Origin of the sequence: Blautia liquoris, assembly GCF_015159595.1 — a bacterium.
Taxonomy (GTDB): Bacteria; Bacillota; Clostridia; order Lachnospirales; family Lachnospiraceae; genus Novisyntrophococcus; species Novisyntrophococcus liquoris.
In genome coordinates, this window is sequence record NZ_CP063304.1 from 3,400,734 (window position 1) to 3,458,404 (window position 57,671).

Genomic DNA, 57,671 nt, shown 5'->3' on the forward strand with positions numbered 1-57,671 from the left:
ACAGTAAAGATCATATCCTACTGCCTCCATATGCCCATGCTGTTCGGCACCCAGAAGATTCCCGGCACCCCGAATCTCAAGATCTCGCATGGCAATCTTGAATCCGCTTCCAAGTTCTGTAAATTCACGGATTGCGTGAAGTCTTTTCTCAGCTACTTCTTTTAGCATCTTGTCTCTCTTATACATGAGGAACGCATATGCTGTACGGTTGGAACGCCCCACACGACCGCGGAGCTGATAAAGCTGGGAAAGCCCCATCTTATCTGCATCCTGTATAATCATCGTATTTACGTTGGAAATATCAAGTCCTGTTTCGATAATAGTAGTAGTCACCAAGACATCAATTTCACCGTTGATAAATCCATACATGATCTTTTCCAGTTCACGTTCTTTCATCTGTCCGTGAGCGAACCCAACATTTGCCTCCGGCACCAGCGCAGCAATGCGATTCGTCACCTCTACGATATCATTTACACGGTTATAAACATAGTAAACTTGTCCGCCGCGAGCCATCTCACGGCTGATTGCTTCGCGAACCATCTCTTCATTAAACTCCATCACGTAGGTCTGTATAGGAACCCGATCAAGTGGGGGCTCCTCAAGCACACTCATGTCGCGGATCCCGATCAGGCTCATATGCAGCGTCCTTGGGATTGGCGTTGCTGTCAGTGTCAAAACATCCACGTCTTTTTTCAGATTCTTGATTTTTTCCTTATGGGTTACACCGAAACGCTGTTCCTCGTCAACAATCAGAAGGCCCAAATTCTTAAACTTGATATCTTTCGACAGTACCCTGTGTGTGCCGATCAGAATATCAACCTGGCCCTTTTTCAGATCCTGAAGTGTCCTTCTCTGCTCTGCCGGTGTGCGAAACCTGCACAACAAGTCAACCCGAACCGGGAAATCCTTCATTCTCTGGGTAAATGTATTGTAGTGCTGTTGTGCAAGAATTGTAGTCGGAACAAGGAATACAACCTGTTTACTGTCTTGTACCGCCTTAAACGCCGCTCTTATTGCGATCTCTGTCTTCCCATAGCCCACATCTCCGCAAATCAGACGATCCATGATTTTGCTGCTCTCCATATCCTGCTTGACTGCATCAATTGCAGTCAACTGGTCCTCAGTCTCTTCAAAAGGAAACATCTCTTCGAATTCCCTCTGCCAGATACTGTCTCCGCTGAAAGCATACCCATTTGTCTCCTGACGGACCGCATACAGAGCAACCAGATCTTTTGCAATATCTTTTACGGCCCCGCGAACCTTGCTCTTTGTTTTATTCCATTCCTGCCCGCCAAGCTTGTTCAGTCTGGGTGCCCTTACCCCAGAACCGGCATACTTCTGTAGTGCATCTAACTGAGTTGCCTGAATGTACAGATAACTTCCGCCGGAATACTCGATCTTCATATAATCTTTGATGATATGATCGACTTCAACTTTTTCAATTCCGCAATAAATTCCAAGCCCATGGTTCTCGTGAACTACATAATCACCTACAGAAAGCTCTGAAAAGTTCTGAATACTTTTCCCGTTATACTGTTTCTTCTTTCTATGCTTCCTGATTTCTTTTCCGAATATGTCCGTTTCGGTGATCAATACAAACTTCTGCAGCGGAAATTCAAATCCCTTTCGGGCATTTCCATGGATCACCATAACTTCTCCGGCATTTAGAATCCGGTTCTCATCTTCGCTGAAAAATGCCGGAATTCCTTCATTTTGTATCTCATCTGCAAGTCTTCCTGCACGTGATTTGGATGGGGATAAGAGAATCATACGATATCCGGACTTTTTCCAAGCGGCCAGATCTTTTACTAAAAGTGGAAACTGGTTATTGTATGCATTGACCGATTTCACCGTGACAGCAAAGGTGCCCCTGATTTCCCAATCTTGTTTTCTGGGTTCCATCAGGCTTAAAGCCACACTGTTTCTGCGATTCAGCTCATATGCAAGTTGTTCCGGCGTGTGAAGTTCAGGTATTTCCTTTGCCGTCACCAGCCCTTTTTCCATTCTCTGTTTCATCGCCTCACAGAATTCATCGGATAGTGCCTTTGCACTCTCGAGAATCCGGTTTGGCTCATCAATAAATATCACAGATCCATCTGGCAGATAATCAAAAAACGTATCCACCATGTCTTTTTTTGGATCGTCAGCATTCAAAAGCATCTCCGCGGCAGGATAGATCGTGATTGCATCCAGATTTTCAATAGAACGCTGACTTTCCGCATCAAAACTTCGAATGGAATCAATTTCGTCACCCCAGAGTTCGATCCGATACGGGTCATCCTCCGTCAATGGAAAAATATCGATAATTCCCCCGCGAACTGAAAACTGACCCGGCCCTTCCACCTGTGCACACCTTTCGTACCCAATCTTGGCAAGTTCTTTTTCAAATCTGGCAAGATCCACGGTTGAATCATTCTTCAGATGAAGGATATGTTTTTTGAGTATGCGAAGAGGCAGAAGGTAGTCCATACATCCCCCTGTACTGGTAATGATGGTAACTTCCTTCCGCTCAAGTATTGCCTTGACAGCCAGCATTCTCTGTCTTGTCAAAAGATTTCCCTGAACGTCCGACTGATAAAAGATCAGATCTTTAGCCGGATAAATCAGGGTGTCCGGATCATACAGCTGATAATCCTCATATAATTCTCTGGCCTTCAGATCGTTTTCCGCTACAATCAGGCGACAAGGCACATCGTCTGACAATCCCGCAATCATATGTGGCTTCTGTGATTCCAGACAGCCGCTTATGACAAAAAGACCCCGGGATTTTTTCAAACTCTGTTTCAGCTCCGAAAAGCCCGCAACGTCTTCCAGAGGCTGCATCAATGCCTTCATATGACAAAATTCCCTTCTGCGTCATCTTTATGGGGATCGGGCATCTTTCTGTTATATTGATTCATCGCTCCGTTGATATCGTCCTGCAGTATCATCTTAAGCGCATCTGCCGCATGTTCTATAGCCTCATCCACGAGTTTACGATCCTCTTTTGAAAACCTGCCGAGGACGAAATCGGCAAGATCCCAGCCCTTTGGTTTCTCGCCGACACCGATTCGAATCCGCTTAAAATTCTGCGTTCCTGTACAACCAATGATACTTTTAATACCATTGTGGCCGCCTGCGCTTCCCTTCTTTCTGATACGAATTGAACCTGGTTCAAGATTAATATCGTCATAAATGACAATCAATTCATCATCGGGGTTCGCCTTATAATAACTTACGAGTTCCGCCACAGACTCACCACTCAGGTTCATATACGTCATGGGTTTCACCAGCAGAACCTTTTTGCCGGCAATTACACCCTTTCCATAGAGCGCCTTATGTTTAAGGCCCGATGACGGTATCTGATACTTTTCGGCAAGATAATCAATGGTGTCAAAACCAACATTATGCCTGGTGCCTTCATATTGCTTTGAAGGATTCCCCAGTCCTGCTATAATATACATACTACTCTCCTGTTAACTAAAATATACGAGTTCTGACTGCGGCGGCTTGCAAGGATGTATCTCCTGTGCATACAGAACGGGACCCTCTTCTCCATAGACATCCATATACTCTATGGAAATCTTTGCAGTCACTGTCACCCACTGTCCCATAACTAATTTTCTTGCGTCTTTATTTTTACATACGTATCCGATAAACTGCGTATCCTCCGCACAGCAAGTCATGGCCATTCGACCCGGCACGAAATAATCTGCTCCGACATCTCGACTCTTGAGTACAATTCCCTTAAACGTTACCATTTTCCCCTCATAGCGCTCGGGATGGTCACCGATATCCACATAGAAGATCCCATAATCCACATCGTCAATCACGACCGGATCTGCATTCAAATCATACGGTACGGAATCCTCGAAAATATCCGTCAGTTCCCCTTCTTCATCTTCAAACAAAATCTCAGCCGCAGGATTCACAACTTTGATACTTCTCCTGAAATTCGCAAGGGGGAGATCAGAACTGCATCGGTTGAACATGACCATATCTGCATTCTTTGACATTTCCATAAAGATAGACTTCATATTGTTCATATAGATCTGGAAACTGCCTCCGTCAACTGTCACGATCTGCTGAACAATTCCCCAGCCTTTTGGAAGATTCATCTCTTCTAATCTTTTCACACTCCAAAGCGGATTATACTCTAAGATAATTCGGTCCGGATGGTATTTTTTTTGATAGGCCTCTAACATCTCCAGAGTAAAATCCTCCGGTTCTTTTACAATTTCCAGAATTGTATTATGTCTCTTAAGCATATCCTCGTCATACTCTTCTTCACCTTCCTCGCAGGCAATCAGAAGTGTCGGCTCTTCAATCTGAAAATATTCCTGCTGAACAGTAAAATCTATAAATGAAGTCTTTCCACTTTCCAGAAATCCCGTAATCAAGTAAATTGGAATATCTATTTCTTCTATTAATTCTTCTGCCATTGTTCACCTCATAAAAAGGACAAAAAGTTTTGTCCCCATAGTAAGTTTTGTTTATGGTAACTGTATCGCGGTACTTAATCAAGACCGAAAGCTTCCTGCAGTTTATCCTCTGCAAGTTCAGCGCCAATTACACAGATTCTTCCTGTATATTCCGGATCCCCGTCTCTGACATCCGTTTCACCCGGCACCATATCAAAATAGATCCACGTTCCGTCTTTCCCCTCTACCATTCCTTTAGCACGAAGAACCGTTCCAAAACAATCTTCCTCACAAAGGCGGTTCAGGATTGTTTGGAGCTCATCTTTGTCGTATTTTTTAATTGTTTCGCGTCCCCAGCTGGTGAAAACTTCATCTGCATCATGATGATGGTGATGATGGTCATGGCAGCCGCAGCCGTCCTCACTATGATCATGCTCGCAGTGCTCATGATGATGTTCATGATCGTGATGGTCATGGTCACAGCAGTGATCCTCTTCCTCCACATGCGAGAGATCAATCTTGACTCCCTCTATTGTATCGAGGAGTTTCTCCCCATCCAGTTCGCCTACTGGTGTTGTGATAATGGTCGCATCTGGATTCAATTCACGGATTAGTTTCACTGCCGTCTCCACTTTTTCTTCCGTGGCTTTCTTTGTATCTGTACGACTTAATATGATAGTTCCCGCTGCTTCCACCTGGTTTCTAAAAAACTCTCCAAAGTTTCTCAGATACATCTTGCATTTCGTGACGTCCACAATAGTGGTTGCACTGTTTAAAGCAACTTCAGAATCCATCTCTAATCCTTCTACGGCATGAATTACATCTGAAAGCTTGCCCACACCTGAGGGTTCAATGATGATACGATCTGGGTGGTATTTTTCAATTACCTCCGTGAGAGCTGTTCCGAAGTCTCCGACCAGAGAGCAGCAGATACATCCCGAATTCATTTCCCGAATCTCAATCCCGGCTTCTTTTAAGAATCCTCCGTCTATGCCAATCTCTCCGAATTCATTTTCAATCAATACTACCTGCTGTCCTTTTAAAGCATTTGACAGAAGATTTTTGATGAGTGTCGTCTTTCCGGCTCCCAAAAAGCCGGATATTATATCAATTTTAGTCATCGCCTAAAATATCCTTTCAATAAAAAGAGGTTAACAGTGTTTTAAGGGGCGAAAGATTGACTTCCGCCCCATTTACGTAAACCATTATACATCCAATTCTAAAAACTGTAAACCATTATACGCGAATAATATAATTCTCTTTTCTGGGAGCAGCTGTCGGTTCCTGATCCGAGTAGCCTAACAGACAGTTTCCGACACCAATATATTTTTCAGTATCCAGTCCCCAGCCTTTCATCATCTTTTTGCCTTCCTCAGATTCAAAGACTTCTCTTGCGCGATGAATCCAGCAGGAAGAAACTCCGATAGAATATGCGGCATTCATAAGGTTTCCGATAACCAGGCTTCCATCTTCCACGGCTGTACTGACATTCTTATCAGCAAAAACAACTATGACGGTTGGTGCTCCATAAAAGGGATCCGAAGTAACGCCCATCACTTTTGCGTTCATCTTCGACATCTTCGCAATAATCTCTGGATCCTGAACAACCACCATGACTGCGGATTGTTTTCCTGAACCGGATGCAGCATACGTGCCAGCCTTTAAGATCTGATTCAGATCATCTCTTGAAACTTGTTCTCCCTTATAAGAGCGGATACTCCTGCGGTTTAATAATGTCTGTAATGTTTCATTCATCATCTTTTACCTCTCTTTCCTACCTATAAGTATACATGTCTCAATTTCCACATTCAATACTGATCTCATTAAATTTATCCAGAATCCGGTCGATCTCTATCTTATCTTTTTCATCTCCGGCATAATCCATAACCGCCCTGCCCTGGTGCATCATCACAAGCCGGTTTCCATAGTCTACGGCATAACGAAGATTATGTGTAACCATGATGGTTGTAAGCTTTTTCTCTTTTACAATTTTATCCGTCAGCTGCATGATAAGCTCAGCAGTTTTTGGATCCAAAGCCGCTGTGTGCTCATCCAGAATCAAAAAACGAATCGGCGTCAGCGTAGACATCAGAAGGGCCATCGCCTGCCGCTGCCCGCCTGAGAGTACTCCGACTTTCACATCCATTTTATCTTCCAGCCCCAGACTCAGTTTCTTCAGACTGTCCCTGTAATAGTCCATCCGGTCTTTTTTCTTCCCGGCACGAAGCCCATAAAACTTCCCTTTATTGTCAGCCAGAGACATATTCTCGGCAATTGTCATGTTTGGACATGTTCCCATCGCCGGATTCTGGAACACTCTTCCGATATATTGATTTCGCTTATATTCTTTATCATTCGTGATATTCTTCCCGTCGATCAGCACTCTTCCGGAATCAAGACCGATACTTCCGCAGATCAGATTCAAAAGAGAGGTCTTGCCTGATCCATTGCTGCCCACCACGGATACAAACTGTCCGTCTTCCACGGTTATATTGAAGTCCTCAAACAGGCACATCTCGTTGATGGTTCCAGGATTATAATATTTATGAATATGTTGTAATTCAAGCATTCACTTTCACCTTCTTCTTTCGGTCCATGCCGATAACCAGAATCACGAGGAACAAAAGTGCCGTGATCAGCTTTGTAGCCTTGTCTCCCGCCACTTTAAGAGCAAGTGCCACACAAGCCTTGTAGATGATCGAGCCGATCACCACCGCTGTAGTTGTCTTCATAAATGACGCTTTCTTGAAGAAACTAATGCCGATGATGACACTTGCAAGGCCAATTACCAGAGAACCGGTTCCCATGGAAATGTCAAATACCCTCGACTGTTGTGCGAAGACACATCCACTTAAAGACACGAGACCATTCGAGATAGCAAGACCAAGAATCTTTATATTTCCCTTGTCCTTGGCAAGAGACGTCACAATCACATCGTTATCTCCCACCGCCCGCAGAAGATACCCTGACTGCGTCTTCATATAGATATCCAGCAGAATCTTGCAGATGAGTACAATCACTAAAATCACTGCAATATTCCACCATCTCGGTGCTTTCCCCTGAAAGATTGAATCCGTAAAATGATTCTTAAAGATGGTCTCTTCCGAAAACAACGGCACATTGTTCGTTCCGGCGATAAACAAATTGATGTTGTAGAGTCCAGTCATCACAATAATTCCGGATAAGAGATCGCGTACTTTAAGTTTCACATGAATCAGACCCGTGCAGACTCCGGCCGCCATCCCGGCGGCAAAAGAGACAACCAGGGTCAGATACGGATTCATCCCTCCCCGAATCAGAGCCGCGGTCACTGCCGCTCCCAGCGGAAACGTAGAATCCACGCCAAGATCCGGAAAATCCAGGATCTTATACGTGATATAAACTCCCAGTGCCATGATCCCATAGATCAGACCCTGTTCTAAGATGCTCATCAGAAAGTTCATGCTTTAGCCTCCATCCTATTATGATACCCCTCTTGTTTTATATTTCGTGTTTCCACAATCCACAGGTATTCTCTATTTCCCGCTGATCTTTGTAAATGACTCCACGGCCCGTTCTTTCATGGTGTCAGGAATCGTGATCTTAAGGCCTTCTGCTGCTTTTTCATTTACATATAAGCTGCTTTTTGTCACAGTTTCATATTTTATCTCAGATGCCTTCTTATCACCTTTTAGCACCTGGGCTGCCATTCTTCCCGTCTGTTTCCCAAGTTCGACGTATTCAATTCCTTCCGCTGCCACGCAGCCTTTTTTGACCTGTTCAATCTCACTTCCAAATACCGGGATGTTCTTTTCATTTGCCATTCCAAGCACTGTCGGCAGCGCACTCACTACTGTGTTATCCGTTAAATTCGTAAGACAATCCACACCGTCGAGAAGATCTGCTGCCGCAAGCTGGATCTCCGAAGTATTCGTCACCCCTGATTTTTTTATCTTAAATCCGTATTTCTCAGCAAGTTTTTCGTACTCCTCGATGCTGGACACTGAGTTTGCCTCACTTGTCGTATAGAGAATTCCGATCGTCTTTGCATCCGGAAGGACGTCACGTATCATCGCAAGCTGTTCCTCAATCGGAAGCTTATCACTCGTTCCCGTGACTTCCCCTGTTGGTTTTTGATTAGCGTCGGCAAGCTGTGCTTCCACAGGATCTGTCACAGCAGTGTAGATGACTGGAATATCCTGATCCATGGCCGCGTTATAAGCCGCCTGAGCACTTGGCGTGGCGATTGCACAGATCAGATCCACTTTATCTGATACAAAGTTTGAGGCAATCTGATTTGCCATGGATGTGTCTGCATCTGCGTTCTTCACTTTAATCGTAAGGTTCTTTCCCTCTTCGAATCCTTCTTCCTTTAAGCCCTCAATAAAGCCTTTTTTGCAGTTATCGAGAGAACCATGTTCTGCGAACTGACTGATTCCAATCGTGTACTGTGATTTTGATTCTTCTGTACCACATCCGGTCAAAACAGCTGCCATCATCGTCATACTTAAAAATAACGCCATCCTCTTTTTCATATTGATCTCCTTTTTAATACAATGGGACTCCTGTCACTTTACCTTAGTTTTTCCTGATTTCTGTGCTTGATACTGCGGCAATTCTTTTACCTGTTTTTTGGTGCAAAAAAGCGTCCCAGGTTCACATCCCTGAGACGCCAATAATATTATCTATTATCATCGCGGTACCACTCAAATTGACTCATCGTCCACTCTTTGCGTACAAACATACGCTCCTCATTGATAACGGGTTTGGTTCCCGGCAGCTCCTACTCTGATGATTTCAGGCTGCCCTCGAAAGTCCATTCAGCAATAACCTCCATACGGCATTCCCAGCAACAGCCGCTCTCTTTGATTTCATTTAAAGCCTACTCGTCTTTCTCAACGGTTTCGTTTATATAGTTATACAGTATTACAGAAAAGAAGATTTGTCAATAGATTTTCTTCTGAATATCTCTCAAAATCCAGATTCCCGGATTTTCATACCCTTAACCGAAATACACTGCTTTCCCTGTTCTTGCTGATTCATAGATGGCTTCCAGGAGCTGAGTGACAACAATAGCCTGCTCTGGTTTTACAATCAGTTCTTCGCCATTTACTACCGCATTATAGAACACTCTTTGTTCAATATCAGAGTCCTTCTCTTCTTTTCCATCATAAAAGGCAACTCCACCGGCACCAAGTGCTGGCTTTTCCACGCACTGGTGATTATACTGAACACGATTGATTCTGAGTCCGTCCTTCATGTCCGCACCTGCTTTGGTCCCGCAAAGACTGGTCTTTGCCTCATCCACATCGAGGGAGTTCAGTGCCCAGGAGGATTCCAGGACGATAGTTGCACCATTCTTCATCTTGATAAAACCAAAGGCTGAATCTTCCACAGTGAATTTTTCAGGATCCCAGTCACCCCAGGCATTTCCTGCCTCTCTTTGATCTCCAAGTTTGTAGAATACAGATCCCATGACTGATTCCGGTTCATAGTTATCCATCATCCAAAGCGTCAGATCAAGGGCATGTGTTCCGATATCAATTAATGGACCCCCACCTTGCTCTTCCTCATTCAGGAAAACACCCCATGTGGGCACGGCACGTCTGCGGATCGCATGCGCTTTTGCGTAATAGATATCTCCCAGATCTCCACTCTCACACGCTCGTTTTAAATAAGCAGAATCGGCACGATATCTGTTCTGGTAGCCGATCGTCAGAATCTTGCCTGTCCTCTTCGCTGTATCCAGCATTTTTTTCGCATCCGCATAAGTCTTTGCCATAGGTTTCTCGCACATCACATGCTTTCCTGCTTCCATTGCCGCAACGGCGATCGGACTATGCTCTCTGTTTGGAGTCAGGCAATAAACTGCCTCAATGTCATCTTGCCTTACCAGTTCCATATAATCAGTATAAACTCTGGTTTTTTCCGTTCCGTATTCTTTCTTTGCTTTCTCGGCTCTCTCCACAATCAGATCACACACAGCAACAATTTCAAAATTTCCATTCTTTTTAATTGCTGGGAGATGTTTTCCGTTTGCAATTCCTCCACAACCTACAATCCCAATCTTTAACTTTCTCATAACAGTTCTCCTGTCTCACTCATTCTATGATTTGTCTATTTCATCCACGGAGCAGGTGTAAAGCTGCCGCCTCTGCACCATTTCAGATATTCCATTCCATGAATCTGAGAGGTCATCTCCCAGTCTCCTCCATAAACCGGATCGTGGTAGCCCTCAATACAAATATCGCCTTCATATCCGCCTTTTTGCAGAATCGATATGATATCCGTCCAATTGCAGTCTCCGTATCCCGGAGTTCTGTGATAAACAAAATCTTTGACATTAAAAATACCATATTTCCTGATAGCATCATGATCGATCGTTGCATCTTTTCCGTGGATATGAACGATTTTTTTCACCCATTCTTTCAGCTGGGCTATGGGATCAATCAGTTGTACCATCTGATGTGTTGGCTCCCATTCAAGTCCGAAGTTTTCTTCCGGTACTTCGTTAAACATCTTCTCCCATGCTTTGGGATTGAATCCTATATTGCAGGTAGCTTTGTCATAGGTTCCACCCATCGGGCAGTTTTCAATTCCTATGGTGATATTCTTGTCCGCTGCTCTCTTTGTCAGCTCCCTGAATACTTCACCAAATTTGGGGATTGCCTCATCCACCGGCCTCCCTTCATATGCACCTGCGAATGTATACACATTGGAAGCACCAAAGTATTCGGCTGAATCGATGACATACTCCAGAGCTTTCTTGTGCTCCTCATATTGAATCGGATTGCAGTAAAGACCTATGCCTGTGATTGGGATATCTCTGTCCCCGATGATCTCTTTTACCTGCTTGGACAATTCCTTTAGGTCCGTATTCTCCAAAGACATATGGAACGTCATCTGGAATGTCTCAAATCCTTGATCCACCATATGTGGCAGCCAATCTGCTGCCTTTACTCCCGGTACACAAGTTCCGATTTTAATTTCCTTCATATTCACTTTCCCCCTGGCAGTTATTGTGATCCCAGTTCAATGTTTTCAGATATTCTATGCTCAGTCTTGCATCTTCTATCGGTGAATGTTCCGTGTGTCCATCCTGTTCCACGATCACCCACTGTGCTCCTGACTCAATAGACGCTGTAAGGATTTCCTGCATATTCTGAATTCCGTAACCCACTGCCCGAAATTCAACCGGTTTCTTCCCGGTAAAATCCTTCAGATGTACCACCGGGCATCTGCCCTGATACTTTCTGACGTAGGCTGCAGGATCTTCCCCTGCTGCCTTTACCCAGCAAGTGTCAATCTCCGTCTGCAGATCTTTTGGCTCGATTTGCTGATAAAGTGTATCGAGAACATATTCTCCATTCAATGCCCTCTGAAATTCAAAATCATGGTTATGGTAAAGCAGTGTCATATCATATTTCCGGCACTCTTTCGCAATGGAAGGAATCTTTTCCAGCATCTCTTGATAGGCTTTCGTCCCATATCGCTCGCCCTCTCCAAGATGAGGAATCGCAAGATACGTGCAGCCAACCACCGCATAGTCCGCCACTGTTTTCTCCATGTTGTCTTTAAGTTCAACGTATGGAACATGGGCCGAGATGGGCTCCAGTCCAATTTCATGAAGCCAGTCGTGAATCTGCTGCGGAGTATGTCCGTACAAACCTGCAAGTTCTACTCCGTCATAGCCGATCCTTTTTATTTCTTCCATAGTTTGAATAAAATTTTCCTGCGCCTGCTCCCGAACCGAATATACCTGTAATCCAATCGGTAATTTTGCCATAGAAACACCCCCCGTTTATTTTTCAAAATCCAAAATTTGCTTCGATTTCGCCGATTCAAAAATCTTCTCCATCAATTTCATAACGCGCATCACTTCTGAAAGTTTGATTCTCGACTCTTCTTCCCCTCGGATCACAGCCATAACATTCCTGTAAAACTCACGAATATCACTTCTGACAACTGGAAGTTCATATCTGTGGATCGTGTCTTCTCTGCGGGGAGCCATTGTCTTCGTAAGACCCGCCGCTGTTCTTACCGGAACCACGTCTTTTTCATCAGAACCGGCAGCACATACGATCTCTCCGGAGAGATCCCAGTCCCTAATGACGGCTGTTCCATCCTGTCCGAGCATATACCATCTGGGCAAAGATACAAAATTGTTTGTGCCGACCTCAACCAGAACTTCGGTGCCACTTTCAAATGTGAGCACCGTCGTAAACCCATCCTCGACCAGTTGATTCGTCACATTCGTAAATGTTGCATAGACTGTACTCAGTTTCTGACCTTTCATCATCATCAGGATCTGGTCCAGCATATGGACTCCCCAATCCAAAACCATTCCGCCGCCGTGTTCTTTTTCCTGACGCCAGTCTCCCGGAATTCCATGCGCGCCATGTACTCTCGATTCAATCCGGAATACATCGCCCAGCTTATGTTCATCATATATCTTCTTGATTGTCAGAAAATCTTCGTCCCAGCGTCTATTTTGATGCACCGTGAGAAACATTCCCGTCTCCCTTGATACATCAATCATTTCCTGCAGATCTGCGGAAGAAAGTGTGATTGGTTTTTCGCTGACCACGTTCTTTTTGGCCTTCATCGCATCAATTGCGATTGGTTTGTGCAAATCATTTGGCGTGGCAACCAATACCAGCTCTATTTTGGGGTCTGCGAGCAGTTCTTCTCTGCTCTTATATACGTGCAGTCCACATTCTTCTGCAAAATCTTCTCTTTCTTTTTTGATGTCATAGATCCCGGCTATCTCAAGTCCGTCTATCCCTGAGATTGTCTCTCTGTGCCAGTTAGCCATTCCGCCGAAACCAATTATACCTATTTTCATGTCTTTTTCCTGTCCTTTTTCATTTTCAAGCCCAGTACATGGCTCCTCTGTCTTCAAAGATAAGTACGTTCTTCAGACACTGAATTGCCTTCTGCAGTCCCTCTCTTCCGGACATAAGACTGTCTTCATGTTCAATGCTGATTGCATAGTCATAACCTGCCAGGCGAAGCTCTGATATGATATCTTTCCAGTACTCCTCGCCATGTCCGTATCCTACGGACCTGAAGATCCAGGAACGGTTGATCTCATCACTGTAATGTAGTGTGTCCAGCACACCATTAAGCTTTGTATTGGCCACATCAATCTTTGTATCCTTTGCATGGAAGTGGAAGATTGCTCCCTCTTTTCCAAGTTCCCGGATACAAGTGCAGGGATCCATTCCCTGCCATACCAGATGACTGGGATCAAAGTTTGCACCAATCTCCGGTCCGACTGCTTCTCTAAGTTTCAATAATGTCTTCGTGTTATACACGCAGAATCCCGGATGAAGCTCCAGACCGATCTTATGTACTCCATGTTCCCTGGCAAATGCAGCCGTATCCTTCCAATATGGGATCAGCACCTCATTCCACTGATAATCAAGTATTCTCTGGTAGTCATCCGGCCACGCACAGGTCACCCAGTTTGGCTCCTGATCTTTATAGCTTCCGCCCGGACACCCGGAAAATGCATTTACAACCGGAACTTGCAGCTTTTCTGCAAGCAAAATTGCATTCTTCAGATCGTGATCATCTGCCTTCGCAATTGCCTCCTGTGGATGAACCGGATTGCCGTGCGCACTCAGTGCACTAATCTGTAAGTGATGCCTTGCAATTATTTCCCCAAACTCCCTGAGCTTTTGATCATCGGCGAGCAGCACTTCGGGATCGCAGTGAGCCTTTCCCGGGAATCCTCCGCATCCGATCTCAATCATCTGTACGCCGCTGTTCTCCAGATACGCACACGCATCCTCCAGTGACATATCCCCCAATACTACCGAATACACTCCTAACTTCATCGTAAAACCTCCATTCGCCCTTCCAGGCTTCCCTTAAAACTAATTATGATGATACCTGCAGACCAAAAGTCCTGCTTTTTCATGCAGGCATGAAAGCAAAACTATTGATCCTCTTGGTATCATCATATATAATTGGCAGACAAATTAATACCAAACCTTTGCTATAGATCCATACGATTCTGCTATTTCTCTTAGTTTGTAGTCGTATGCATTGTCCCAATCCGCTCCCAGACCTCTGAGGGCGAAAAACCATATTTTTTCTTAAAAAGTCTCCCAAAATTGTTGTAGTCTGTAAACCCCACAACCGCAGCAACCTCTGCAACATTGAGTTCCTTTTGCTGCAGCAGCAGATATGCTTTTTGAAGCCGCACTTCATTAATATAATTTAAGGGACTTTGACCCATACTCTCCTTAAACAGATGGCAGAATCTGGATTCACTTAGATGTACGACTTTTGCAAGCTCCTGATTACTCAGCTGTTCTGTGTAGTTCTTCTGTATATACTGGAACACAGTGTTCAGGCGGTCCAGATCACGATTTCTCTTCAGATGTTCTTTATCCGATATGCTCTCGACAACATAATATCGCATCAGATACGTCAGCAGTTCATAGATATCAGACTTGACTGCCAATTTGTATCCAAGTTTTTTCTCGCTGTCCTCTTTTCGAATCTCCAGAAGCAGTCTTTTGATCTTGTCATCAGACTCAATCAGCGTCTGAAAGATCATATTGTAATTTACAATCTCCTCCGAGAATTTGTCCAGTTCAAATATAATCACTAATGCATCGAAAACAGGAGTCTTCGTCACACCCGTATGTAATTCGTTGCTGTTTATAACGATCAGATCCCCAGCTTTCCCATACACTGGTTTATGGTTACAAAGAAATACTGCAGCGCCATCCAATATATAATGCATCTCAATATGTTCATGCCAGTGTTCACTGAAAATCGTTCGGATTTCTCGTATATTATTTTCAAAAATCTGTACAGGAAAGTCCTTGTCCTGAATAATCTTCTTTTCATAAAGATTGATTTCATGCATATGATTTACCTCGAATCAAACATTAATGTGCTACACTACCTGCATAGCTCATTTTTATTAATTTTACCATTTACCATGACAAAATCAACCTTTATATTCTCGTCAAAAATAATTAAATCTGCATCTTTTCCCTCTTCTATGGAACCTTTATCTGTATCAATATGAAGAAGCTTTGCCGGATTTAAAGTCAGCATCTTTACTACCTGGTATAGTGGCGCATCCGTGTACTGATAAAAAGTTCCAAGCAATCTGTCAGTCGTTGCTACACTTCCGGCAAAAGAAGTTCTGTCGGGTAATTTTGCCACCTTATCTTCCACGATAACAGGAACCCCCATTTTTTTATTTCCCAGTATGTATTTTCCATCAGGCATACCGGCCGCACGCATGGAATCTGTGACAAGACAAATCCTGTCCGGCCCTTTAATTTTGTAGATCAATTGAAGCAGCTCTTTAGGTAAATGGCTCCCATCGGCAATCACTTCAACATATAAGTCGTCCAGAAGATATCCTGCTTCAACGGCTCCTGCTACACGATAGGAATTTTTTCTTGTAACAGATAACATGCCTGAATAAAAGTGCGTCAATGCGCGTAACCCGTTTTGATAGCCTTCCACCACCTGTTCACACGTAGCTTCGGAATGAGCCAGAGAACTTACTACTTGATGTTTATTTAATTCCTGAAGGAATTCCTTTGAACCATCCAGTTCAGGAGCGAACGACCATCGCAGGATTCTGTCAGTCTTAGATAAAGCTTCCCTATATTCATCTTTATCCGGATTTCTTAAAAATTGGGGATCCTGAGCTCCCCTCTGACTATATGCGAAATATGGTCCTTCCAGATGTAAACCTAAAATATTAGGAAATCCCTCACGCTTCCTGTCTATTTGATTGAATAACCCAATAAACTCAAGCAGCGACTCCTTGCTGCCTGTAAGAGTGGTTGGCACAATGGATGTAGTTCCAAACTGCATATGAGCCTTCGAAGCATTATAAATGTCTTCCAACGTTCCGTCCATAAAATCATACCCACCACCCCCATGTGTATGTATATCAATAAATCCGGGAGAAAGGTATCTGCCGTCAGCATTAATCACTTCATCGTGTGGTTCATCTATGCACCCATCAAATACAACTTTGTAGATCTTGTCCCCTTCGGTCATAAGCTGGCCGTCTCTGATACCCATAACTGTAACTATTTTTGCATTTTTTATTAATATTCTTTTCACTTGGAGCACCTGCATTCCTGGTATTTATAAAAGAGAAGCTGAGTCCGAATCAAGAAAAAGTTCCACGTCCTGATGCATCTTTAACATGGTTGCCGGAACTTGATTTGTTACCGGATTCTTAAACATATCGCTGATTGCTTTCGCTTTCGCTTTTGACGGAACACAAGATACAATATGTTTACACTGCATAATCTGATAAACGGTCATTGATATAGCCTGATCGGGAACATCATCTATTGAGGCAAACCATCCTTCAGAAACCTGTTGTCTCTTACAAGTGTCATTTAAATTTACTACAATATAAGCTTCTTCTGTGCCAAAATCCGCCGGCGGATCATTGAATGCAATATGAGCATTCTGGCCTATCCCTATTAGTCCCAGATCAATTGGTTCCCTGCGAAGTTCTATTGTAAGTTTCTCAATTATTTCTTTTATGTCTCCTTCTCCATTAACCAGATGGTAATCCTTGATATTTGTCTTATCAATAAAGCGTTCTTTCAAATACTTCCGAAAACTTGCCGGATGGCTGACAGGCAGATTTATATATTCATCTAAGTGAAACATCTCTACCTTTTCCCAGTCAATATCTTCCTTAATCAGGGCTTTGAGCGTGTCAAACTGAGATGCCCCTGTAGACAGGATAATTCTTGCTTTTCCATTCTTGTCAATCGCATCATTTATAATATCCGCAGAATACCTCGCAGCTTCCTGACCTAATTCTATCGAGTTTTTTAAAATATTTGTATGCATTTCTAATTTCATCCTTTCAGTTTTCATATCAGTATCACTTAATTTCTTTACAATATGTTTCCAATAACTTATACTATAGTCTACTAGTGTTAATGATACCAGGGTCAAAAGGTCCTGCGTTTCATCTATCAAAGGCGGTGTTCTTATGTATGATCCCTATACCAATAAAACTTTTGGTGACGATATTTTGATAAATAGAGCCGATGATTCCAAAAACACTACAAAGCGGTGGGATCATTATCATGACTTTTACGAAATATATTATTATTATGGTAATGAGATGAATTACTTCATCGATAACAAGGTATATACTGTTAAGAAAAATGATGTGGTCTTTATTCAGCCATATCTTTTTCACCGTACCGTATACCGAAGCGGAAGCACAAGAAAAAGAATACTCATCCTCTTTCATCCCAAAATCTTAGAGTATATAAAAACATTAGATGAGCCACTTCACCATGCAATTTCCAGCCTCTTTTCAACCAAGAAAATATTATCCTTATCGAGCGTGAAAAGTAAGCAGCTGCTCCATAATTTTATCATGCGTCTTTACGAAACATCTGTTCAAAGTTCTTCGTATCAGTCGCTAAAGATGCAAAATGACCTCATAAACCTGTTTATAACATTCGATGACCTGTCTTCTGATGAAGTAAAAGATAAATCTGCCCCTATGCTTTCTTCAAAAGAAAAGCTGGTATCAAATGTCATAGAATACATCAATCACAATTATACTTATGATATTACACTTGAAACTATTTGCGAAGAATTATTTGTCAGCAAATATTACTTATGTCATACCTTTAAAGAAACCACAGGGGTTACGGTTATTAATTTTGTAAATAAAAAACGGCTGTCCGAGGCGGAACGTCTGCTTCGGTATTCCTCTCAAAGTATTACTGATATCTGCCATCTGGTTGGCTTTAACAGCATTGGTCACTTTATTAACCTTTTCTCAAAATACTATGACTGCACTCCGGGCACTTTTCGCAAAAGGCTGCAATAGTTACCCTTTAACACCAGAACTAATATCTCCCTGAACAAAGTACTTTTGTGAGAACAGGAAGACTATGATAACAGGTGCCATTGTAATTACAGATCCCGCCATTTTTACACCGACATTGGCAGCCGCTATGGGGGATTGATCAAGTGTCAGCAAACCCATGGTCAGGGTATATTTTTCTCTCGATTGAAGATATAGCAGAGGACCCATGGTATTATTCCAGGCACCGATGAAAGTAAGGACAATAAGGGTCATCATCGTCGGTTTTGATAAAGGCATATATATCTGAAACAGGATCCTAAGAGGATTACATCCGTCAATAAGAGCTGATTCATACAATACATCCGGCATACTTCTGTAATTTTGATTAAATAAAAAGATGCCCGTTGCCTGTCCCAGAAAAGCAGGAAGGATCAGAGGTAAAAACGTATCCAGCATCCCCGCTTTCGACCAGATAAAATATGTCGGTATCATAGTTACCTGAGCCGGCATCATAAGTGTTGCAAGCATCAGAGTAAATAGAATTTTCTTTCCGACAAAATCAAATTTTGCAAAACCAAATCCCACAAGTGCAGATGACAAAACAGTTCCAACCAGATTGAATACAACTACAAAAAAGCTATTTCCTAAATATTTTAAGAAGGATAACTCATTGAGTACTATCTTAAAATTACCCAGTGTGATCGGATTCGGAATATACTGGGGTGGAATTTTCATAACATTATCTACCGTCTTCAGAGAATTCGACAGCACCCATAGAAAGGGTATTAACATTATGAATGCGCCCAGCGTCAGCACTATATAATAAAATATTCTTTTCATATCATCAGTTTTCATAATGCACCCATTTCTTCTCAAATTTTCTTTGTATTACTGTAATAATTAATATGATGATAAACAACATCCACGCCAATGTAGAAGCCGGTCCCATCTTCCCGTAGATAAATGCCTCTCGGTAGACCATCAAATTCACTACATTGTTTCTGTCAGGAAGTGAATAAACATCAAACATGGTAAGAAATACATCGAATGCTGTGAACGCTGAAATCGTTGACAGGATCATAGTCAAAAATACCATAGGCGATATCATAGGAACCGTAATTTTTCTGAATATGGCAGCTTTTCCTGCCCCTTCCGTTGTTGCGGCCTCCACAATTTCTTTCGGAACACTTTGCATCGCAGAAAGTAGGATTACCATAGTCTGTCCCATGCCTTTCCACACATTCATCAAAGCAAGACTGCCAATTGCCACCCACCACTTATCACTGTCGTACCAATAAGAGCCTTCAAAACCCAGGGAACGCAAAATATAATTAATCAGCCCATAATCATAACCATATAAAAACTTCCACACAATGGCTCCTGCAACCCAGGGGGTCACATTGGGCAGAAAGTAGCAGGCCCGAAACCCCCCTTTAAATTTAATCTTCTGGTTTAACATATTGGCAATGACAAGAGCAAAGATGGTTTGAAGAGGCACAAAAATTGCTGCAAAGTATAAAACATTTCGAAAGGATATCCAAAATGCCGGATCCTTAAATGAGTTAATCCAGTTCTTTAATCCGACAAACTTTGGAGGATTAAACATATCCCAGTCTGTGAAAGAGATATATCCCGAAAACAACACAGGGAAAACAAAAAACACAGCAGTTCCTATAATGAATGGTAAAACAAACAGCAGCCCCCAAAAGTTACTTTTTCTCATCATTGCCTCCTATTTTTCATAATTCTCGTCGAGTACCTCTTGAACACTTTTTTTAATCTGTTTCAGTCCGGATTCTGGATCCGTCTTTCCATCCATAATATCGTTGAATACTGGCTGTGCCGCTGTCCGCCATTCATTCCAGCATTTATTCTCATCCAATGTTACCCCAGATTCATCGACACCCTCTGTGTAAGCTTTTTTATTGAGTGGCTTAAACTGTAAGTTTTCCATATACGTAAGTGCTTCTTTATTAACAGGTATCGTAGATCCACTGTCAGCAACAATCTTCTGTACCTCCGGACTCAGATAATACTTTAAGAATGTCCACGCAGCTTCTTTATTCTCTTCTTTGGCTTTTGAGAATATCATCCAGGTGTTGTTTACATTCGGTACAATTCTTTCTTCGCCGTCAAATGCCTTTGGCATTTTAACAGTATCGTAATTGAGATCCGGAAAGTTAGTATTTAACACGGTATTTCCTAAGCTATATTGCAGAAAAACCATCGCACCCATTCCGTTTCCAAATACCTGATGCGTTCCCCCAAGTTCATTGAATGTCGAGCGCGCCGGACTGATCTTATAGGTATTAACAGTATTTGCCCATTCCGTAATTCCTTTCAGAGACTTTTCATCGTCGAATACAGCATTTTCCTTCGTCTCATCCAAAGCCTGTCCTCCGGCGGAATGAATCCACGGAAACCATCCATCTGTAATTCCTCCCGAAGTGATCAAACCATAAACATCTGTCTTCCCATCTCCGTCTGTGTCCTTTGTCAGTTTTTTTGCCGCCTCAATCATATCTTCATAGGTCCAGTCATCCGTAGGATACGAAACCCCGGCTTCATCAAACAGATCTTTGTTATAAGCAAGTGCAATCGGATTGCCTCCGTGAGGAACGCCCCAGACGCTTTCCCCTACCTGTGCCGAAAACAAAGTGGAAGCAAATTCATCTTCATTTAAATCCCTTTCTATATAAGGCATTAAATCTTCTGCCGCTCCCTTATCTCCATATCCCAAAACAGCAGCATTCTCCTGAAACCAGATATCCGGAGCTGTCCCGCCTGCAATCTGAGTCGTAATCTTCTTCGTGAAATCTCCCCAGGGTGCCTCATCAATATCGAGTTTTATATCCGGATATTCGTTTTGAAATCCCTCTATAATTTCTTTATTGGTCACATCATATCCGCCCGGAAGCCCGATTCTCAAGGTCACAGCTTTCGAAGATTTTTTCTCTGATTTCTGCTCTACACCAGAATCAGCAGCTGATTTATCTCCTGTTGCCTTCGAATCCTGCCCTTTTGAAGAACCACATCCCCCCATCAGCATAATTGCTGCTCCTGTCATAACCAATGCGCTTACCAATCTTTTTTTCATTCTTACCTCTCCTTTTCTTTTTGGTAAATTACCCCTGTGGGTGTTTTAGTAAATCTTTAATTTTTACTTTCTGGTTTTCAGCAATCGAAAGATTAGCCGCAGCCCCGATAAGCAGTGACATTGCACCATCCATGGAACTGGCAAGGACTCCCAGATCATCCTCAACATCATTTTTAATCAGCATACGAATCAATTTATCATCTGCACCTCCATGGCTTCCTTTCAATTTAGGAATATCATAATTAATCTGTGCACCGCTTCTGTCATATACTTTTATGTGATTGCATCCGTCGTCTTCTCCGATTCCCGAATAGATCTCTCCAACTTCCATTCTGCCCTTAGTTCCACTTATAGATGCATTCCATCCCTCATAGGGACTGTGAGCAATCAATGAATAAGCCAGAAGTGCCCCTGACTGGTACTTTACATTGACCGCCATGCTGTCATAGATGTCTATGCTCTCATCAAAAACACAGGAATCCCGAATATAGTTATCCTCTTCTTCCGCCTCAAGATAAAATTGCCTGTAAAAAGGATCTTCTTCGATATCCCAGTAAAATTCACATGTATCTTTGTACTCGCATGTCAGGCATCTGGTTCCTCTTTTATCCCGGACTGGCCCGTAAAACCTTCTGGTTCCAAATGCACTTACTTCCTCGGGATATGAATTAAGCCACCAATTGATCACATCAAAATGATGTGTTGACTTATGCAGTAAGAGCCCCCCGCTTTTCTTCAAGTATCTATGCCATCTTCGAAAATAATCCGCACCATGTCTCGTATCCAGATGCCATTCCAGATCTACGTTCAGAACTTCTCCCACCGTATCCTTTAGGATCAGTTCTTTTACCTTTTGCATATACGGCATAAATCGCATATTAAAGGTAACCTGAACATGTCTTCCAGTCTTTTTCTCAGCCTCCAGAATAGCATTACACTTTTCAGAATCAATTGTCATAGGTTTTTCAGAAATCACATCACAGCCCGCATTCAGTGCCTTGATGATATATTCATGATGATAGCAATCCACGGTAGTCACAATTACAAAGTCCGGCCTGACCTGTTCCAACATATAATCAAAGTTGTCATACACCGGAAATCCGCCACAGGCCTCTGAAAACTTTCGTGCCCGAACAGGATTTATATCATACACACCTTCTATCGAAGCGTAGTCCTTATACTCCTCGGCAGAAATGCGTTTTCCGAACATATAGCATCCTCTCATTCCTGCACCTACTATAACGTATTTTTTCATGATCTGTCTCCTTTGCATATTTCTATACGATTTTCTTCCTTCATCCATCCAATTACATTATCTATATCAAAAAAGCGAAGTGCTTTCGGAAGGATAATACTCACAGGCTCATTCTCATAATACCGTTCAGCCACCCAGCTGTTATAAGTCAATACTGGTTCTTCTATGGAGACAGATTCAATTCTCTCATCAAGAAAGGCTGCCAAAATACCATAAATTCCCTGCCAGCCGCATACATGAATTCGAATATCTCTGCATTTTGCAGCATCCAGGTCCTGCAGCATATCAACGGAACGAATAACATCAAATATTCTTAGTGCGCACAGGCTGTCTCCGGATCGAATCAGGTCATCTGCAAGTTTATATATCGTTCCAAACTTATCATCTACCTTTTGAGCCCCTGTCTGATAAGGAGCAATCCCCCCAACTCCTGACGTGTTGAGAACCAGAACCTTTCTGCCCTTCTCACATTCGTTCTGAATCCATTCCATATGGTCCTTCAGCTGTCTGGTTCCCCCGTCCCAGACAGCAATGGTAGGTGAGCGTGTGACATCAGAGTTGGAGTTTTCTTCAAAGACCAGACAATGGTTCATCATTCTTTCCTGGGATCTCCAAATATATGAAGCGATTGATAAATCGTTATATTCCAGCCTCGAAATTTTCCTCAGGTTCAATGCGCATATATCCCGCTGATGATAGACCTGCTCTTTCAACCATTGATATGCATTCTCTTTTGTACACACATCTTTCTTCATCCGATTCAACAGGGAAAGATTCTCTTCATATATAAATCGCGAATTCCTTTTTTCTTCCTTTATCTGACCCTTTTTCGTACACCACAACTTTTTAGGATTTATTATGTGAATATCCTCAAGAGTTATGTCCTCTCTGTTCTCGATCTCTAGACTTCTTGTAAAAAATTCAGCTGCTTTCAGTGCAAGATCAAAGGAATAGCTGTGCTGCGTGACATCCTCATAATAATATAAGTTATCTTCTTTTCCCCATAGTTTCCAATATTTTTTTGCATTTTCAACAGTTTTCCTGGTTCCTTCTATCGGAAAGAAGTCATAGGATGCAGCCAGGACAGCCACCGGTTTCGGTGCAGCACTTAACAATATGTCTTCATGTTCAAATCCATACTTCAGAAATCCCGGCCAGTTCTGCTCGGAATCCTGGGGCACTCCTGAGAGTATATTTTCTTCATAGCTTGTAATATATGTGCCAGGAGCAAAAGCTTTCACCCTGTCATCGCATAGCATTACCATACAGGTCTGGGTACCCCCGCCGGAATTTCCCGTAACTCCGATATTGTCCGGATCTACTTCGGGGCGGGTCAGCAGATAATCAATACCTCTAATTGCATCCTGAAGGAAGTACCTTGCCGATGGATAACCGGTCATAAGGCATTGAAGTCCCGCATGCGTATGCTCCGCGGTTCCTCTGCTGATTATCTCTGATCCTTCCTCATAGTAGCTGACTCTTTCTCCCTGCCCAACAGGATCTATAGCCAAAACGATAATTCCCCGTTTTGTAAGGCACTGACACACCATCTGATATTCATAGCTGTGTTTGGCCAATGGATCATGCCCGCATAAAAACAAAACTGCACCGGAGGGATTCTTTAATCCGTCAGGCATATACAAATTTGCTGTTACAAAACAATTGGGTCTTGACTGATAAATCACCTTTTCTATATGAAAATCATCTGATTGAACAACTCCTGTGACAACTGGATCTAAGGGTGTTTCGCACGATGGCATCCCACCTATAGAATCGAGGAACTTACTTCTTACATAACATTGCCTTTGTCTGAGTTCATCTTTTGTAAGAATAAGATTCCGTCTGGTTTTTCCGTTTTCCAGCAGCTTGGAAGTATTGTTATAGACATAGTCCTTGAGCTGACTTTTTACATCATAAAAGTGAGAAGGGTTATATTTTTCAAGATTTTCTATCGTCATCATCAACGCCTCTTTCTTATAGATAAATCCTCTTTCCTTCTTTTCTTGATTTCTCCGCCGCGAATGCCATCCGATGACTTTGTAAAGAAAGACGGGCTAAGGTTTTTAAATCTCCTCCTTTTTTTCCGACTCCGTCCAGGAAATCATATAAAAGTCTGGAGTCTCCTCCACCATGTCCGGACTGAATACTCTCATACTCAATCGGAATTACTTCTTTCTCCTTGGTCAGGAAATCGTATACTTCGATATTTCCTTTATCCAAGTGTCCCCGGATATCACCTTTCGTCCCAAAGAAACGTAGCGTCCTTGTATTTTCGCTCGAAAATCCAGTCATGTTAAACGAAGCTGTGAGCCCATCTTCCATATTAAATATTGCACTTTGATGATCACACACATCATTATCACAATGAAAGACACAGCGCCCATATTGTCCCTTCCTTAGCGCTTCATATCTTGCCGCAAAAGAAGTGTCCGACGAAATGGTCTGTGTCGGCCAGCCCACTTTAGAAATTTGTTTCAGATATAATCTGGGTGCAAAATAAGGACATGATGTCTCACAGGGACATCCATCCAGACAATATTTTGGTGCCCCTTCCGGCGCATTTTCTTCTTTGTAGTATTTAAGGTTTCCTTCTGATACAACCGACAGACATTTTTTTCCTGTGAGATAACCGATTAAATCTAAATCATGGCATGATTTCGCCAATATAAACGGGCTGGATATCGTTTCATTTCGGAATACACCTCTGACATATGAATGAGCAAAATGCCAATAGGCACAATTTTCTGTCATCTGTAGATGAACTAATTCCCCAACCCTGCCCTCATCAATAATTTCTTTCAGTTTTTCAAAGAAAGGTGCATAACGCAAAACATGGCACACCATTAATAACAGATTCTTTTCCTCTGCCTTTTTGACCATATCAATACACTCTTGTTCATTATCAGACATTGGTTTTTCCAATAATACCGCATATCCCTTATCTAACGCCTGCATCGTTGATGGATAATGCACTTTATCTGGCGTTGCATTAATCACTGCGTCTGCAAACTTATCTTCTTTCATTACTTCCTGCCAGTTGGAATACAATTTCTCATCACCAATATTAAAATCCAGAGCAAGTTTATTCAATTTCTTTCTGTCCGGATCAGCAATCGCAACAATATCAGCACCATATTGTAAACAGAAACGTGTATAGTTTCTTCCTCTGCCTCCAGCTCCCAAAATGATTACTTTCATACTAGCCTCCCTTTTCGTTTCGTCATAATGTATGAAATCTATTTTTTATTTTAACAATACTCTATTCATATTTCTAACACAATCTTGTTGAAATTCAAGCTAAAAATTACTTTATATTGCTCTTCCTTTCCCTCTTCAAACTAATCATTGAGGTGCAGAGCAATCCGTAGTATCATAGGTTCAAAAGGTCATGCATTAACAGGAGGTACACTCATCCATGATGAATCAGACATTTTTATATGGAATTCCCGGAAGCACAGTCAAGCTTATCGCGATGGCATGTATGTTCATAGATCATTTTGCGGTTATTTTTCTGGAAATGAATCATCCTGTCTTAAGTTCTTTTCTTCGTTCCATCGGCCGGATTGCCTTCCCTTTGTTTGCATTTCTCCTGACAGAAGGATTCCTTCACACGCACAGCAAAGTAAACTATTGCCGCAACTTGTTTATTATGGCTATTCTGTCCGAAATACCCTTTGACCTGGCATTTCGCAACTCTGTCTTCGATCCGATAAGTCAGAATACATTATTTACCCTCACAATCGGCCTTCTGACAATCTGGGCAATCTCTCTAATCGAAGAAACAACACAAAAAAAAGGTCAAAAACAATACTTTCGTATTCCTTTGACCCTTCTGGTGACAGCCGCAGGGAGTTTCGCCGCATGGCTGTTCCGTTCAGACTATGAATTCTATGGAATTCTTGCAATTGTACTGCTATACGTCTTACGAACACGCCGCATGGCAGCATCGGTTCTTTCTTGTGCAGTTTTGACGTTAATCGGACCTGCGGAGTCTTTCTGTTTCTTCTCGATTCCACTGATTATGAAGTACAACGGCAGTCGCGGACTTAAGCTAAAATATGCATTTTACCTTTTTTATCCCTTTCATCTTCTGGTGTTGTATCTGCTTTGGCACACTATCAGTATCTGAAGATCGCTACTCCAAATCCAGGCAGATTATAGCCGATGGAAAATTCACGTCCATCACATTCCCTTTTTACTGCCCGATATATCTGTTTTCTATCTTTACTCTCACCGCCATACCTGACATCCGAGCTGTCAAGAATCAGGCGATACTGTTTGCCCTTTGGCACTCCAACCCGATAATCAGGCCTGTCTACTGGGGTAAAATTACAGACAAACAGAAGATTGTTCTTTCCTGTAGGTGACTTTCGGATGAAACTGTAGATGCTTCGCTCTGAATCATCCGCATTAATCCATTCGAATCCTTCTGCAGTATCATTGGCATATAACGCAGGGTACTTTTTGTATACTAGCATAAGATCACGGAAATAGGCCTGCAGATGTTCGTGTGATTTTTCCCTCAGCAGATACCAGTCCAGCTCTCTTTGCTCTGACCACTCCCGAAGCTGTCCGAAGTCCTGTCCCATAAACAGCAGTTTTTTCCCGGGATGCCCAATCATAAAACTATAGCCTGCCATCAGATTCTTAAACTTATGCGCCGGATCTCCCGGCATCTTCTTTAGCATTGATTTTTTCAGATGAACAACCTCATCGTGGGAAAGCACCAGAATATAGTTTTCGCTATACGCATAGGTCAGAGAAAATGTCATCTTATTATGATTATACTTTCTGAAATAGGGGTCAAGTTCCATGTAGTCCAGAAAGTCATGCATCCAGCCCATATTCCACTTAAAGGTAAAGCCAAGACCACCGTCATGCACGTCCCCCGTCACCTTCGGCCACGTAGTGGATTCCTCTGCAATCATCATCACTCCTTTATTTCTCCCTGTCACCAGAGAATTCAGATGCTTAAAGAATTCCACTGCCTCCAGATTCTGATTACCACCATACTTATTTGGAATCCACTGCCCTTCCTTTTTGCCGTAATCGAGGTAAAGCAAAGATGCCACCGCATCCACCCTGAGGCCGTCAATATGGTACTCCTCCACCCAGAACAGGGCATTTGCGAGCATAAAGTTCTTGACTTCAGGGCGGCCATAGTTGAAAATTTTTGTCCCCCAGTCCGGATGCTCGCCCTGACGGGGATCTGCATATTCATAGACCGCCGATCCGTCAAAATCAGCCAGTCCGTGGGCATCTTTTGGAAAATGAGCCGGTACCCAGTCAAGAATCACTCCTATATGATTTCTGTGAAGATAATCTACCAGATACTTAAACTGTGCGGGTGTTCCAAAACGTGAAGTAGGGGCATAGTATCCGGTTACCTGATATCCCCAGGAACCGTCATAAGGATATTCAGCGATTCCCATCAATTCTACATGCGTATATCCCATGGCCCTGACATATTCTGTAAGTGTTTTTGCAAAGTACTCATAGTTATAAAAGCCATCCGGATTCTCGTCACTGCAGGGATGTTTCTTCCATGAACCCGGATGTACCTCATAGATTGCAACCGGGTTTTTTTGAGGATCGTTCTTCTCTCTCTGACCCATCCAGGATGAATCTTTCCATTGATATGTTTCAATATCTGCAATCTTTGATGCTGTCCCGGGACGCATCTCTGCGGAGAATGCATATGGATCTGCTTTATAAAGCAATTCTCCCTTCTGGCTCATAATACAATATTTATAAAGCTCTCCCTCCTTCGCTTTCGGCACGAAAATCTCATAGACGCCATCGTCCCCTGTTTTTTTCATCACGTCTGCATTCTCATTCCACCCGTTGAATTCTCCAATCACAGATACGGATCTGGCATTCGGTGCCCATACCGTAAACCAGACTCCTTCTATTCCATTCTCTTTTCCTAGATGCGCACCCATCTTTTTATAAATCTCGTAATGAGTTGCATTTGCAAATAAATAATGATCTAACTCTCCAAATCTTGTCATCTTGTCTCTCCCCCTCTTTTTATCAGGTAGAAAAATACCCTGCATAAATATCACTTCTTTTCGTTTAGATATCTATGCAGGGCTGCACACTATTTTATTTCATCACTGAACATATACATCTGACTCTTTCTTAAGCTTCCCGACAGCAAAAGCGGCAGGATTAGGCAGGTTGCTTCTTAACAAATAACCTTTCTGCATTCTTTTCGGTCACCTGAATCACTTCTTCATAATCAATGTGCTTAATCTCAGCTATCATCTGCGCTATATATGGCAGATTCAGGGATGAATTCCGCTTTCCGCGATTCGGTTCAGGTGCAAGATAAGGACTGTCTGTCTCCAGAAGGATCCGATCCAGCGGTGCATAATTGACCACCTCCTTCATCTTCCTTCCGTTTTTAAATGTAACAACGCCCCCGATTCCCAGATAAAACCCCATACTGAGGTATTCTCTGGCCATTTCCCTGGAATAGGAAAAGCAATGAAGAACTCCCCCGATTTCATCGGCGTGCAATTTTTTCATCGAATGGAGTGTATCCAATGCTGCATCCCTGCTGTGCACAATGATCGGCAGTTTTACCCGATTGGCAAGCTCCATCTGTCGTTCAAACCAATAGATCTGCTCCTCGTGATTTTCTTTGTTCCAGTAATAATCTAAGCCTATCTCTCCGATTGCTGCTGCTTTCTTTTTTCGTGCCAGCCTGCGGATTCTCTCAATGATCTCTTCGTTTAAATTGCCCGTCTCATCCGGATGCAGTCCAAATGCTCCATAGATAAATGGATATTGTTCCATCAGTTGTTCCGTTGTCGTAAGACTTTCCAGAGATGAGCACACATTAATTACACGTCCGATTCCATGATCATTAAGCGAATCTAGCACTGCCTTTCTGTCATCATCAAACGCTTCATCATCGTAGTGTGCGTGGGTTTCAAAAATCATGATACACCTCATCTTTCAGGCAGATAAACCATTCTTACACATTCAAGTAAATATTAGGTTCATTATAAAACTTGATGAAAAAATAGTCAATCCCTATACAATCTGAATTAGTTTAACCATGCAGTTCTCTGATTTACTAAGAGATCTCTGCACCGGACGGCATCTCTTTTTCAGATGTCAGAAGAGACAAGGTCCCATCAGCATCTTCGGCGCACAAAAGCATGCCTTCCGAGAGAATTCCCGCCAATTTCGCGGGTTTTAAATTCACAAGAACCATCACTTTTTTTCCGACCATTTCCTCCGGAGTATACTGTGTTTTAATTCCCGATACAATCTGCTTTATCTGGCTTCCAACTCTTACCTGTGAACATAGAAGTTTTTTCGATTTCTTTACAGCTTCGCAGGATATGATCTCACCTATCTGAAACTGTATTTTGTCAAAGTCATCTATTGTGATCTCATCTTTCGGTTCTATGTCGATCACAGATTCTTTCTTCTGTGAATCCTTTGTATCTTTTTCGGGAGACTGACTTTCTTTGAGCTCTTTTAGTTTTGGTTTAAGGGCCTCAACTTTTTCCATCGTCTCCTTGACATCCAGGCGTTTAAAGAGTATCTGAGGTTTGTCAGTCACCTTTGTTCCTGACGGATACAGACCAAACACAGACAGTTCATCGTAATCTTTCTTTCCCACATTCAGCTGTGAAAGAATACGTTCTGTCGTCTCCGGCATATACGGTTCCAGAAGATTTGCGCCGATACAGATTCCCTCCACTAGATTATACAATACTGTGGAAAGCCGATCCTTTTTTTCAGGGACTTTTGCCAGAGCCCATGGCATCGTCTCGTCTATATATTTATTGCATCTCTTAAACAGATTGAAGATTTCGGTGATTGCATCGGCAACTCTAAGTTCATCCATCTTGGCTTCAACTTTAGCACGGATTGATATGATCACAGACTTGAATTCATCATCTGGTTCTTCCACGGCACCGGTATCATTGACAATACCATCAAAATATTTATTTGACATGGAAATCGTCCGATTCACTAAATTTCCCAATGTGTTGGCAAGCTCAGAATTCATCCTCTCCACCATAAGCTCCCATGTGATAACTCCATCATTTTCAAAGGGCATTTCATGAAGTACAAAATAGCGTACCGCATCTACTCCAAACAGATCTGCCAGATCATCCGCATAGATAACATTTCCCCTCGATTTACTCATCTTCCCGTCATTTTGTAAAAGCCATGGATGTCCAAAAATTTGTTTTGGAAGGGGGAGATCCAGTGCCATAAGGAAAATCGGCCAGTAAATCGTATGAAAGCGTACAATATCTTTTCCAATCAGATGAAGATCTGCCGGCCAATATTTCTTAAACTTTTCGCTGCTGCTGCCATCACAGTCATATCCAATTCCCGTGATATAGTTCGTCAAAGCATCCAGCCATACATAAACTACATGTTTTGGATCAAAGTCAACCGGAATCCCCCATGTAAACGAAGTACGAGAAACGCATAAATCCTGTAACCCTGGTTTCAGAAAGTTATTAATCATCTCATTCTTTCGGGAAACCGGCTGAATAAACCTGGGATGTTCATTAATATAGTCAATCAACCTTGGTGCATATTTACTCATCTTAAAAAAATAGGCTTCCTCTTTCGTCGGAGTAACCTCACCGCCACATTCGGGACATCTTCCGTCAACAAGCTGAGACTGTGTGTAAAAGGATTCACACTCTGTGCAATACTGTCCCTCATAAAACCCCTTGTAGATATCTCCCTGATCGTATAGTTTTTTAAAAATCTTCTGGACCTGGACCTCATGGTCATGATCCGTAGTACGTATGAACTTATCATAGGAGGTATTCATCAAATCCCAGATGCGCTGTATCTCTCCAGATACATCGTCAACAAATTCCTTCGGGCTTACTCCTTGATCCTTTGCTCTCTGCTCAATCTTCTGTCCATGTTCATCTGTTCCCGTCTGAAAATACACATCATATCCCTGCATTCTCTTAAATCTGGCAATGCTGTCAGCAAGAATAATCTCATATGTGTTTCCTATATGGGGCTTTCCCGACGTATATGCAATGGCAGTCGATATATAATATTTTTGTTTTTCCAATCTTCACAACTCCTTAAAATTACCGTGATATAAAGATATCATAGCATACTTGTCCGCTTTTGGAAAGACACGGTTTTTGTTTTTTCGTTGACATAATACCACTTGTAGATTATACTAAATATAGTAACCATTATCATTATTTGAAAGGAGGGTTACATGCAAGCATTGAAATACAGCAGACAGCGTGAAGCAATCAAAGAATTGCTGATAACCCGGAAGGATCACCCTACCGCTGACATGATTTATACCGAACTTCGCAGGACGCAGCCGAATATCAGTCTTGGCACTGTATATAGAAATCTTGCTCTCCTTGCAGAACTTGGAGAGATTAAGAAGTTCTCCGCCGGTGACGGGGTAGATCGTTATGAAGCAGATCTAACCCCGCACAGTCACTTTGTCTGCAGGGAATGTGGTGCCGTACTGGATATGAAACTCGATCATCAGACTAAAATCCGGCATTTGGCCGAAAAGAATTTTGAGGGAATCATCGAAGATTGCTCTGTCAATTTCTACGGAATATGTCCTGCATGTAAGCAAAAATCAAAAAAGTAAAAAAGCTCTTGACAAAGCAGTAGATTTGAGATATTATAATATCAGTAACAGTTATTATTACTGTTAATTCAAAATCACAAGAAAGGAAGTATTGGAATATGAAAAAATGGGTTTGCAGTGTATGTGGATATGTTTACGAGGGAGAGACTCCACCGGAACAATGCCCGGTTTGCAAAGCTCCCGCATCCAAGTTTAAAGAGCAAACCGATGAGAGAACATGGGCTGCAGAGCACGTCGTAGGTTCTGCTGCAGATGCTCCTGAAGACATCAAAAAAGATCTGAGGGCTAATTTCGAAGGCGAGTGCTCAGAAGTTGGTATGTATCTGGCCATGTCCCGTGCAGCTGTCAGAGAAGGCTATCCGGAAATCGGTCTTTACTATCAGAAAGCAGCCTATGAAGAGGCTGAACATGCATCCAAATTTGCTGAACTCTTAGGTGAAGTTGTAACAGACAGCACAAAGAAAAACCTTCAAGTTCGCGTAGACGCTGAGAACGGTGCTACATCCGGAAAAGTCGACCTCGCTAAACGCGCCAAAGATGCCGGTTTCGATGCGGTTCATGATACTGTTATGGAGATGGCCAAAGATGAGGCTCGCCATGGAAAAGCATTCGAGGGAATGCTGAAACGCTACTTTGAATAATTGCAACATTGTAAATGTTTAGTTGGTACTTATAATTCCCCTTAGTAAAAAACGCCGTATGTGATAACATGCGGCGTTTTTTAGTTGCCAGATATCAAAATACGCTTTATAATCATAGTGGACACTTAGATAAGGCCTTAAAAGACCAGAACTTTGGAAAGGGTATAAAAATGGACAAACAGGCAGGACTTATTCACATTTACTGTGGCAACGGCAAGGGAAAGACAACTTGTGGTATGGGTTTATGCACCAGAGCCGCAGGATACGGCTACAAGGTGTTGATTTATCAGTTCATGAAGAATAATCAGACGAGTGAACGGAAAGTGCTTGAAACCATAGACAATATTACATTTGTCGATGGACTGGATTTTGAAAAATTCAGTTTTAAATTGTCATCAGAAGAAAAAGAAGAAAGAAAGTTGTTCTATGAATCACAGTTTCGAAAAATCACCAGACTGGCCGAATCAGAAAATTACGATGTACTTTTCCTGGATGAGATCATCTATGCAGTCAGCAGCGATCTTTTTGAGGAGACCATCCTTTTGGATTATCTTTGCCGGAAGCCAAAAGGACTTGAGGTAATTCTCACCGGTCAGGACCCCAGTAAAGCCCTTATCGATGTGGCTGATTATGTCTCCTCGATTCAAAAGGTAAAGCATCCTTTTGACAAGGGAATTATGGCAAGAAACGGAATCGAACGATAAAAGAGGAGCGCCCAGAGCGGTTATACTCTGGGCAATTATCATGATTATTCGTATCTAACCTGAGAATATGATACCAATTCGTTATGAACATAGTATGAACAAAAAGAAACTTATTTATTAATATCTTCTATTTATCAAATATTATTTTCTCTTTTGTTGTATGTTTTTCACACATACATTTCTTATTATTGGAATGCAGATTGTATTTTATCCCATAATTGTGAGAACCAATTTGCAATTTTTGCAAAGAATCCATTTGCCTCCTCTTTACTGATACCAAGATTTACATCAAGGTCGCTCAGTTTATCATACAAGCCTTTTGCCTGCTCTTTCAGACTGTTAATATCAAGATCCAGTTTCGATAATTTTTCCATCAGATCTCGAATCATCTGGATCTGCTCTTCTGTAAGCGAGATCTCAAGCTTTGTCGCAGTATCCTTGATCGTATCCTCGATTTTAGCAGGATCTTTTATATTCTCTGAGACAACTGCATCTTTTACGGCACCGACCAGCTCTTCTGCCTTATCCTGATCACCGATCTCATCTGCAATCTTACTGGTTGTGACAAGTTCATCTGTTGCCGTATCCACTTTATCAGAATCCAGTTCTTTTCCTGTCAATTCCGAATAGGCTTTCATCGCTCCGACCAAAGCGGCTGTCCCAGAGATGTTGAATGGTCCGGCTACCACAATATCTGCATCCTTGACACCCGCCGTTGCCAGTGCGTTCTGGTACATAACCTTTGTACAGTATGTGATATTCTTAGTTGTGACCTTAAGACCGTTTCCCGAACTTTTCTGTTCTACTTTGACGGAAGACAGCGCTCTGCTTCCAATCACGCTCGCATCCAGATATGAATCAAGATATTTATGCTCATCCGCATTTGTCACTGTGACTACATCGTAATCGTCCAGATTACTTTTCTTTACATCAAGAAGTTCCAGAACCTTGTTCTTATCCTGCTCGTTTAAATCAGCCCCCAGGGCGAGATAGGTTTTATCTACACGGTCAGCAAAAGCCGGCACAGCCGACATGGTAAATGTTGTTACTGCTGCCAGAAGTATTGCCAAATGCTTTTTCCTGTTTTTAATCATTTTCCTTATAACCCCTTTCTTGGTTTTTCTGATGATGGTTTATTATACCATACTTTTCGAGGTGTGGCGGAAAGTTAATGAAATCTAAAAGAAAGTTCATTAATTCTTTACAAGATGAACATGAAAAGAACACATTTACCCCGTATAATAACATTATAAAATAAATCAAGCAAATATTGATTATTTTATTGAATTTTCTTTTTCATACGCCGATTTTAGAATCGGCACTCCTTCCTTTAGTAAATATATAAATTGAAAGCCGATTCCATACAGGGAATCGGCTTTTAATCTATTTAACTATATCAAAATCAAGAATTATGGGATGATTCCCCAAGAACATTAGAAAGCCCTGCAAACTCCGGAAGCGTTAATGCCTCTCCGCGGATTGTCGGTATAAACTTGCATCTTCTAACCGCCTCGGCCACCTCTTCCTTCGTATAAGACAGATCAGGTGAATTAGTCAGTGCATTGATAAGTGTTTTCCTTCTCTGGTTAAAGGAAGCACGGATCAGACGAAACATCAACTTCTCATCCGATACAACGACCGGCGGTTTTTTATGTCGTTCAAGCGAAATCACGGCACTTCCCACTTTCGGGCGCGGTATAAAACAGTTCGGCGGAACATTTGCCACAATCTTCGGAACACAGTAGTACTGTACAGCAAGTGACAGTGCACCATAATCTTTCGTTCCGGGTCCGGCCTGCATTCTCAGGGCTACCTCTTTTTGTACCATTACGGTAACGGAATCCACCAGAACATGCTGCTCAAACAATCCCATAATAATCGGTGTTGTTATATAATAAGGCAGATTCGCCACCACCTTGATCGGATTTCCATAGTTTTTCTCTCTGACAAGAGTATTCAGATCAACCTTTAAAATATCTTCATTTAAGATCGTGACATTGTCATACCCTGATAATGTATCCTTTAAAACAGGTATCAGATTTCGGTCGATTTCAACTGCACACACCTCTCTTGCATGGCAGGCCAGATACTGCGTCATCGTTCCAATTCCGGGACCAACCTCAACCACGTAGTCATCTGATCCAATCTTTGCCGCATCTATAATCTTTTCAAGCACACGCCTGTCAATCAGAAAATTCTGCCCATATTTCTTCTGGAAATTAAACCTGTATTTCTGCAGAACTTCTATCGTATTCCCGGGAGTACCAAGCTTTGGTAACGGTCTGTCCATATTATTCAAAATCCTTTTCGTAGAGAATGATTCTGTTCTGTTCATCCGTCCGTTTCCCAGACATCTTCCTTCCAAAGCGTCTTGTACCTCTACCGGCTCTTTCCATCGCTTTGTCAACGATATCTTTCACTTTTCCTATTGTCATTGGCTCATTCAAGGTCTGATTGTCACCAATCAATGTATAGAGGGCAAGAACACCCATCTCATCCATCTTGTAACCGTTTTCTTTTGCATAGGTCCTCGCAAATGTCACAAGCTCATCATTTGTAAAGACAGGAATCGATATCACCTTCTCGAACTTCTTTGCGAATTCCGGATTGTTTCTCAACAAGGATCGCATGCTGGTCTTCTCATCCTCTATGATTACAACCATGCTGTCTGTCCGAAATTCCATCGCTTTATCCAACTTCTGTATGACATTCGGATACAGAAGACCTGCGCGCTCAATCAAGAGAAATCCTCCCGACATCTTATCGACAACAGCTGCCGGATCTCTCTGATTGAGATCTGAAGCGTCAATGCGGGCATACTTTGCAGCCGAAAGCCCCAGATCTTTGCACATAGACAGGATCATACTGTCCGAAAGCCTAGTCTTGCCCGTAGCATATCCGCCCATGACAGCAATATTACCCTGCTTTGATGTTTTTTCTCCGATATGTTCATATACACTGGAAAGTGCATCAAGAACCTGCTGGTCAATTCCGGGGATCTTGGCAAAATAAGAGAAGATCCGCTTCTGATCATCGGAAAACTTCTCAGGAGTACCACCACTTAAGATCCTGATTCTGCGCTCTTCCGGTGTTTCTTCCCGAAGAACCTCCTCGATTGATTTTGCGTCGGTTTTTTCAGTCGTATGAATCGATTTCGTCTGGCGTTCCAGATCATCAGGATCAATCTCACGAGTAGCGTCAGAAGCTAATTCGCGGACTGGATTATAGATCTTAGTCCCATTTCCATCATCCGGCTCGCTGATCTTGGGTACTACAATTGTGTTCAGGTTGTTTTCATACTCTCCATGGGTCTCATCTTCCGGCCTCATATCAGCCAGATCAGGGATAATACGAGTTTTCGCGTCTTTCTTCTCGTTGTCTTCAATATCAGCCGTTTCTGATGAAAGGAACTCTTCCAGATCCTGATTCACATCGTCTTCATTAAAGTTTCCGCTAGCCAGCTCTTCGGAGAAACCGCTGGCAGTTTCTTTCAAAAGCGCATCCAGATCGAAGTCCCCAGATGCAGGAGTCTCCTTTTCCTCTTCCGTCTCCTCTGGCGTTGTGATTTTCTCAGTTTCTACTTCTGCGGGTTTCTTCTTATGGTCAGCCCTTGTCAATATCTTCTTTGAGGCCCCAGGGGTTATCTCAGCTTCTGTCTCAACATTCTCCGGTTCCAGGTCCTGTACTTCAATTACACCAGTGTCACCGGTATGCAAAGAACTTTCGTCTTGTTTCTTCTCTTCATCCTGGACAGGTTTCAGGCCAGAAAAAACCTCCTGAATACTCTTTTCCAGCTGTTTTTTCAAATCTACTGTCTTCCCAAAGAATTCCGGTGAATTCACCGGCATCTGTTCATAATCCTTTTCCCGTTCAGACTCATTCACCGGTATGTGGTTATTACCTGCCTCAGAAGTGATAGCAGCTCCTGCACTATTCATCTTCTGAAGAAGCTCCTCTGTATTTTCTTTTGGCCTTTTTTTCTTTTGGGGTTTATCCTGTGCTGCCTTAGATGTCTGCCTGCCAGATGGTTCTATCTGATCAGAAACAGACTCTTTCTTCTCGGATTTTTCTTTTATACCTATTGCCTTTTCCTGATCTAGCTCTTTTGTATAGAGCTGCTGCTGAGCCGGTGAAAGCGGTTCATACTGCATCTTAAGTTCCATGGCTTTTCTTACATATCTGCCTTCGGCAAACCATAAAATCAGATCGTCGCATGTCTCTATACACTTATCCTGGTGTCCGGCTTTTGCATATAGCCTGGCCAGTTCATATGCCCATCGTTCCGTGTATTCTCTGTCTCTGTAATCTTCAAGAATGGCAATCTGATCCTCAAGAGGTGCATGCTGCGCTTTGTATAACTTATATTTTAGTACGAATCTAGAGTTATCATTGGGAGCTGCATCTACAAACTCTAGGTAATAATCGGCTGCTTCCTCTGTCTCCCCAAGCTTCAGCGAAACTTCCACCAACCGATATAATACCATCTTTCCTATTATAGAGCGGCTGTGGGCAAGCAGTAATATCTCCCTGCAGCGTTTATACTTTTTATTTACTTCGTAAATATCAGCAACCATGCTAAGAGTACGTATGCTTTTAACACGCCGCCAGTCGATGCTGTCTGCGATCTTTAAAGCTTCTTCGTAATCTTGCTGCTCTACCAGACCCGTCAGCTCTTCCAACTTTTCGCGATATTCAATCTTATCCAACGTATTCACCTCGAAGTTTTTTCTCTCCTATGTTTCGAAATAACAAATTTGCTCTAATTCTAACACAACGCTTTACCCTTGTCAAAAGAACTATAACAAAATTTTATCCAGGTGCCAGATCTCTTCCACATACTGGAAGATTGTACGGTCCGAAGAGAATTTACCTGACTTTGCAATGTTTATTATCGCGGTTTTCGCCCATTTTCTACGGTCGCGGTACCTGCTCTCCATCTTCTGACTGGCTGTTATGTAGGACTTAAAGTCCCCCAATATAAAGTACATATCTGCGGGCTCCTGACCTCTTTGTACTAAAAGGGAGTCATGAATATCCCGAAAGCGATCCTTGTCGCCGCAGGAATACTCTCCATTGATCAGCTGATCTAAAACTTTTTTAAGTTCTGGATCCCGATTATAGTAATCCAGCGGATTGTAGCCTCCGTTTTTCTCGTAATCAATAATTTCCTGTGCCAAGAAACCGAAGATCTCAACATTCTCTCGTCCTGCTTCTTCTACAATCTCCACGTTCGCACCATCCATGGTTCCCAGTGTAACGGCTCCATTTATCATAAACTTCATGTTGCCCGTACCCGAAGCTTCTTTGCTGGCTGTTGAGATCTGCTCTGATATATCTGCAGCGGCAAAAATCAGTTCTGCATTGCTCACACGATAATCCTCGATAAATACGACTTTTATTCTTCCTTTGATATCGGGATCATTGTTGATAACTTCGCCTACATTATTAATCAGATTAATAACTTCTTTTGCCCGTTCATATCCGGCACTTGCCTTCCCCCCAAAGATAAAGGTCCGGGGATAGAATTCCATATCCGGATTTTCTTTTAACAGGTTATACAGATACATGACACGAAGTATATTCATAAACTGTCTTTTATATTCATGCAAACGTTTCACCTGAACATCAAAAATAGAATGTGGATCCACGTCAATATGATTGTGTTCTTTAATATATTTTGCAAGTCTTACCTTATTTAGGTACTTTATATTCAGAAACTCCCTCTGCACTTTCTCATTATCTGCAAATGGCATCAGTCTCTCAATCACAGGAAGATTTGTGATCCAATCTTCTCCCACGTATTTCGTAACCCAGTCGGCCAGAAGCGGATTTGCATGCATGAGAAATCTTCGTTGTGTAATTCCATTCGTCTTATTGTTGAACTTTTCCGGCATCATCTCATAAAAGTTCCGTAATTCCCGCTTTTCAAGAATCTCTGTATGAATATGAGCAACTCCGTTAACAGAAAAGCTCCCCACAATTGCCAGGTTCGCCATACGTACCTGACCATCATATAAGATCGCCATCGATGCCACCTTACTCTCATCACCCGGATACATAAACCGTATGTGTTCAACAAACCGCCGGTTGATTTCCTCTATCATCTGATACACCCTGGGCAGAAGACGCGAAAACAAATCAACCGGCCATTTTTCCAGAGCTTCTGACATGATTGTGTGATTCGTATACGCACAGGCGTGAGTTGTCACTTTCCATGCTTCGTCCCAGGTAAGTCCCTCTTCATCAATCAGAATCCGCATGAGCTCAGGAACCGCAACTGCAGGATGCGTATCATTCATCTGAAATACAACCTTCTTGTGCAAATCGCCGATATCACTATGTTGTTTTTTATATTTCTCAATCGCTGTCTGTAGGCTCGCTGATATGAAGAAATACTGTTGTTTCAGTCTCAGTTCCTTTCCGGCAAGATGATTATCATTCGGATAGAGGACTTCCACGATTGTTCTGGCCAGGTTCTCCTGTTCCACAGCTTTGTGGTAATCTCCCTTGTCAAAAGAATCCAGCTGAAAATCACTCACAGCTTCTGCATCCCAGATACGTAGTGTATTTACCATGCCATTGTTATACCCGACTACAGGCATATCATAAGGAATGGCACGCACAGACTGGTAACCTTCCTGTATAAAGTCATTTCTTTTCGTCTTTTCATTGTATTGCACTCTGACATAGCCTCCGAATTTTACTTCTTTGGCATACTCCGGACGGCGAAGTTCAAAAGGATTGCCCTCTCTTAACCAATTGTCCGGCACTTCCTGCTGACAGCCGTTTTGAATTCTCTGTTTGAACATTCCATATCGGTATCGAATCCCACACCCATAGGCCGGGTAGCCCAAAGTAGCCAGTGAGTCCAAAAAGCAGGCCGCCAGTCGTCCCAACCCTCCATTTCCAAGGGCCGGATCCGGCTCCTGATCTTCGATTACATTCAAATCCACTCCCAGTTCGTCCATTGCTTCTTTCACTTCATCATATACAGTGAGGGCGATCAGATCGTTTCCCAGTGCTCGCCCGGTCAAAAACTCCATTGAGAGATAATATACAATCTTCGAATCTTCCTGCTCAATATGAGCCTGCGTCTTCATCCAGTTATCGATAATGACGTCTTTCACAGCATAGGACACGGCCTGAAAAATCTGTTGGGGTGTCGCCTCTTTAAGCGTTCTGCGATATAAGTTTTTTATATTTTCTGCTACCGTTTTTTTAAATGTCTGCTTTTCGAATTCGAGATACAACATGAGCCATCCTCCTGACCTATATGTTATAGGTCAAACCTTCTTTACCGCCAGAGTAACGTTTTCAGAGTTAATATTCCATTCTTTTTCATACCCGTCTGTCTCGTCAAAGACGACTTCAAAAGCCAGTACTTCAGATGCTATCTCCTTCTCATGCTTTTTAAAGATATCCTCAATCACTTTATTATTTTTAACGTAAACCTTGATTTTGTCCATCACCTCAAAACCTGCTTCTTTGCGCATCGTCTGTACTTTACTGATGATTTCACGCACATAACCCTCTTCAAGCAGCTCCTGTGTCATATGCACATCGAGAACTACGGTAATTCCATTATTGGAATCGCTGTAATAATCTTCCATCTGTGCCGTCTCAATCAGAAGGTCTTCCTCTGAAAGAATCACTTCATTGCCATCTATATCCAGTTTGAGTTGTCCGGAAGTCTTGAGTTCGTCCATGGCAGTATTGCCATCTATATCTATGAGAACCTGGCGGATTTTCCTGACAAGTTTTCCGTATTTGGGACCCACAGTCTTAAGTTGTGGTTTAAAACTGTAAGTGATAAACTGTGCAATCTCATCGCTAAAGATGACTTCTTTGATGTTAAGTTCGTCCTCGATAATCTTCTTATAAAAATCGCTCAGAGACCAGCAGCTCTTCACATACATCTTAGAAAGAGGCTGACGGTTTTTTGTATTTGCAGCATTTCTGCAGGCACGCCCCATGACAACAATCTCCAGCAAATGCTTCATGTTATCTTCCATCTCAAGATTAATCCATTCCTCATGTACCACAGGGAAAGAGCAAAGATGGATACTCTCCGGTGCATCCTTATCCACATTTCTGACCAGATTCTGATAGATATCCTCTGTTATGAATGGAATCATAGGTGCTGCTGCCTTACACAGCTCCACCAAAGCCGTGTACAAGGTCATATAAGCATTAATCTTATCCTGTTCCATACCCTTTGCCCAGAAACGCTCGCGGCTTCTTCTGACATACCAATTGCTCATATCATCCACAAACGCCTGTAAAGCCCTTGCAGCCTCTGTAATCTTATAATCAGACAAATCTTCATCAACCGCTTTCACTGTGGAGTTTTGACGGGAAAGCAGCCACTGATCCATAACAGAAAGTTTGTCATATTCCAACTTATATTTTGATGCGTCGAAACCATCTATATTCGCATATAATACGAAAAATGCATACGTATTCCACAAAGTACCCATAAACTTTCGGGAGTACTCTGAAACCGCTTTTCCATGGAAACGATTGGGAAGCCACGGTGCACTGTTAATGTAAAAATACCAGCGGATTGCATCTGCTCCATAAGTGTCAAGAGCTTCAAAAGGATCCACCGCATTTCCCTTTGATTTGCTCATCTTCTGTCCGTTTTCATCCTGAACATGTCCCAGAACAATCACGTTTTCATAAGGAGATTTGTTAAACAGCAGTGTTGAAACTGCAAGCAGGGAATAAAACCATCCTCTTGTCTGATCCACTGCCTCTGATATAAACTGTGCCGGAAACTGCTTATGGAACAATTCCTGGTTCTCGAAAGGATAATGGTGCTGTGCAAAGGGCATAGATCCTGAATCAAACCAGCAATCGATAACCTCAGGAGCTCTATGCATCGTTCCGCCACAGTGCGGGCACTTAATCGTTACCTGATCGATATATGGGCGGTGAAGTTCAATATTATCCGGACAATTGTCAGACATGGATTTCAGTTCCTCAACGCTTCCGATCGAATGCTGTTCGCCACAGTCGTCACAAATCCATATGTTTAAAGGCGTTCCCCAATAACGGTTGCGGGAAAGCGCCCAGTCTTGTACGTTTAAAAGCCAGTCGCCAAAACGCTTTTTACCTACATTTTCAGGGATCCAGTTGATTGTGCTGTTATTTTTAATCAGATCATCCTTCACCGCAGTCATCTTGATAAACCATGATTCTCGTGCGTAATAAATCAGCGGAGTATCACAGCGCCAGCAGTGAGGATACTCATGCTCAAATTTGGGCGCGTCGAAAAGCTTGCCTTCGCTCTTTAAATCCTCTAAGATCATCGGGTCCGCTTTCTTGACAAACACTCCCTTGTAAGGTGTCTGTTCCGTCATCTCCCCTTTGTCATCCACAAACTGAACAAAAGGAAGATCATAATCTCTGCCAATACGGTTATCGTCTTCACCAAACGCAGGAGCGATATGGACAATACCGGTACCATCGCTCATAGTGACGTAATGATCACAGGTGATATAATGACCTTTCTTTTTTTGTTTTACAACTTCTGCTCCTGTGCATGCAAACAATGGCTCATATTCTTTATATTCCAGCTCTTTCCCCTTGCAAGTTGAAAGTACCTGATAGGCTTTTTCTCCTCCTTCTGCCAGCGCTCCGAGAACCGTATTGAGAAGTGACTCGGCCAGATAGTACGTATAGCCGTCTGCAGCTTTTACTTTGCAGTAATTCTCATCCGGATTCACACAGAGTGCAACGTTGGACGGAAGAGTCCAAGGTGTGGTCGTCCATGCCAGAAAACAGGCGTCCTCATCCTTAACTTTAAACCTCACAATTGCGGATCGTTCTTTTACAAGTTTGTACCCCTGTGCTACTTCCTGTGCTGAAAGCGGCGTCCCACAACGCGGACAGTATGGTACAATCTTAAAACCTTTATATAGAAGGCCTTTTTTCCAGATCTCTTTTAATGCCCACCACTCCGATTCAATAAAGGTATTATCATATGTGACGTAAGGATGATTCATGTCCGCCCAGTAACCTACGGTATTTGAGAAATCCTCCCACATTCCTTTATACTTCCAGACACTTTCTTTGCACTCTTTGATGAATGGCTCCATACCATAAGCCTCAATCTGGTCTTTTCCATTTAACCCCAGTTTTTTCTCAACTTCAAGTTCTACCGGAAGACCATGTGTGTCCCACCCTGCTTTTCTCGGAACTTCATATCCTTTCATGGTCCGGTATCTGGGAATCATATCTTTTACCACACGAGTAAGTACATGCCCGATATGCGGCTTTCCGTTTGCTGTCGGCGGGCCGTCATAGAACGTATATGTCGGATTCCCTTCTCTCTCCTTCATACTTTTCTCAAATATCTGATTCTTCCTCCAGAATTCTTCTGTTTTCTTTTCCCGCTCAACAAAATTTAAATTTGTATCTACTTTCTGATACATGAATGCCTCCTTATAAAATTAAAGGCACCCGCCCCGTAAAAGGACGAATGCCAAATCATTCGCTGCCACCTGTTACATACTATCATATGCATCCCTCATAACGCCGGGATTGCGTCCGCATCTACTTTAGGCATCCGTAACTGGTTTTCTATTTCAATCCGGCAACTTGGAAGTGATCTTCAGTTATTCCTACTTGTACCGGACTTCCACCAACTCCGGTTCGCTAAAACATTCGTAAACAACTTACTCTCTTCGTCATCGTCTTTCTTTTTATTCATAATAACCATGGATTGCCTGATTGTCAAGTCCCTTATTTCAGGAATGTCTCTTTTCCCTGCGTCTGGCAGTCAGTGATTCCTTCCTTTTTTTGATATCCAACATTTCCGATTCACTGCTGACTTTTATGGTCTTTATAACAAAATATCTGCCTTCATCCGTCTTTTTAATTCGAATCTTTCCCTTCACATATCCATGTGTCGGGCAGATTGCCTCACAATAGTAGTTTTTTGCATTTACTGAAAACCACCGGATCTTTTTTCTGGCAATCTTTTCACAGCGACAGCACTGTGTAGAGGTCACCTCTTTGTCTGCAAGTGCCTCCTCTTTACTGGAAAACTCTCTCGAAATATATCTGGAATATCCATTATACACAGCATGGATCTCCTCTGCTTTCGATTTCGGATTCTGATACACATTAATCGACTCATTGGCATTGATTACTTCCATATCAATTTTCTGAAGGATCTCCGCTGTATAACAGGCATCTGACAGTGCCTGATGAAATTCATATCTTTTATCCAGTTTTAAGTAATCAATCCCATATTCCAGAGAACGCTGGACCTTGGAAACTTCATAGTTTATGGCAAACAATTTCTGGACATCATAGAAATAAAGGGGTCCTTTTAACAGACCAAGTACCTTATGATACTTCATATTTCTCTGTAGTTCTGTCAGGTCCGACTGTCCCCATGTCGCAAAAATCGCCTCAGATCCCGCCCAGTTCAGAAATGATCTCACCGCCTTTGGAAATGATCTCCCATGGCTTAAGTCCTCCTCTGTCACTCTTACTATTTCCTTCGTCATAAAATGCAGCTTTCGGTAGACAACCGGTTTTACCAGACAGTGAAATTTATCTGTTATCTCTCTTTTACTATTAAGTTTTACAGCGCCAATCTCTATAATTTCGAATGGCAGCCCGGGAACCTCACAATTCTTTCCCTTTGCACTCTGGTTCCATTCCAGATCAAATACTATATAGTTCATGCTTAGAATTATATCATGTATATGAATTGACAGCAATTGTTTTATCCGTCATAATGAATTACGGAACAATTCGTAATATAAGGGATGCAAGACGCCACAGGGCCGAAAAAGCAGGAGGGAATTCACCATGACAAGTGAACGAAAAAACAGCTCAAAAAATATCGTCTTAATCGGTTTCATGGGCTCGGGAAAAAGCAGTGTTGCAAAAGAGCTGCACAACCAGAGCAGCAAAAATGTCATTGAATTGGATGATGAAATCGTAAAGCTTAAGAAAATGAGTATTTCTGATATATTTGCTCGATATGGAGAAGCGTGTTTCAGAGAAACCGAAACAAGCGTCTTATCTCTCCTACATACACAAAAAAACATCGTCTTATCATGTGGTGGGGGAACAATACTAAAGAAAGAAAATGTACTTCTTATGAGGCAAATCGGGCGCATTTTTTATCTGACCGCCAGTCCCGAGATAATCCTTGATCGTGTGAGGGAAAACAACAGCCGTCCGATCCTGAATGGAAATATGAATCTGGAATACATACAAGATCTTTTAAAGAGCAGGCAGAAAGCATACCTATCTGCCGCTGATGTCATCATTTCCACAGACAACAAGACAGTACCTGAAATCTGCCGCGAAATTCTTCAGAATATATGACAGACAGTTTTGTGAACTGCCTGTCACTTGAATGAACGAGGCTTAGGCGGCAGGTTATCCTAAAACTGCAGCAAGTCTTTTACCACTTCACTTGCGATGATTAGTCCGGCTGTCGATGGCACGAATGCATTGCTCCCCGGTATATCACGACGCTCGGTACATTTTCTTTTCGTCCCCGGAGGGCAGATGCAGTGTGAACGACAGCTTATGGACTGATCATCAATCGGTTTGATTGGTTTTTCTTTGGAGTACACCACCTTTAACCGATCGATTCCTCTCTTTTTAAGTTCTCTTCTCATCACTTTAGCCAGCGGACAAACACTTGTCTCATAGATGTCTGCAACCATAAATCCCGTGGGATCCATCTTATTTCCCGCACCCATGGAACTAATCACAGGTGTTTTACATCTCTTTGCCTCCTCGATCAACATCAGCTTACCCGTCACGGTGTCAATCGCATCAATGACATAATCATATTCCGAGAAGTCGAATTCACCAGACGTCTCCGGAAGATAAAATGTTTTATGAACATTTACAATAATATCTGGATTAATATCCAGTGCACGCTCCTTTGCCACATCTGCCTTATACTTTCCTATCGTCTTTCTGGTTGCATGAAGCTGCCGATTCAGATTTGTCAGACAGATCTTGTCATCATCAATCAAATCAAGTGTCCCGACTCCACTTCTGACCAGGGCCTCAACTGCATACCCTCCAACGCCGCCGATACCAAAAACAGCTACCCTTGCATCGCGTAGCTTGGAAATCCCATCTTTTCCTATTAATAATTCTGTTCTTGAAAATTGATTTAACATACTATAACCTCTTTTCATGCAAGCATGTACTCCCGCAATCCTACAGACAGTATATCTTTTAGCATACTTTCTGTCAATCGCAGGCATTTCTTGTCCAATATCTCTTTTCAAAATATTTTCCTGATGTTATACTATTGATATAACGAAACAGAAAGGGGCAGTTTATATGCAGACAACTATCACATTAAACAATGGTATTAAGATACCACAGGTTGGACTTGGTGTATTCCGTGCCACAACCGAAGAAGCCGAAAATGCTGCAAAGTGGGCACTCGAGGCAGGATATCGCCACATAGATACCGCAAAAGCCTATGGGAATGAATCTGGAGTCGGAAAGGCCGTGGCAGAAAGCGGCCTGCATCGGAGTGATATCTTCATCACCACGAAGCTTTGGAATGAAGATGTGCGTGCACACAGAACTAAAGAAGCTTTGGAGAACAGCCTGAAAGAACTTCAGACAGAATATATTGATCTGTATCTGATTCACTGGCCGGCAGATGGTTTTCAAGACGCCTGGAAAGAGATGGAGGAGCTGTATCACGATGGAAAGATCAAGGCAATCGGCGTTAGCAATTTCCATCCACACCACCTTCAAGATCTTGCAAAGATCTCCACGGTAAAACCGGCAATCGATCAGCTGGAATCTCATCCCTACATGAACAATCAAAAAGTGATTGACTACTGTAAGGAAAATGGAATCCAACCCGAGGTATGGAGTCCGCTCGGAGGCAAGGGCGCTGCTCCGCTTGCAGATCCAAAAATCAGCGAAATCGCCCAAAAATATCAGAAGACACCAGCTCAGATCATCATACGCTGGCATATTCAACGAGGTGTTGTCGTTCTTCCGAAATCCATTCATCAGGATCGCATCACCTCAAACTTTGATGTCTTCGATTTCACGCTTTCCGATGAAGATATGCAGGCAATTAACGCATTGGACAGAAATCAGCGTGTGGGGTCCGATCCGGATAACTTTGATTTTTAAGATTGCTGTACTCCGGAGTAAGATTCCTAAAATTTTGAGTGTCTCGGTTTCGAGACACTCTTTTTTATTCAATTTCTATTCTTTTTTATTCAATATTCGATGCAGAAATTCTTTCGTACGCTCACACTTAGGACTGCCGAAGATATCCTCCGGTGTGCCTGACTCCGCGATTACCCCTTCATCCATAAATATAACACGATCTGAGACATCTCTGGCAAATTCCATCTCATGTGTGACAACCACCATAGTAAGCCCGGTGCCGGCCAGATTCTTCATCGTCTTAAGTACTTCACCAACCATTTCCGGATCGAGTGCTGATGTAGGCTCATCAAACAACATCACATCCGGATCCATGGCAAGAGCACGTCCGATGGCAACACGCTGCTTTTGACCACCGGAAAGCTGTGATGGTTTTGCATCAATATAACGCTCCATGTCTACCTTTTTCAGGTTTTCTATGGCTTTTTTCTTCGCCTCTTCATGCGATTTTTTTAACACAGTAACTTGGCCCACAATACAGTTTTCCAGAACGTTCATGTTACTAAAAAGGTTAAACTGCTGAAACACCATCCCCATGTGTGCACGGTATGCGGGAAGATCATAATTGGGATCCAAAATACTTTTTCCCCTATACAGGATCTGCCCGCCGCTGGGCTTCTCCAACAGATTGATACAGCGAAGCAAGGTTGATTTTCCCGAGCCTGAGGAACCGATAATCGTGACCACTTCTCCCTTGTCAACAGAAAGATCAATATCCCTTAAAACTTCATTTTTACCAAAATTCTTTTTTAAATGTTCTATCTTTATGATTTCTGACATAGCAATCCCTCTCTATTTTTCCTCCGAAATCGGTACATAATCTGCCGGTCCATCTAATCTTTTCTCCACGTAGCGCAGGATTCTTGTTATCGTAAATGTCAATATAAAGTAGATCACACAGATAATCGTATAGGTCTGGAAAAACATATAATTCGTTCCTGCTGCAGATTTCCCCTGGAAAAACAATTCCGTCACAGATATGATGCTCAGAACAGAAGTATCCTTGATGTTGATGACGAATTCATTTCCGGTTGCCGGCAGGATATTTCTAAGTACCTGCGGTATCACAACCTTGCGCATGGTCTGTCCATGTGTCATGCCAAGTGCCTCTGCTGCCTCGAACTGTCCCGAATCAACCGCAAATATGCCGCCGCGTACAATCTCTGACATATAGGCACCGGTGTTAATCGAAACGATAAACAGGGCAGCTCCCGTGCGGTTCAGATTGAATCCAAATAGCAATGCCGTTCCATAATAAAACATTGCAGCCTGAACAATCATAGGTGTACCACGAAAAATTTCCACATAGGCATTTAAAATCCATCCAAAGATCTTCTGCAAAATCTTTTTGATCTTGTTTTCAGAAATCGGTATGGTGCGATACACTCCTACCAAAATCCCGATGATGCCGCCGATCACAGTGCCGGAAAGTGCCAGAAACATCGTCATCCCCGTGCCTCGAAGGAACATCTTCCCATTCTGTCTTAAGATTCGGACAAATGAATTCTCTTGGCTGTTTTCCTCTTCTGCTGCCGGCTGATTCGCCGTAGCGTCATCCATGATCTTATCTCGCTCGCTCTGAGGAATTCTGGCCAGTATTTCATCTATCTTGGCAAGATCAGGGTCTCCTTTTCTCATACCAATCGCAACTGCGGTATCATCCGGACTGGTTTCAAAACCCTCGCTTTCCTTGAACTGAACCATCTTCAGTTTTGGATTGACACTTTGTGCTGTAACCCCTTCTGGTCTCTCGCTGACATAGGCATCGATAATACCTGACTGAAGCGCCACTCTCATTGCAGGAAAATTATCCATCGCCTCTTGCTTGTCTACTCCCGGAATCTGGTCAATGACAGTATAATGAAATGTAGAGAGCTGAGCGGTCACTTTCGCATCTTTAAAATCATTGAGACTTTTCGCTTTGGCATATTTCGTGTCCGCCCTGGTTACCATAACCAGATTTGACTCATAATACACATCGGAAAAGTCCATCTGCTCTCTTCTCTCAGCTGTCGGTGACATACCGGCGACGATGGCATCGATCTTGCCGGACTCAAGAGCAGGCGGAAGTCCATCCCACTCTGTTTTTACAATCACAAGCTTGCGTCCCAGTTCATCGGCAATTCTTTTTGCGATTTCTACATCATAGCCTCCGGCATAAGATTTATCCCCTTGAATTGGGACAGCGCCGTGATCGTCAGAATTCTGTGTCCAGTTAAACGGGGCATAGCCTGCCTCCATTCCCACGCGGAATTCCTTTTGATTTTCCCCTTCTGCCTGTGCCTTAATTGCAAGCCCCGGCATCATACTGATCATCAGAATCAGAAGTAATGACAGGACCGAAACTTTCTTCTTCATATTCTTCTCCTTCTCATAGACTTTTCTAAGTCAAACCTGTACCCTGCATGAATAAAAAAAACACTCTTGAAAAACCAGAGCGCTCACTTTTATCACCTTATTGTAAACATAGCGCAACTTAGTTAAACACTAAGACAGTCCACAGGCTGTTAACCTATGTCCCAACCGGATTGTACAAGAGATACCCTCCGATTTCGGCAATATTCCCTAGTTCTGCTTCCTCGTGTCTCTTCACTCCACAGTGTTAATAAATATCGCAACCTCTACCTCAATACTTGAGATGTCCCATATTTTGTTTTAAGATTCTTTTTACTATCCTAGCCCTTTATTCTCATCTTGTCAAGTTTCGTTTTATGGTATAAGCTATATTTACATAGTTTTCAATTTGAAAAGGAGGGTTTTTATGAGATTTTCTGACATGCTCTATCAACGGGTCGACTTTGAAAAATTAAAAAAGGATTTTTACGGGCTTTACGATGCTTTTTCCAATGCCAGATCAGGCGCAGAGCAGTTTGAAGTTCACCAAAAATATTATGAGCTGACGGATCACGCCATGACTGAGATGACAATTGCCGAGATCCGGCATGACATCAATATGTCTGACGAATTCTACGGTGCAGAGCAGGATTATTATGATGCGAACCGTCCCATGTTCCAGAATTTGATTGTCCGTTATCAGAAAATGCTCTATGAATCGGAGTTTCGCCCCTATCTGGAGAAAAAGATCGGTCCGGTGGCATTTAAAAATATTGAACTTGCCACAAAATCAATCGATGAGAAGATTCTTCCCCTGATGCAGGAGGAAAATGCACTGCAGACCAGATATAACAAACTTTTGGCCACAGCTAAGATTGACTGGGAGGGTGACACATTAAATCTCTCCCTGATGACTCCTCATATGCGTGATCCCAATCGCCAGACTCGCATAAAAGCCTGGAACAAATTCTCCAGTTTCTTTACAGACAACCAGGAAGAACTCGACGATATCTATGACAAACTGGTCAAAAACCGCACGACACAGGCAGAGAAACTGGGCTATAAGAACTATCTCACCCTCGGATATTACCGGATGAACCGCAACTGCTATGGTCGCTCGGACATCCAGCAATTCCGCAAGCAGGTAAAACACGATCTTGTTCCGTATGCCGAAAAGCTTCACGAAAAGCGCAGAGCACGCCTCGGTCTCGATACCCTGCGTTATTATGACGAGGATGTCTATTTTAAGAGTGGAAACCCTTCTCCGACCGGAACCCCAGAAGAGATTCTTGCAGCCGGAAGAAAGATGTACAACGAACTATCCCCGGAAACCGGAAAGTTTATGAACTTCATGTGTGACAATGAACTTTTTGACGTAATTGGGCGAAAGACGAAAAAGACCGGCGGGTATATGACCTATCTTCCGGATTATAAATCCCCCTTTGTATTCGCCAACTTTAACGGAAGCAGCGGAGACGCCGATGTGATTACACACGAGTGCGGACATGCATTCCAGGGATGGATTGTTGCGGATGATCCCATCCGAGAACACGCTGACATCACAATGGAAACCGCTGAAACTCACTCCATGTCCATGGAATTCTTCACGGAACCATGGATGAATCTTCTCTTTGGAAATCGCGCAAAAGATTACGTCGACATGCATTTTGAAGACTCCATTCTCTTCATCCCCTACGGAACCATGGTAGATGAATTCCAGGATATCTGCTATGAAAATCCCGCCCTTTCGCCAAAAGACCGAAACGCCGTGTGGAGAGATCTTGAGAAACAGTACAAACCTCATCTGAACTATGCGGGAAATAAATACTACGAGGAAGGCGGTTTCTGGCAGAACAAACACCACATCTATGACAGCCCGCTTTATTATATCGACTACTGTATCGCCGGGACAGATGCACTTCAATATAAAGTGTGGATGGATCAGGATTACAAATCCGCCTGGGAGAGTTACCTGAAACTCTGCCGCCTGTCCGCTTCCGATTTCTTCACAAACTTGATCAAAGATGTCGGACTGATCAACCCCTTTGAAGATGGCTGTATGAGATACGTAGTGAAAAAACTGGATAAATAGTTAAAGTTCAATGAAAGCCGCTCAGTTTTGAGCGGCTTTCAAAAATCATGATTTATTTTATTATGCTGTTATCAGAATGACGGAACCACTGCACCTGCATACTTGTCTTCCATGAACTTCTTCGCTGTATCGCTTGTCAGTGCTTCAACAAGGGCTTTTGTCTTCTCGTTGTCTTTGTCATCTTTACGAACTGCGACAATATTGCTGTATGTGGTCGCCGCTACAGAGGATGCATCTTCTGTAGCAAGGGCATCGGATATCTTTAACCCTGCGTCTATGGCATAGTTCCCATTGATAACTGCAAGGTCAACATCTGCAAGTGATCGTGGGAGCTGCGCTGCATCTACTTCTACAAACTTGATATTTTTATCATTTTTTTCGATATCTTTTGTCGTAGCATTCAAATCAGCACCGTCTTTTAAGGTCAAAAGGCCGTTGTCCTGAAGCAAAAGCAGTGCACGTGCTTCATTCGAAACATCGTTTGGAACCGCAATCTGAGCACCTTCTTTGACATCATCCAGCGACTTTGTCTTTCCGGCATAGATGCCAAATGGTTCATAGTGAATCGATGCTGCGCTTACAAGGTCTGTCTTATGTTCTTCATTAAACTGATCGAGAAATGGCTGATGCTGATGATATGTCGCATCAATGTCCCCAGAATCCAGAGCCATATCAGGCTGTACATAATCCGTGTACTCCTTAATAACAAGATTATAACCTTTTTCTTTCAGTGTATCCTTAACCGCTTCCAATATCTCTGCATGAGGGGATGGTGTCGCACCGACTACCAAGTCCTCAAGCTCTTCTGAAGATGTCTTTTCTGCACTTGATGCTGCATCTGTTTCCTTTGAAGATGACTTGGCTGAACTGGAATCTGCATCACTCTTAGTCCCACATGCACCTAATGTGCTAAGAGCTAAAACTGCTGCTGTCAATAAATAAAGTGGTTTTCTCATAATATTGTTCCTCCTGACTTATCTTTTATATATAAACGCCTTTTGGCGATTATCTCTAATTGATTCGTTTGTCGCTTCTGTTTGCGAGTTTCATGCCCGCCTCCTGAATCACTTGTACGATGATGACAAGAATTGCAACTGTGACGAGCATAATATCCGTCTCATATCTGTTGTATCCATAACGGATTGCAATATCTCCAAGTCCCCCTCCTCCAACGAAACCTGACATTGCCGAGTAGGAGAGGATTGTTGTAATTGACAATGCCGCTCCCACCAACAGGGACGGTTTCGCCTCCGGCAGAAGAACTTTCATAATGATCTGCATGGTAGATGCCCCCATAGACTTCGCCGCTTCAATCACCCCGCTGTCTACTTCTTTAAAGGAAGATTCCACAACTCTGGCTACATAAGGAACGGAGGCCAGTGTCAGCGGCGGAATCACACCTTTCACTCCGAGTGAGGTTCCTGCAAGCAGTCTTGTAAGCGGAATCATCATGACTAAGAAGATGATAAAGGGTATCGACCGGATCAGATTAATGATGATTCCCAACGGTTTATGGATCCAGGGAACCGGATGAATCCCGTCTTTGTCCATAACCACCAGTATGATTCCCAGCGGAATACCAATTACATAGGCGAGAAGAGAAGCCACCGATACCATCAGCAAAGTCTCCAGCGTCCCAATTTTAAGCATTTCAAACGTTGCTGCATCAAATAACATCGTCTTGTACCTCCTCATGTGGTATTTTTTTCGTCTCAAGGTACTTGAGCACCCGATTTTGATCTGTCTCGTCTTCCGGAAGCTGAATCACCATCTGACCCATGGCAGTTCCCTTGATATCTTTTGTCTCGGCGTGAATGATATTCACGGGAACTTTGCAAGACAAGATCATGTTCGCCAAAACCGGTTCAAAGGATGATCTTCCGTCAAAAGAAATTCGAATCTGCCTACTCTTTCCGAACAGCGGTGCCTTATCCGTTGCATTTCCCAGGATCAGCTGACGGCCAATCTTAGATTTTGGTTCTGAAAAAATCTCTGCAACATTTCCCACCTCGGCGATATGGCTCTGATCTATAATTGCAACGCGATCACAGATTGCTTCGATGACAGCCATCTCATGTGTGATCACTACCACAGTGACACCCATCGTTTTGTTGATATCCTTGAGCAGATTCAAGATTGACTTCGTGGTATTCGGATCCAGTGCACTGGTCGCCTCATCACAGAGAAGAATCTTTGGATTCGTGGCGAGAGCTCTGGCAATCGCCACTCTTTGTTTCTGGCCCCCTGAAAGTTGAGACGGGTAGGCTTTCGCACGATCTTCAAGCCCTACAATCTTTAAGAGATCCTTCGCTCTTTTTTCCGCCTCTTTCTTAGGTGTTTTTGCTATTTCAAGCGGAAAGCAGACATTTTGAAGTACATTTCTCTGTGCCAGCAGATTAAACTGCTGAAAAATCATTCCCATGGACTGTCTGACCTGTCTTAAGTCCTTGTCTTTTAAAGAAGACAGGCTTTTATTTTCAAAATACACCTTTCCGGCTGTCGGAACTTCCAGGTAGTTGATGCAGCGAACTAACGTACTTTTGCCCGCCCCACTCAAACCGATAATTCCGAATATTTCTCCGTGCTCGATGGAAAGATTAATATCATCTAAAGCTCTGATTGGGCCATTAGAAGTATTAAACTCTTTTCCAAGTCCTTCAAGCCGGATAATCGGTTCCGCTGACTCCATAACTTTCTCTTCCTTTCTAATATAAAAAAGCCGCAAGTCCTGCACAGACCTGCGACCTGATAATCCCCATTATATACTAAGGTTACTTAAATCACAATCCATACAGTTTTTTTGAACATGCAAACATACGACACATCATCATGTCGCACATCATAGACATATTCAGCTGCATGGTTTTATACTGGTTCATAATTTAAATCTCCTTCAGCAATCGATCAATAAACTTAAAATCTTGCTTGTTAGGCGTTATTCTACACTGTTCAAAAAGATTTGTCAATACTCGATTTAAAATTTCGTGCTGGCAGCCGCGTGTTTCTAAGGGATTTTCAAGTTTGAGCTTAGACACCGGCAATACCGCATCCTGCGGCACTCTTCCCAGAACCAGCACTTACTGTTAGTATAAAACTGATCCCTGTTGGTTTCAATAGTTTTTATCCCTGTTTTTCAGCTTTTTTGATGATTTTTTATTGCTTTCATATAGATCTTTTCGTGGCAGTTTGGACACTGCAGTCTTCTCTCATCCGCAGCATTGAATGCTGTTAAAGAGTGAAAAAAAGTCGGTTTAAATGGATGATGGCATTTCGGGCAAATATAATGATAGTGCTTCCATATATACACATGTGTCAATAACCCCCATAGAACTATTCCAACAATCCAGAAAATCATATTACCCATAGGCACTTCTCCTAATCATACATATTACATTCTCAATCCCTATTTTCTCTTCTTAATATTGATATCCCCATTTACTGTATCAAAACGAAATGAGGCTTTTCCTTCCTTGTAACTTCCCTTATCTTCCCATTGTTTCACGGGAAAATCGCATTTTAGAGATCCGCTGACTGTATCCTTCTCATAGGTGAAGCCTTCGTTATCCGGAATACGCAACACAACATCCCCGCTGGTCGTATCTGTGCTTACATCTTTCGGACAAAGCCCAGAGTCTATATCCATATCCCCGGAAACAGAATCCAGATCCAGTTTTACAAATTTTCCCTCTAGCGTCACATCTCCACTTGTAGTATTCGTCTCCACTTTTCTCTTTACGATCAAATTTTCCGATGAAAGACTTCCGCTTGTACTGTCCATAGAAAGATCACTTGCCCGACAATTTACCAGTGTAAAATCTCCGGAGACCGAATCCAGTTTGATCTTCTGTGCCGATACACCTTCAATTCTATTATCCGAAGATACCGTATCAACAGAAACAGTACCTAATGAACTGACCGTTTGGACGGGAATTTTGACGGTCAATTGTTTATCCAGCCTTCTGCTTCCCTTCCAAAAGGAAGAAAGTATCCTTTTCCCGGATTTCTGATATTGTATATTCAGTTTTCCGTTCTCATTATAATAGTGAAGTTGTTCTTTCTTCTCAAGCTTTCTGTTTGATACTTCCGAAAGTTGAATGGTATCTCCATCGTAAATCTCCACATTCACGCTGCCGTCTACCCAGTTTACAGATAAATCCTTTACCTTGTTTCCCTGAATTTTGGTTTCTCCGGCCTGGTACTTATCTGCATGTTTGTAATAATCTCCAGATCCAGAGAACAAGATGCTGCCTCCTATGTTTGAAAACCCGCCCCTTAAACCTATAAACATAATGCAGCATAAGGCAATAGCCGTAACTGACCATGCAATAATCCTTATAATCGCCGACTGTTTTCTATCCATCCTTACCTCTGCTTTCCAAGCTCAAATACTGCCTTAATAATTCCCTCAATTGCTGCGCCTATCAGGAACATCACCCAGGTTATGTGCCAGGCCATGGTCATAAAGCTGATTACAAAGTAAATCACCGTGATAATTGACCACATCGCACTGCTTATAGCTTTTCTTGCTCTTTGGTTGGTATCATTCTGATTCTGCCATTCCTTGAACTCCTCTACAATCGAATCATCCAACTTATGGTAACGAGGTTTCGTCATATTGTTGTAGATGAGTATTCCTGTAGCTACGGCTACAATCAGAAACATAAGTATGGGACCCCATTTGTCCTCATACCTCGTATCCGACAACAATATGGGGGGAACTACACTTATAATATACATCATGACCGCCACGGAGGTCAAAATCGCTGATTTCTTTTTACCCTCCTTCATCTCTTCGTCTGAAAGCGGGGAGGATGCACAGTTCTCCATCTGCAGTCCTTCCAGCAATTCATCCATATCGCCCACGCTGGATACTGCAATGTTATAGGCAGCCTCCGGCGTCTTTCCCTCCGCAATCAAATCATGGTACTTATCAAGCAAATTCTGTAAAATCTCTTCTTTCAATTCCACGGAATGTCGGGTCGGTTTCACCTCCCGAAACACATGATCCATATATGCCCTTAATTTATCTTTCATCCTGATCCTCCTCTTCCTCATCGCATTGAATGAGGATATCTATTAAATGTTTGGATTCCTCCCACTCTTTCTTCATTCTTTCGTAGGCCAGCTTACCCTCCCCCGTAATCGTGTAATAACGCCTGCGGGCTCCCGTAGTCTCATCTCCCCAGTAAGAACTGATATAGCCTGACTGTTCCAAGCGCCTGAAGGCCGTATATAAGGTTGCTTCTTTCAGTTCATATTGATTATCCGTCTTAATCTGAATCTCTTTATTGATTCTGTATCCGTAACTATCTTTACGGGCCAGATGGGCCAAAATAATCGTATCGGTATGTCCGCGAATCAGATCCGATGCTATCGACATATGCATACCTCCTTTTCTTAATTACATTAAATCATATGATACCTCGTCTGTCAATGTATATATTAGTTTAATTTACAAAAAAGAGCATCATGCGAGTAAAATCCGCATCATGCTCTTTTTGATATACGTCG

The 57,671-nt window shown here is 42.6% G+C and carries 48 protein-coding genes and 1 riboswitch (1 of these 49 only partly in view); of the genes, 8 read left to right on the top strand and 40 right to left on the bottom strand.

Features of this window, described 5'->3' with window-relative positions:
- From mfd to INP51_RS15575, 16 genes are all read right to left on the bottom strand, one after another.
- A protein-coding gene (mfd, locus tag INP51_RS15500; protein WP_193735642.1) for a transcription-repair coupling factor crosses the window boundary here: on the bottom strand, window positions 1-2,835 show its 5' portion. It extends 516 nt beyond the left edge of the window; the window shows 2,835 of its 3,351 coding nt (coding positions 1-2,835); its start codon is at window positions 2,833-2,835; its stop codon lies beyond the left edge, outside the window.
- Window positions 2,832-3,443 carry an aminoacyl-tRNA hydrolase gene (gene pth, locus INP51_RS15505; RefSeq protein WP_193735643.1) on the bottom strand — a complete coding sequence of 204 codons (612 nt, stop codon included), beginning with the start codon at window positions 3,441-3,443 and terminating at the stop codon, window positions 2,832-2,834. The genes mfd and pth overlap by 4 nt, the downstream gene beginning before the upstream one ends.
- A 12-nt stretch (window positions 3,444-3,455) precedes the next feature.
- On the bottom strand, window positions 3,456-4,421 hold the full coding sequence (locus INP51_RS15510; protein ID WP_230406830.1) for a TIGR03943 family putative permease subunit: 966 nt from the start codon (window positions 4,419-4,421) through the stop codon (window positions 3,456-3,458).
- Window positions 4,422-4,495: 74 nt separating this feature from the next.
- A complete protein-coding gene (locus INP51_RS15515; RefSeq protein ID WP_193735644.1) occupies window positions 4,496-5,521 on the bottom strand; it encodes a CobW family GTP-binding protein in 1,026 nt (341 codons plus the stop codon).
- 115 nt (window positions 5,522-5,636) lie between these two features.
- On the bottom strand, window positions 5,637-6,155 hold the full coding sequence (locus tag INP51_RS15520; RefSeq protein ID WP_193737409.1) for a nitroreductase family protein: 519 nt from the start codon (window positions 6,153-6,155) through the stop codon (window positions 5,637-5,639).
- 40 nt (window positions 6,156-6,195) lie between these two features.
- Window positions 6,196-6,969, bottom strand: coding sequence for an ABC transporter ATP-binding protein (locus tag INP51_RS15525; protein WP_193735645.1), 774 nt, complete (start codon window positions 6,967-6,969; stop codon window positions 6,196-6,198).
- Window positions 6,962-7,843, bottom strand: a complete 882-nt coding sequence (locus INP51_RS15530; protein WP_193735646.1) for an ABC transporter permease — start codon at window positions 7,841-7,843, stop codon at window positions 6,962-6,964. The genes INP51_RS15525 and INP51_RS15530 overlap by 8 nt, the downstream gene beginning before the upstream one ends.
- Before the next feature lie 72 nt (window positions 7,844-7,915).
- A complete protein-coding gene (locus tag INP51_RS15535) occupies window positions 7,916-8,914 on the bottom strand; it encodes an ABC transporter substrate-binding protein (protein ID WP_193735647.1) in 999 nt (332 codons plus the stop codon).
- Window positions 8,915-9,381: 467 nt separating this feature from the next.
- Window positions 9,382-10,461 carry a Gfo/Idh/MocA family protein gene (locus INP51_RS15540; RefSeq protein ID WP_193735648.1) on the bottom strand — a complete coding sequence of 360 codons (1,080 nt, stop codon included), beginning with the start codon at window positions 10,459-10,461 and terminating at the stop codon, window positions 9,382-9,384.
- Window positions 10,462-10,496: 35 nt separating this feature from the next.
- Window positions 10,497-11,375, bottom strand: a complete 879-nt coding sequence (locus INP51_RS15545; protein WP_193735649.1) for a sugar phosphate isomerase/epimerase family protein — start codon at window positions 11,373-11,375, stop codon at window positions 10,497-10,499.
- The gene (locus tag INP51_RS15550) at window positions 11,362-12,165 is read right to left on the bottom strand and encodes a sugar phosphate isomerase/epimerase family protein (protein ID WP_230406831.1); all 804 of its coding nucleotides are present in this window, start codon (window positions 12,163-12,165) and stop codon (window positions 11,362-11,364) included. The genes INP51_RS15545 and INP51_RS15550 overlap by 14 nt, the downstream gene beginning before the upstream one ends.
- A gap of 15 nt (window positions 12,166-12,180) precedes the next feature.
- Entirely contained in the window at window positions 12,181-13,224 is a 1,044-nt protein-coding gene (locus tag INP51_RS15555) for a Gfo/Idh/MocA family protein (RefSeq protein WP_193735650.1), read from the bottom strand.
- A gap of 25 nt (window positions 13,225-13,249) precedes the next feature.
- The gene (locus tag INP51_RS15560) at window positions 13,250-14,221 is read right to left on the bottom strand and encodes a sugar phosphate isomerase/epimerase family protein (RefSeq protein ID WP_193735651.1); all 972 of its coding nucleotides are present in this window, start codon (window positions 14,219-14,221) and stop codon (window positions 13,250-13,252) included.
- 191 nt (window positions 14,222-14,412) lie between these two features.
- Window positions 14,413-15,264: an AraC family transcriptional regulator gene (locus INP51_RS15565; protein WP_193735652.1), complete on the bottom strand. Its 852-nt coding sequence runs from the start codon at window positions 15,262-15,264 to the stop codon at window positions 14,413-14,415.
- Between the two features lie 35 nt (window positions 15,265-15,299).
- Complete coding sequence (nagA, locus tag INP51_RS15570; protein WP_193735653.1) at window positions 15,300-16,490, bottom strand: N-acetylglucosamine-6-phosphate deacetylase; 1,191 nt, start codon at window positions 16,488-16,490, stop codon at window positions 15,300-15,302.
- Window positions 16,491-16,514: 24 nt separating this feature from the next.
- On the bottom strand, window positions 16,515-17,252 hold the full coding sequence (locus tag INP51_RS15575) for a glucosamine-6-phosphate deaminase (protein ID WP_230406832.1): 738 nt from the start codon (window positions 17,250-17,252) through the stop codon (window positions 16,515-16,517).
- 133 nt (window positions 17,253-17,385) lie between these two features.
- Between INP51_RS15575 and INP51_RS15580 the strand changes: the two genes are divergently transcribed.
- Window positions 17,386-18,243: an AraC family transcriptional regulator gene (locus INP51_RS15580; RefSeq protein WP_193735654.1), complete on the top strand. Its 858-nt coding sequence runs from the start codon at window positions 17,386-17,388 to the stop codon at window positions 18,241-18,243.
- Here INP51_RS15580 and INP51_RS15585 read toward each other — a convergent pair whose 3' ends face one another.
- Genes INP51_RS15585 through INP51_RS15610 form a run of 6 tightly spaced genes read right to left on the bottom strand, consistent with a single transcriptional unit; the run spans window position 18,244 to window position 25,772 of the window.
- The gene (locus tag INP51_RS15585; protein ID WP_207736886.1) at window positions 18,244-19,062 is read right to left on the bottom strand and encodes a carbohydrate ABC transporter permease; all 819 of its coding nucleotides are present in this window, start codon (window positions 19,060-19,062) and stop codon (window positions 18,244-18,246) included.
- 4 nt (window positions 19,063-19,066) lie between these two features.
- Window positions 19,067-19,948, bottom strand: a complete 882-nt coding sequence (locus INP51_RS15590) for a carbohydrate ABC transporter permease (protein ID WP_207736887.1) — start codon at window positions 19,946-19,948, stop codon at window positions 19,067-19,069.
- 6 nt (window positions 19,949-19,954) lie between these two features.
- Window positions 19,955-21,319, bottom strand: coding sequence for an ABC transporter substrate-binding protein (locus INP51_RS15595; protein WP_193735656.1), 1,365 nt, complete (start codon window positions 21,317-21,319; stop codon window positions 19,955-19,957).
- 28 nt (window positions 21,320-21,347) lie between these two features.
- Complete coding sequence (locus INP51_RS15600) at window positions 21,348-22,574, bottom strand: Gfo/Idh/MocA family oxidoreductase (RefSeq protein WP_193735657.1); 1,227 nt, start codon at window positions 22,572-22,574, stop codon at window positions 21,348-21,350.
- Entirely contained in the window at window positions 22,571-24,535 is a 1,965-nt protein-coding gene (locus tag INP51_RS15605) for an alpha/beta hydrolase family protein (RefSeq protein WP_193735658.1), read from the bottom strand. Before INP51_RS15605 ends, INP51_RS15600 begins: the two co-directional genes overlap by 4 nt.
- Before the next feature lie 13 nt (window positions 24,536-24,548).
- On the bottom strand, window positions 24,549-25,772 hold the full coding sequence (locus INP51_RS15610) for a Gfo/Idh/MocA family protein (protein ID WP_193735659.1): 1,224 nt from the start codon (window positions 25,770-25,772) through the stop codon (window positions 24,549-24,551).
- A gap of 217 nt (window positions 25,773-25,989) precedes the next feature.
- On the opposite strand from INP51_RS15610, the gene INP51_RS15615 reads away from it, so the two are divergent.
- The gene (locus tag INP51_RS15615; protein ID WP_193735660.1) at window positions 25,990-26,703 is read left to right on the top strand and encodes a TraX family protein; all 714 of its coding nucleotides are present in this window, start codon (window positions 25,990-25,992) and stop codon (window positions 26,701-26,703) included.
- Here INP51_RS15615 and glgB read toward each other — a convergent pair.
- The 3 genes from glgB to metG all read right to left on the bottom strand — a co-directional run bounded on the left by glgB (window position 26,693) and on the right by metG (window position 31,647).
- Complete coding sequence (gene glgB, locus INP51_RS15620; RefSeq protein ID WP_193735661.1) at window positions 26,693-28,585, bottom strand: 1,4-alpha-glucan branching protein GlgB; 1,893 nt, start codon at window positions 28,583-28,585, stop codon at window positions 26,693-26,695. The genes INP51_RS15615 and glgB overlap by 11 nt on opposite strands.
- A 160-nt stretch (window positions 28,586-28,745) precedes the next feature.
- Window positions 28,746-29,522 (bottom strand): TatD family hydrolase, encoded by a 777-nt coding sequence (locus tag INP51_RS15625; RefSeq protein ID WP_193735662.1) that lies wholly within the window; start codon window positions 29,520-29,522, stop codon window positions 28,746-28,748.
- A gap of 136 nt (window positions 29,523-29,658) precedes the next feature.
- A complete protein-coding gene (gene metG / locus INP51_RS15630; RefSeq protein WP_193735663.1) occupies window positions 29,659-31,647 on the bottom strand; it encodes a methionine--tRNA ligase in 1,989 nt (662 codons plus the stop codon).
- A 156-nt stretch (window positions 31,648-31,803) separates the two neighbouring features.
- Here metG and INP51_RS15635 point away from each other — a divergent pair, with 156 nt between their 5' ends.
- From INP51_RS15635 to INP51_RS15645, 3 genes are all read left to right on the top strand, one after another.
- Complete coding sequence (locus INP51_RS15635) at window positions 31,804-32,199, top strand: Fur family transcriptional regulator (protein ID WP_193735664.1); 396 nt, start codon at window positions 31,804-31,806, stop codon at window positions 32,197-32,199.
- Window positions 32,200-32,297: 98 nt separating this feature from the next.
- A complete protein-coding gene (locus tag INP51_RS15640; protein ID WP_193735665.1) occupies window positions 32,298-32,840 on the top strand; it encodes an NADH peroxidase in 543 nt (180 codons plus the stop codon).
- Between the two features lie 68 nt (window positions 32,841-32,908).
- Window positions 32,909-33,544, top strand: a complete 636-nt coding sequence (locus tag INP51_RS15645) for a cob(I)yrinic acid a,c-diamide adenosyltransferase (protein ID WP_230406833.1) — start codon at window positions 32,909-32,911, stop codon at window positions 33,542-33,544.
- 185 nt (window positions 33,545-33,729) lie between these two features.
- On the opposite strand, the gene INP51_RS15650 is transcribed toward INP51_RS15645, so the two are convergent.
- From INP51_RS15650 to INP51_RS15675, 6 genes are all read right to left on the bottom strand, one after another.
- Entirely contained in the window at window positions 33,730-34,638 is a 909-nt protein-coding gene (locus INP51_RS15650) for a DUF1002 domain-containing protein (RefSeq protein WP_193735666.1), read from the bottom strand.
- Between the two features lie 308 nt (window positions 34,639-34,946).
- Window positions 34,947-35,834, bottom strand: coding sequence for a 16S rRNA (adenine(1518)-N(6)/adenine(1519)-N(6))-dimethyltransferase RsmA (gene rsmA / locus INP51_RS15655; protein WP_193735667.1), 888 nt, complete (start codon window positions 35,832-35,834; stop codon window positions 34,947-34,949).
- Between the two features lies 1 nt (window position 35,835).
- A complete protein-coding gene (locus tag INP51_RS15660; protein ID WP_408610507.1) occupies window positions 35,836-38,259 on the bottom strand; it encodes a hypothetical protein in 2,424 nt (807 codons plus the stop codon).
- Window positions 38,260-38,340: 81 nt separating this feature from the next.
- Window positions 38,341-40,797, bottom strand: a complete 2,457-nt coding sequence (locus tag INP51_RS15665) for a glycogen/starch/alpha-glucan phosphorylase (protein ID WP_193735669.1) — start codon at window positions 40,795-40,797, stop codon at window positions 38,341-38,343.
- Between the two features lie 30 nt (window positions 40,798-40,827).
- On the bottom strand, window positions 40,828-43,980 hold the full coding sequence (ileS, locus tag INP51_RS15670) for an isoleucine--tRNA ligase (protein ID WP_193735670.1): 3,153 nt from the start codon (window positions 43,978-43,980) through the stop codon (window positions 40,828-40,830).
- Between the two features lie 315 nt (window positions 43,981-44,295).
- Complete coding sequence (locus INP51_RS15675; RefSeq protein ID WP_193735671.1) at window positions 44,296-45,243, bottom strand: 3'-5' exonuclease; 948 nt, start codon at window positions 45,241-45,243, stop codon at window positions 44,296-44,298.
- Between the two features lie 127 nt (window positions 45,244-45,370).
- Here INP51_RS15675 and INP51_RS15680 point away from each other — a divergent pair, with 127 nt between their 5' ends.
- Entirely contained in the window at window positions 45,371-45,895 is a 525-nt protein-coding gene (locus tag INP51_RS15680) for a shikimate kinase (protein WP_193735672.1), read from the top strand.
- Window positions 45,896-45,954: 59 nt separating this feature from the next.
- Here INP51_RS15680 and INP51_RS15685 read toward each other — a convergent pair whose 3' ends face one another.
- The gene (locus tag INP51_RS15685; protein ID WP_193735673.1) at window positions 45,955-46,710 is read right to left on the bottom strand and encodes a tRNA threonylcarbamoyladenosine dehydratase; all 756 of its coding nucleotides are present in this window, start codon (window positions 46,708-46,710) and stop codon (window positions 45,955-45,957) included.
- A 166-nt stretch (window positions 46,711-46,876) separates the two neighbouring features.
- Here INP51_RS15685 and INP51_RS15690 point away from each other — a divergent pair, with 166 nt between their 5' ends.
- The gene (locus tag INP51_RS15690; RefSeq protein WP_193735674.1) at window positions 46,877-47,695 is read left to right on the top strand and encodes an aldo/keto reductase; all 819 of its coding nucleotides are present in this window, start codon (window positions 46,877-46,879) and stop codon (window positions 47,693-47,695) included.
- Window positions 47,696-47,770: 75 nt separating this feature from the next.
- Here the strand turns inward: INP51_RS15690 and INP51_RS15695 are convergent, their stop codons facing one another.
- Both INP51_RS15695 and INP51_RS16460 read right to left on the bottom strand, forming a co-directional pair.
- A complete protein-coding gene (locus INP51_RS15695; RefSeq protein WP_193735675.1) occupies window positions 47,771-48,514 on the bottom strand; it encodes an amino acid ABC transporter ATP-binding protein in 744 nt (247 codons plus the stop codon).
- A 12-nt stretch (window positions 48,515-48,526) separates the two neighbouring features.
- The gene (locus INP51_RS16460; RefSeq protein WP_193735676.1) at window positions 48,527-50,092 is read right to left on the bottom strand and encodes an ABC transporter permease subunit; all 1,566 of its coding nucleotides are present in this window, start codon (window positions 50,090-50,092) and stop codon (window positions 48,527-48,529) included.
- Window positions 50,093-50,193: 101 nt separating this feature from the next.
- Window positions 50,194-50,366: riboswitch (Lysine riboswitch) on the bottom strand.
- Between the two features lie 129 nt (window positions 50,367-50,495).
- On the opposite strand from INP51_RS16460, the gene INP51_RS15705 reads away from it, so the two are divergent.
- Window positions 50,496-52,160: a M3 family oligoendopeptidase gene (locus INP51_RS15705; RefSeq protein ID WP_193735677.1), complete on the top strand. Its 1,665-nt coding sequence runs from the start codon at window positions 50,496-50,498 to the stop codon at window positions 52,158-52,160.
- 71 nt (window positions 52,161-52,231) lie between these two features.
- Here INP51_RS15705 and INP51_RS15710 read toward each other — a convergent pair whose 3' ends face one another.
- The 6 genes from INP51_RS15710 to INP51_RS15735 all read right to left on the bottom strand — a co-directional run bounded on the left by INP51_RS15710 (window position 52,232) and on the right by INP51_RS15735 (window position 57,540).
- Window positions 52,232-53,116 (bottom strand): MetQ/NlpA family ABC transporter substrate-binding protein, encoded by an 885-nt coding sequence (locus tag INP51_RS15710; RefSeq protein ID WP_193735678.1) that lies wholly within the window; start codon window positions 53,114-53,116, stop codon window positions 52,232-52,234.
- 55 nt (window positions 53,117-53,171) lie between these two features.
- Window positions 53,172-53,837, bottom strand: coding sequence for a methionine ABC transporter permease (locus tag INP51_RS15715; protein WP_193735679.1), 666 nt, complete (start codon window positions 53,835-53,837; stop codon window positions 53,172-53,174).
- On the bottom strand, window positions 53,827-54,849 hold the full coding sequence (locus tag INP51_RS15720; RefSeq protein WP_193735680.1) for a methionine ABC transporter ATP-binding protein: 1,023 nt from the start codon (window positions 54,847-54,849) through the stop codon (window positions 53,827-53,829). Before INP51_RS15720 ends, INP51_RS15715 begins: the two co-directional genes overlap by 11 nt.
- 714 nt (window positions 54,850-55,563) lie before the next feature.
- On the bottom strand, window positions 55,564-56,520 hold the full coding sequence (locus tag INP51_RS15725) for a DUF4097 family beta strand repeat-containing protein (protein ID WP_193735681.1): 957 nt from the start codon (window positions 56,518-56,520) through the stop codon (window positions 55,564-55,566).
- Between the two features lie 2 nt (window positions 56,521-56,522).
- Window positions 56,523-57,194, bottom strand: coding sequence for a permease prefix domain 1-containing protein (locus tag INP51_RS15730; RefSeq protein ID WP_193735682.1), 672 nt, complete (start codon window positions 57,192-57,194; stop codon window positions 56,523-56,525).
- Window positions 57,184-57,540, bottom strand: coding sequence for a PadR family transcriptional regulator (locus INP51_RS15735; protein ID WP_193735683.1), 357 nt, complete (start codon window positions 57,538-57,540; stop codon window positions 57,184-57,186). The genes INP51_RS15730 and INP51_RS15735 overlap by 11 nt, the downstream gene beginning before the upstream one ends.
- Window positions 57,541-57,671: the final 131 nt, after the last annotated feature.

Coding starts and splice junctions, on each gene's coding strand:
- INP51_RS15710 (WP_193735678.1), bottom strand. CDS start 53,116: ATGAGAAAACCACTTTATTTATTGACAGCAGCAGTTTTAGCTCTTAGC.
- INP51_RS15600 (WP_193735657.1), bottom strand. CDS start 22,574: ATGAAAAAATACGTTATAGTAGGTGCAGGAATGAGAGGATGCTATATG.
- INP51_RS15635 (WP_193735664.1), top strand. CDS start 31,804: ATGCAAGCATTGAAATACAGCAGACAGCGTGAAGCAATCAAAGAATTG.
- INP51_RS15610 (WP_193735659.1), bottom strand. CDS start 25,772: ATGAAAGTAATCATTTTGGGAGCTGGAGGCAGAGGAAGAAACTATACA.
- glgB (WP_193735661.1), bottom strand. CDS start 28,585: ATGACAAGATTTGGAGAGTTAGATCATTATTTATTTGCAAATGCAACT.
- INP51_RS15545 (WP_193735649.1), bottom strand. CDS start 11,375: ATGAAGGAAATTAAAATCGGAACTTGTGTACCGGGAGTAAAGGCAGCA.
- INP51_RS15520 (WP_193737409.1), bottom strand. CDS start 6,155: ATGAATGAAACATTACAGACATTATTAAACCGCAGGAGTATCCGCTCT.
- INP51_RS15590 (WP_207736887.1), bottom strand. CDS start 19,948: ATGATGAGAAAAAGTAACTTTTGGGGGCTGCTGTTTGTTTTACCATTC.
- INP51_RS15595 (WP_193735656.1), bottom strand. CDS start 21,319: ATGAAAAAAAGATTGGTAAGCGCATTGGTTATGACAGGAGCAGCAATT.
- INP51_RS16460 (WP_193735676.1), bottom strand. CDS start 50,092: ATGAAGAAGAAAGTTTCGGTCCTGTCATTACTTCTGATTCTGATGATC.
- INP51_RS15730 (WP_193735682.1), bottom strand. CDS start 57,194: ATGAAAGATAAATTAAGGGCATATATGGATCATGTGTTTCGGGAGGTG.
- INP51_RS15575 (WP_230406832.1), bottom strand. CDS start 17,252: ATGAAATTAGAAATGCATACAAATATTTTAAAAAACTCGATAGAATTA.
- INP51_RS15645 (WP_230406833.1), top strand. CDS start 32,909: ATGCGGCGTTTTTTAGTTGCCAGATATCAAAATACGCTTTATAATCAT.
- INP51_RS15535 (WP_193735647.1), bottom strand. CDS start 8,914: ATGAAAAAGAGGATGGCGTTATTTTTAAGTATGACGATGATGGCAGCT.
- INP51_RS15510 (WP_230406830.1), bottom strand. CDS start 4,421: ATGGCAGAAGAATTAATAGAAGAAATAGATATTCCAATTTACTTGATT.
- INP51_RS15560 (WP_193735651.1), bottom strand. CDS start 14,221: ATGAAGTTAGGAGTGTATTCGGTAGTATTGGGGGATATGTCACTGGAG.
- INP51_RS15720 (WP_193735680.1), bottom strand. CDS start 54,849: ATGGAGTCAGCGGAACCGATTATCCGGCTTGAAGGACTTGGAAAAGAG.
- INP51_RS15555 (WP_193735650.1), bottom strand. CDS start 13,224: ATGAAAATAGGTATAATTGGTTTCGGCGGAATGGCTAACTGGCACAGA.
- INP51_RS15735 (WP_193735683.1), bottom strand. CDS start 57,540: ATGTCGATAGCATCGGATCTGATTCGCGGACATACCGATACGATTATT.
- INP51_RS15625 (WP_193735662.1), bottom strand. CDS start 29,522: ATGATTTTTGAAACCCACGCACACTACGATGATGAAGCGTTTGATGAT.
- INP51_RS15695 (WP_193735675.1), bottom strand. CDS start 48,514: ATGTCAGAAATCATAAAGATAGAACATTTAAAAAAGAATTTTGGTAAA.
- ileS (WP_193735670.1), bottom strand. CDS start 43,980: ATGTATCAGAAAGTAGATACAAATTTAAATTTTGTTGAGCGGGAAAAG.
- INP51_RS15540 (WP_193735648.1), bottom strand. CDS start 10,461: ATGAGAAAGTTAAAGATTGGGATTGTAGGTTGTGGAGGAATTGCAAAC.
- INP51_RS15650 (WP_193735666.1), bottom strand. CDS start 34,638: ATGATTAAAAACAGGAAAAAGCATTTGGCAATACTTCTGGCAGCAGTA.
- pth (WP_193735643.1), bottom strand. CDS start 3,443: ATGTATATTATAGCAGGACTGGGGAATCCTTCAAAGCAATATGAAGGC.
- INP51_RS15675 (WP_193735671.1), bottom strand. CDS start 45,243: ATGAACTATATAGTATTTGATCTGGAATGGAACCAGAGTGCAAAGGGA.
- INP51_RS15680 (WP_193735672.1), top strand. CDS start 45,371: ATGACAAGTGAACGAAAAAACAGCTCAAAAAATATCGTCTTAATCGGT.
- INP51_RS15665 (WP_193735669.1), bottom strand. CDS start 40,797: ATGTTGTATCTCGAATTCGAAAAGCAGACATTTAAAAAAACGGTAGCA.
- INP51_RS15640 (WP_193735665.1), top strand. CDS start 32,298: ATGAAAAAATGGGTTTGCAGTGTATGTGGATATGTTTACGAGGGAGAG.
- INP51_RS15605 (WP_193735658.1), bottom strand. CDS start 24,535: ATGATGACGATAGAAAATCTTGAAAAATATAACCCTTCTCACTTTTAT.
- INP51_RS15705 (WP_193735677.1), top strand. CDS start 50,496: ATGAGATTTTCTGACATGCTCTATCAACGGGTCGACTTTGAAAAATTA.
- INP51_RS15715 (WP_193735679.1), bottom strand. CDS start 53,837: ATGTTATTTGATGCAGCAACGTTTGAAATGCTTAAAATTGGGACGCTG.
- INP51_RS15690 (WP_193735674.1), top strand. CDS start 46,877: ATGCAGACAACTATCACATTAAACAATGGTATTAAGATACCACAGGTT.
- rsmA (WP_193735667.1), bottom strand. CDS start 35,834: ATGGACAGACCGTTACCAAAGCTTGGTACTCCCGGGAATACGATAGAA.
- INP51_RS15550 (WP_230406831.1), bottom strand. CDS start 12,165: ATGGCAAAATTACCGATTGGATTACAGGTATATTCGGTTCGGGAGCAG.
- INP51_RS15615 (WP_193735660.1), top strand. CDS start 25,990: ATGATGAATCAGACATTTTTATATGGAATTCCCGGAAGCACAGTCAAG.
- INP51_RS15515 (WP_193735644.1), bottom strand. CDS start 5,521: ATGACTAAAATTGATATAATATCCGGCTTTTTGGGAGCCGGAAAGACG.
- INP51_RS15685 (WP_193735673.1), bottom strand. CDS start 46,710: ATGTTAAATCAATTTTCAAGAACAGAATTATTAATAGGAAAAGATGGG.
- INP51_RS15530 (WP_193735646.1), bottom strand. CDS start 7,843: ATGAACTTTCTGATGAGCATCTTAGAACAGGGTCTGATCTATGGGATC.
- INP51_RS15725 (WP_193735681.1), bottom strand. CDS start 56,520: ATGGATAGAAAACAGTCGGCGATTATAAGGATTATTGCATGGTCAGTT.
- INP51_RS15525 (WP_193735645.1), bottom strand. CDS start 6,969: ATGCTTGAATTACAACATATTCATAAATATTATAATCCTGGAACCATC.
- INP51_RS15580 (WP_193735654.1), top strand. CDS start 17,386: ATGTATGATCCCTATACCAATAAAACTTTTGGTGACGATATTTTGATA.
- INP51_RS15565 (WP_193735652.1), bottom strand. CDS start 15,264: ATGCATGAAATCAATCTTTATGAAAAGAAGATTATTCAGGACAAGGAC.
- INP51_RS15585 (WP_207736886.1), bottom strand. CDS start 19,062: ATGAAAAGAATATTTTATTATATAGTGCTGACGCTGGGCGCATTCATA.